This window comes from Streptomyces sp. NPDC026377, from assembly GCF_055567715.1.
In genome coordinates this window covers 448,159-504,690 of record NZ_JBVHPV010000003.1, presented here as the reverse complement: position 1 = coordinate 504,690, position 56,532 = coordinate 448,159, and the positions used below count along the sequence as shown (strand labels likewise).

Below are 56,532 nucleotides of genomic sequence, written 5' to 3'. Positions count from 1 at the left end.
GGTGGCAGTCGGGATAGCGGATGTCGTACGTCGTGAGCGGCTGGCGCGTCTTCGCGGAGTGCGCGTGCAGGCGCACGGCTCCCCGTAGATCACAGGCGACGAACAGCCGCAGTCGCGCCGTTGCGGCAGCCGCCCGCATGGGCTGCTCCAGCAGGGTGGGGCTGCCCTGGGAGGGCGTTGTGACGGGGGCGACGGACCAGTCCAGCGGGGTGCGCCTATCGGCCGGGAACGGGATGTCCGGCGCGCGTACACCGGAGAATTCGGCAGCGGTCGATGCCATGATTCACTCCTGCGGTCAGGGCGCGATGAGAGCGGGCAGAAGAGCGTCGAGTTTCGCGCGGGTCTCCGCCAGCTCCTCGGCGGGATCCGAGTCGGCCACGATTCCACTGCCGGCGAAGACCGTCGCGTTCGCCCCGTCCAATTCGGCGCACCGAATCGTCACGCACAAACAGCCGTTGTCCTGCGCGTCCACCCACCCCAGAGCTCCGCCGTAGAGGCCACGGTCCCAGTCCTCGACCCGGTCGATCACTTCATACGCGGCGTCGCGCGGCCAGCCACAGACAGCCGGTGTCGGATGGAGGGCCTCCGCCAATTCCAGGAAAGACGGGTGATCCGGTTTGAGTTCGACCGCCAGGTGGGTCATGAGGTGCTGCACATTGGCGAGTTTGAGGATCTGCGGTTCTTTCTCCACGCGTACGCTGACCGCGTGGGGTGCGAGCGTTTCGAGCACCATGTCGCGCAGAATGCGGTGTTCCTGCTGGTTCTTGGGCGACTCCACGAGCCAGCGGGCGAGCTCGCGGTCCGAGGCGTCGTCACCGCCGCGGCGGACGGTGCCGGCCAGGGCCTTCGACTCCACATGCCGCCCCTGCTTGGAGAGCAGCAGTTCGGGGCTGGCTCCGACCAGGCCGAACGCGGAGAAGAGATAGGCACCGGGGAAGGTCTGCGCCAGCCGGCCGAGGACCTGCGTCGGCTGGATGACGGTGTCGCTCATGACCACCACCCGCCGGGCGAGCACCGCCTTGCGCAGTTCTCCCCGCCGTACGGCACCGGCCACGTCGGCGACGTTCCCGCACCACTCCTCGGGCTGCTCGACCGGCCGTAGCGAATAGGACCGAGCTGCCCGGTTGATCTGCGGCGGAGGCCCCAGGGAACCGAGGAGCGCACGGTGGTCGCAGCCTCGCGCCAGGCGCAGAGTGCGTTCCGGGACGGCGAGCCGGACGGGTTCGCCGCGCCGGAAGGGGAATGCGATGAAACCGACCCCGCCCCCGTCCCGTAAGAGCTCGGAAACGTCTTGGCCCGGGCGGACCGCGTGGTATGCCACTTCCTCGACTCCGAGCAGGGAAAGCTCTGGCGAGGAGAAGAGAATGCGCTGGTCGCCGGTGAATTGAATCGCTGCGCGGGCAGCGTCGGATAAGCTCGGCACAACAACCCCCGTAGGTGAGCCGAAAAATGCGATGTGGCCGTTCTCGCGGGTCAGCGAGCTTCATCGGCCACAGCGAACACCCGGGTCGAGCGTGACCGCGTGGTCGCGACGAAGTCAAGGGCGAATTCGCGCCACGCGAGCTGCCGGTGATCCACTACGCCGAAGGTTCTTGCGGGTGTGACCAGCCGGAGACTGGTTCTAGAAAGGTATTCCACGGGGAAGCTTCGCGACGCATACCGCATCATCACACCTGAGCCAGCAAGCCGATCTCGCTGACCACCTCTTCGGCGGTCGCTACCGACGACACTCAGCCCTCGAAACGAGCGGATAGATCACGAAACCAAACTGGAGTACCAGTGCCTGCTCTTTCTCCCTCCGAACAGAACGCCTGACGGCCCGTGCCACGAGGCACATGACAGCGTCACCGTCCGCTTCGGTAACCCGACGCGCAGGACGGCATGGCGCGTGATCAACGACGTGTACTCCATGGCAATCTACGCTCCAGCAGGATGACTTGGAGCCGGAGGTACACCACCCGTGGCGGCGAACAACAACCCCACCGTCAGGAGACGCCTCCTGGGAGCCGAGCTGCGCCGGCTCCGCCTGGAGCGCGGGCTGAAGAGCACCGAAGTGGCCGAGCGGCTCATGGTCTCCCAGCCCAAGATCAGCCACATGGAGAACGGCAACCGCGCCATCAGCTGCCGCGACGTACGCGACCTGTGCGCGCTGTACGAAGTCACGGACCAGCAGGTCATCGACGCCCTGATGGAGATGGCCAGGGAATCCGGGCAGCAGGGCTGGTGGCACGCCTACGGCGACATCCCCCAGCGCCTCTACATCGCCCTGGAGAGCGACGCTGCCTGCCTCCACACCTACGCACCCATGGTGGTCCCCGCTCTGCTGCAGACCCCCGCCTACGCCCTTGCGACGATTGAGGAAACGATCCCCCAGCTGAGCGTCGAACAGGCCGGCACACGTCTGAAGGTGCGGCTGCGCCGTCAGCACCGGATCTACAACCCGGCCCGTCCGCTGCGCCTGTGGGTGGTCCTGGACGAATCAGTCCTGCGCCGTGTCGTGGGCAGCCCGGACATCATGCGCGAACAGCTGGAACACCTGAACGCACTGGGTACCGAGCCGCACATCACCGTGCAGGTCCTTCCCTACACGGCGGGCGCCCACCCGGGCCTGTCAGGACAGTTCTCCATCCTGCGGTCCGCCGACAGCTCCACGGCAGCGGTGGTGCATGTGGAGCAATTCACCAGCGACCTCTGCCTGGACAAGCCTTCCGATGTCCAGCAGTACAGCGTGCTGCACAACCACCTCCAAGCCCAGGCACTCAGCCCCGACAGCAGCCGCGACGCCATCACCGACATCATCAAGACACACATCCATACGGCAAACCACCTCTGAGCTCGGCGTGGACCCATGAGCTCCTGGATTCGCCGACCGGCCTCACCGATGGCGGGAGAGCGGGACCGGCGGCGATGCGCCCGCCGCGGCGGGACCGGGCGACGGCCGTGATGCACGCACGGGAGCACACCGGTGGCAGTCCCTGCCGGTGGTCGGCTGCCGGTTGCGGAGGACAGGCTGGGGCAAGGTCATCGCGGGTTGCCACGGTTGAACTGATCGCTGAACCCCGGAGGCGAAGGTAAGCCACGCGACCGTCCACCGGCCCGAGGTGGTCCTGGCCGAATGGAAGGCCACAGTCGCCCGCCCGGCCCTCCGCGCTCCTGGGGAAGTGCAGCGACATGAGACCATCGCCGACCTGCGCAAGCAGCTTCGGGAGGCCAAGTCGGCATGGCCGAAGCGATGGCCGATGTGCGGGACGAGGTCGAGGAGAGTTCACGGCCCCATGTCATGTTCGCAAAGTTGTCGATCACGCGGAAAGGGCCCGCTTCGGTCCGAAGCTGACCAGGGAGAGATTCGCTCGCTGGATGGGCGGTCAGCCAAGACCACCCATCCAACGCCACCCGACACCTACACTCCTAACGAAACCCCTGCCCAGGTCAGACACCGAAACGCTGCTGGGGTCCAGGTCGCCCGTTCAGTAGTACATGAAGGTCGGGATCAGGCCGCCACCGCTGGCATTCGGTATCGTTACCAGCCCACCGGGGCCGACGCCCCTGCTGTTCGCGACGTTGACCACGTCGTAGACCGAACCGTAGTTGCCCATCCAGTGCCACGAGGGGTCAGACTTCTGAGTCTTGCAGGCGCTGACCAGTTTGATGCCTTCCTGGGCAGTGAGAACTTGGTCAGCCCGCGGGGTGTAACAGCGGGCGTTCGGCGCTGTCGGCGCCTGCGGCGCAGGTGCGGCGGAAGCCGGAAGCGCCAGGCCGATCAGCAATGTCGCAGGCGCGGCCGCGATGACGAGGGTGCGCAGTCGGTTCATGGTTGACCTCCCTGACTAGCCACCTGTCTCGGAACCGAGATCTGAACCGACCGTAGGGTCGCCAGGTCCAGTACCGCCATGTGGGTGCGCCCATTCGGGTGATGGCGAGGTGTCGATTCGGGGATCCCGCTATTCGCTGCGGGGCGTCTGACCTGGAGCTTTCGCATCCAGATCATAAGGGTGAGGATCGTGGCGGCGACTGCCGTGAGCTTGTTCGGACTCGTAAGGGCTGGTAGGAGCTGTTAGGGCTTGCCGCAAGAGCCGCCGCTGCCTGTTCCGGGAGATCGTTGGTTCGGCTCGGGGCCGGAGTGCCGCCTGGATCTTGTTCGAGGCCTTGTGCTTGTCGGAGAGTTCGGTCATTCGGCAGGGCTTGACCGGCGCGATTACGGTGTCGGCGCTGCGCTCCTCGGCCTCGCCGACGAAGCCTTCATCCACGCCATTCCTCCATCGCCAGCACTGCTGCTGTGTGCGTCGACCCGGATGCGAAACCAGCATCGCACGGAGGCGGCGGAACACTAGGGTCAGTCCGGCGCCTCAACCGAGACGAAACCTTCGACGCGGGCTCGCCCGCCGCGGCGGCGCCACAACAGCCTTTCACTGACGGCTCACCCGGCCAGCCATCCACACGGCGTGCTGACGGATGCGGGAGGGGTCTTCGGGAAAGCAGCTCTCCCAGTCCTCATCCAGAGGAATCCAGGACACAGGCTGCCCGGTCTCCGCGACGAACGGCGTCGCCACATCAACGACCGCGGCATACGACAGCCCGAGCGTGTCCGGAAAGTCCGGGTGATAGGAACGAACCGCAACCGCTGCCGGTTCGGGCAGCAGTTGCGCCCGAAGGCCCGTCTCTTCGAAGAGTTCCCGGCGCGCACCCTCGCGCGGTGTCTCCCCGGCCTCGACTCTCCCGCCTGGCGGAACCCACCCTCGCCAACGATGCTTCACCAACAACACCTGGGCGAAGCCCTCGTCGAACACCCAGACCTCGGCCGCCAGCGGTTCCATCGGCCCGTGCCTGGCAGCGGCCAGCCACTGACAGGCCCCGTCGAACTCGGCCACCGCCGACCGGGCATCATCGACTGCTGCCGCGAAGGCCCGCTCGTCGACCATGTTCGGAATCATCGGCCCAACATGCGAGGGCCCACTGACATCGAAGCCCACGCCTCGTTGCATGATGCGGCACGAGAACCCGCACGCACGCTCATGGCCCCCCAGCGGGCCCGAGCGGCAGAGCCATCACACCTCCAGAGCCCGACGACAGTCTCGTCTCTCCACGGTCGGCATTCCCCTCCGGGATAGGGCACTGCCACTGGCTTCGTGGTAACTCGAAAGCGGGTGTGCGTGGCTCCGCGCGGCGGGTCCGGGTGCCCGGCGGGGTCCGGGGCTTCGGGCCGACGCGCCCGCCTGTCGGCGCCCACTCTGTCAACTCCGTGTCTGGAACCGCACGTTGACGAGCTGTCACCCCACGATTTCAAGTCATTCACACGGGGATCACTTGATCCTCACGTGACATGTGAAATATCACATGTCACGTGAGCCGTTCGGGATCCGTCCGACGGCCCGTCCTTCCAAGGAGATCGACCATGCAGCGTTCGACATTCCTCACTGCCGCAGTCGCAAGCCTGAGCCTGGCCGCCCTCACCCCGGCGATCGCCGTCGCCGCTCCCGCGAGCACCACAGAGACCGTGGTCTCCTGTGGCAACTCCGGACTCCAGTCCAGCCTTTCGACCCGCCTGTGCGCCGAAGTCACCGGCAACACCGTTGCGTTCGTCGGCAAGGTCGGCCTTGCCGGCCCGCCCTCCCCGGGCAGCCCGGCCCCCAAGCCGAAGGAGCTCACCACCACCTTCACGGCCACGGTCGACGGCGTCCCGCTGCCGAACGTCACCAAGTTCGCCCTCTTCAACAACACCAACCTGGACGTCCCGGGCCTGAGTGCCAACGTGGCCTGCGGCTCCACCGTCCGCGCCACCTTTGGTGTCACCAGCTTCCCCTGGACGGCGCGCCCGGTCTCCCACGAGGTGACCGTCATCTGCTGACCCGCTACCCGTGCGTGCCGGGCTGAGAGGGGACCCCGTCCGGCCCGGCCCCCGGCGCCCCGGTGGTGCGGAACACCTGACACTCGCCCGCCGGTCCGTGACCCGGCCGCCAGGGGCGAAAACAACATCAACGACGGAACCGCGGGTCCCACGCAGCCCAACGCGAGGCGTACCTACATCCGGTGCCGCTTGATGGCCCGCACACTGCTCAGCCCGCTGACATCGAGCGCTCCCCCTGGCCGTTGTCGCGTTCGCCCGACAAATTTGCTACCCGGCGGCCGGAGCGGCGTGATAGACAACCGAAGTGCACAACATTTTGGAGTTCCCCGAGGTCCTTCGGCTGATCGAAGACCGCTCCGCCGCGTTCCGCGCCGCGATAGCGTCCGCCCCCGACCTCGATGTCCGGGTCCCGACGTGTCCGGACTGGACGCTGCGCGAACTGGCGCAGCACCTCGGTGACGGCCGTCGCCGCCAGGCCGCCATCATCGCGGCGGGCCCGGGCGCTGAGCCCCCTGTGAGGACGGACCCGAAGGGCGCCCCGACCGCGCCCCGCGACCGCGAAGCCCTGGACGCCTGGCTCGCCGAGTCGACCGAGCTCATGCTCGACGCGATGCGCGAGGCCGGCCCGGATCGCGGCTGCTGGACCTGGTGGGGCCGCTCACAGGCCCCGGAGACCAGCGGAGCCGTGGCCCGGCACCAGGTCCAGGAGTTCGCCGTCCACACCTACGACGCACAGCTCACCCAGGGGGCCGCACAGCCGCTGCCGACGGACGTCGCGGTCGAGGGCGTCGACGAGTTCCTGACGACCGTCTCGGCGACGTCCGTCCCCTGGCCGTTCAAGCCGGCGACCATCGACCTGCACGCGACCGAGGGCCGCTCCTGGCGTCTGACCCTCGATGCCGACGGCGTCCGCTGCGACGACCTCGCCGCCGACGCGGAGCCGGGCGACATGGCGATGCGAGGCGCAGCGAGCGAACTAGTCCTCTACTTCTACGACCGCGTCCCGCTCGACGGCCTGGAGACCACCGGCGACACCGAGCCGATGGAGCAGCTCGCGGACTGGGACCCGAACGCGTAAAAAGCCCACGTGCGACGCAGCTGTCGGTGGTGCGCGCGCTCCTGGGGGCGCCACTGAGCCCGGGATTCGCGGCGGGGTCGGTAACTCCTTGCCGTCGGCGGCGAGTTGGAGGGTGGGGCGCGAGTCGGACGGACAGGCAGCGCAGGGCCGCGCGGCCGATGCGGATCACCCGGCCGTGCACCTTCCACAGGCAGGCGAGCGGTTCACGGATGGACCAGCGGGTGAAGGGCCGGCCGAGCTTGGTCGGCGGGTGGTGGCCGTCGCCACGACGAAGTCCTCATCGGGGCTGATCAGGCGGGGACGGCCTTCCGCCCACCGTGGGTCCAGGCAGGCCGGGCCGATCTGACTGAACCGGTGGGATCACGTCCCGCACCCTATCCTCGTCGGCCTGCACCAACTGGGCGATATTGGGGCCCCGGTTGCCGTCGATCGAGGCCAGCGGCCACATCGCCCGTCGATAGCGCGTCGTGTTGGTGCTCTCCTGGCACACGATCCGTTGTCACCGCCGACCTTCCTGATCGGTCAACCTCCTGAGCTTGACCGAATCCGCCGCCACCACGCCCCAAACCGGCGGAAGCCCGTCTCTTCCAACCGGTTCTCCCCCGGGTCAGAGCTTCGTGGTCGGGCCAGTGAGCGGGGAACTCCCGGCGCTCTGTCCCAGGCGACTTTCACAGACGCTGTCCGTTCCACCATGTAACCGCGCCCATGGGGTCTGGGCCCGGACGGTCAAGGGCTGTGCGCGGCATCCTCCCGCGTTCTCAGACCGCGCGGTTCCTTCAGGTCATCCTGTCGATTACCGGCCGTTCCGCCGAGAGTCAGTGTCCGGTGACATTGCCTCCTGCGAGGCTCTCAACAGGGCGGCAGGGCGCCGGTCATTGGGGAATGGGCATATGGCTGACGAGCAAGCGATTCCTGAAACCGCGGCGGGCGCCGTTGCCGACGGCATCCAGCAGATGCCCTCGGGTACGGGTCTTGTCCAGGACACCGATCTGACGTCCGACCGGCTCCAAGAGCTGCTCGTGCTCGCGGGGCGTCTGAAGTCCGCACGTCGAAGAGCGGACGAGAAGCCAATGCTCACGGGCAAGACCATCGCCCTGCTCTTCGCGAAGTCCTCGACGCGGACCCGATCCGCGTTCGAGGTCGCTGCTCTCGGCCAAGGCGCACAGGTCTCCTATTTCGGGCCCGGGGCGAGTCATCTCGGTGTACACGAATCGGCCGTCGACACCGCCATGGTCCTGGGACGGATGTACGACGGAATCGCCTACCGGGGGCCGGACCACCACACCGTCGAGGACTTGGCCCGTCACGCCAGCGTTCCCGTCTGGAACGCGCTCACCCCACCGTGGCACCCCACCCAGGCCCTGGCCGACCTCCTCACCATCACGGAGCACTGCGACAAGCCCTGGGCCGACATCTGCCTGGTCTTCGTCGGCGACGGCCGTTCCAATGTCGCCAACTCCCTGCGCGTCACATGCGCGTTGCTGGGCATGACGGTACGGGTCGTAGCTCCCGCGACGATGAGTGGCTCCCCGACCGTTCGCGACCAAGTAGAGCGGATCTGCGTGCGGACAGGCGGTCGCGCAGAGGAGAGCGACGACCTCGACGGGGGCGTACGGGACGCCGACTTCGTGTACGCCGACACCTGGATCCATCTCGAAGAGCCGGTCGAATCCTGGCGTCCCAGGGTGCAGGCCCTGGCCCCGTACCGCATCGACAGTCAGGCCATGGCCGCGACGAAGAACCCTGATGTGCGTTTCCTGCACTGCATGCCCGCGGTGCACGACAGAAGCACCACGATCGGTGCGGCGGTGCTGGCCGAGACCGGCAGGGAAGGAGCGGAGGTCACCACAGAGGTCTTCCGCGGCCCCGCCTCACTCGTCCTGGACCAGGCCGAGAACCGGATGCACGCCATCAAGGCCCTGCTCGTCAGCGAACTGGCCGTCCAGCCGTACGCCCGTCCGCTCACGGACGGGGCAAAGCGGTGACGATACACCCCGCGCAGACAGCGGACCTGGTCCGTGACGGCTACGCGCGCTACACCGCCGCCGATGTATTTCCCGGTGCCGGCCCCACCGAAATCAACGAGCATCTCGCATCGCTCCGGGATCACTACGCGGACCTGCCCCTCGACCCCCAGGCCCCGCAGACCCACCGCTACCGCCGCTACGCACTCGGCGTCCTACTGCCCTGGACCCGGGCGGTCAGCTGGGTCCCGGGATTGTCCGATCCCCGGTACGGGATGGTCGCGCACTTCCCCCAAAGCGACCACAACCCCGAATACCCCAGCACACCACGAGTGTTCCCCCGTGCCTGCCAGGAACTGCTCGCCGATCCCACTCTTACCCGTCTCATCCTGTTCGATCTCGACCGCGCGGGCCTGACAGATACGCTGGAGCCAGTCCATGTCGGGGTGCACTTCGTCCGCCTTGCCGCACGAGCGGATGAAGTCGCCGTCTCCTCACCCGACTGCCTGCACCAGGACGGTGGCAAGGACAGCGTTTACTTCGTCCACCTGGTGGAGCGCCACAACGTCTCCGGCGGCGACAACCTCATCGCACACCCCGACTGTGCCGGAGCCCGCCCCGACCAGGTCCCAGACGAACAGGTTCAGACCCGCTTCACCCTCACCGAACCCCTCGACTCCTACGCCGTAGTCGACCGCCTGGTCAGCCACTACGTCTCCCCGGTCCGCACGACCGGCCCCGGGCACCCCGGCCACCGCTCCGCCCTCCTCATCGGCCTCATCCCCTACACATCGCCCCTCTAACGGTCGGAACCAACCACCAGAACTGCGGGAGACACGTTGGTTCACGGCTGTCGCACCGCACTAGCGGGGCTTTCCGGTGAGCATCCGGTGCACCTCGGGGTCGATGTCGAGGCAGGCATCCGCCAGGACCGTGAGGCCGAAGTCGAGGTCGATGGCGTGCCATAAGGGTGGACAGCGCTGACGGCGATTCCGCTGAGAACAAGGCCGTCGAGCTCGCGAGCCCTGAGCACCAAGGCGAGGTGGCTGCCCCAGAACGCGCTCCTCCGCCTCCGGCGGCTTTGGCCACCTGCCTTCCTTCGCCCTGACGCCCGTGGCGGCCGGTACCGCCCCGTCTCCCCGATCGCACGCTTCCTACTCCCGGTGGGAGAAGACACCGGCGGCAGCCGCCAGTGCCGCCGCCGCGGCGGCCCGTTCCGGCAGTCGCGGGTCGGGTTCGGCGCGCAGGAGCACCAGCTGGTGGTAGAGCGGCGCCGTGGCGGCCACCAGGAGGCTCCGTGCGTCCGCGTGCTCGGCGGGGAGCTCGCCGCGCTCGATCGCGCGCTCGACGAGGACCTCGCACTGGGCGTACCGGTCCGCCCACAGCTGCGTCTGGGCCAGCGCTGCGTGTTCGGAGTGGAACGAGGCAGCCATCAGGGCGAGGGCGAACGACGGCTGGGCGACAAGGGACTCGTGGATCTCCTGGTTGAGGGCCGTCAGGTCGCCGCGCAATGAGCCGGTGTCCGGTGGCTGCCAGTCGATCTCGCCGGCGGCGTTGATGAGGTCGGCGAGCAGGCCGCCCACGTCGCGCCAGCGCCGGTAGACCGTGGTGCGGTGCACTCCCGCGCGGGTGGCAACGCCCTCCATCGTGAGTCCCTCGTGACCGCTTTCGACGAGTTCGGCGCGCACCGCGTCGAGGACCTGGGCGCGGACGCGGGCGGTGCGACCGCCTGGACGGCGGTCAGGGCTCGTAGCCGTCGGTTCTGTCATCGCGATCCCATATCCGGTTGAGCGGCATGCCTGGGCTGTGGTCCCATCTTAATGCTACGCATGTCGCGGTAGTGATCCCGCTGAAAGGACCGTCTCCCCCATGCACCCCGTTCCCGCCGACCCCACCGTGCTGCACCCGATGCCCGAACACCCGCGGGTCGTCCTGCTCAAGCCGCTGGTGAAGTCGCCCCTCATCGAGGTCGGCGACTACTCGTACTACGACGATCCGGACGATGCGACCGCGTTCGAGACACGCAACGTCCTCTACCACTACGGACCCGAACGGCTCGTCATCGGCAAATACTGCGCGCTGGGCACCGGCACCCGGTTCATCATGAACGGGGCCAACCACCGCATGGACGGCCCGTCCACCTTCCCCTTCCCCACCATGGGGGGCTCCTGGACCGAGCACTTCGACCTGATCAGCGATCTGCCCGGCCGGGGCGACACCGTCGTCGGCAACGATGTCTGGTTCGGCCACGGCGCCACCGTCATGCCCGGCGTACGTATCGGCCACGGCGCGGTCATCGCCGCGGGCGCCGTGGTCACCACCGACGTCCCCGACTACGCCATCGTCGGCGGCAACCCCGCCCGCCTCATCCGCACCCGCTACGACGCCGCGGACATCGCCCGGCTCCTCGCCGTGGCGTGGTGGGACTGGCCCGTGCAGCACATCACCAGGCATATGCGGACGATCATGTCGGGGACCGTCGCCGACCTGGAGGAAGCAGGCGCCCAGACCAACGAGCCCTGACAACTGACGTCGCGTCCACGTCCCATCACCCGGCCCGTCCCGCGCCAGGGACAGCATTTAATCGGATGTGCGTCCGGCGCGGGATTGCTAAGTTCGACGTGTGGCGAAGCTGAATCAGATCATCGCAGTCGAAAAGGGCGTCAAGTCCAAGGCCCTCCAGGAGCTCACCCAGGCTCACCAGGACGTGCAGAAGCCCGCCCTGCTGGCCGGCATCTCCCGGACCTACCAGCCCAAGGACGAAGAGGGCGAGCAGCTGCCGCCCGAGTCCACCCGGGTGCAGATCAAGGCCGAGGACGCTCTGCGGGCGACCGCCGGGACGCTGACGCGGCTCTTCGACGTGACCGCGACGAAGGACTGGGCGAACCGGTCCGCGGCCGCGGACGTGGTGGTCGACGGTACGGTGCTGTTGCCCCAAGTGCCGGTTCCGTACCTGTTGTTCTTGGAGAAGCAGCTCACCGACCTGCACACCTTCGTGCGCAAGCTGCCGGTGCTCGACGCCTCGGAGTCGTGGAACCTGGACCCCTCGACGGACTCGTGGAAGACGGACCCGGTGCGGACCATCCGCACGAAGAAGGTTCCGCGCAACCACGTGAAGGCCGAGGCCACGGAGAAGCATCCGGCGCAGGTCGAGGTGTACTACGAGGACGTCCCGGTCGGTTACTGGACCACGGTGAAGTTCTCCGGCGCGCTGCCCGCCCGACGGGTCAACGAGCTCCTCGACCGCGTCGAGAAGCTTCAGCAGTCCGTCAAGTTCGCCCGCGAGGAGGCGAACAACACCGAGGTCACCGACCAGCGGGTCGGCGACGCGGTATTCGGCTACCTCTTCCGGTAGCCTCCACATACGCCCTCCGTCGCGAGCGGAGGGTGCGCGATGAGCGCAAGCTGAAACTGATGTTGAAGCTGATGATGGGGTGTCAGTTGGGGGTTCGAATCCCTCTCCCCGCACCACATGCGGGGGTGGCCCAAGCCTGGCAGAGGCGGCCCCGTGAAACTCAGATTCTCGCTCCAGTCTCAGCATTCGCCGCCGAACACCGGATCGACCGAGCGTGGGCGAACATCGACGGATGGGGGTTCAAGTCCCCCCGGCGCCTCTCTCATGGCGCTGTAGTTCAAAGGCAGAACACGTCGATCTCAACATGACCCGCGGTTCTTAAACGCCGTCGGTGTGCGCAAATGGGTGGCAAGCTGGAGCCCGGGAGCTGGACATGCTCCCGGGCTCCGTCACATCCGCGCCAGGTCTGCCGGCCCCAGCGGAAGCTTCTTCGCCGCGGACTCGGGTGCATTCGCTTCATTGGGCGGCCACGACGTCGGGGTTGGCGGGGGTTCTGGATACTCCCGCGCAGATAGGCAGCAGCACAGCACCCGCCGCACAAGGTCCCCGGCATGACGCCGTCTCCCGCCTCGGGCTCTGAAGTCTCCGCATGCGCTGCGAGCAGGGGATTGTCAGTGCCACAGGCGATGATGACCGCAGGACGAACACGACGACGAATTACGTTCTCAGCTCGACCGACCCAGCTGGCGAATCCCGCTCGTCCGCCGTCGCCGCCTACGACAAGCCAAGCGCCTACAGACGCAAGCGGGGACTTGAGACGCTGGTTGCAGCGCACTGCAGATCATCGAGACCGGGCGGGGACACATTGCCCGCGGCCACAGCCTGACGCTTACGCCAGGGGGGCTGCGCGGCCAGGTGCGCGGGGCCCCGAAGAACCGCCCATGTGCCGCGATCAGTGAAGTCGACCGCGCAGGAGAGGAAGAAGTCTGTGGGTACCTACCGCCAAACCGTCGTGGACCTCGATGCCTCGGTCGAAGAAGCCGCCGAGTGCGGCCGGCGCGGGAGGAACTGGCTGGAGGCGGAAAGCTACATCCGCCCCGTGCCGTGGCAGGGCGATGTGGTGCACCTGGCTGGGCCGCGCTGGCGGGAAGCCGTCGACCTGGTTCCCTGGGACTGGCGTACCAGGATCGCAGGACTGGACCAGGAGCCCGGGGACGAACTGACAGTGATCACGGGCCGTACCGTCTTCTGTGCTGGCCAGGGCGATCCCCCTTCGGCCATCTGCCCTCGCTGTGCCAAAGCACCACAGCGACGTGGCCCGACGAAGTCGTTATTCACGGACGACTACGACGCGTAGTCCTGATGCCGTCCGAGTCAGTGGCTCAGACGCGAACGAGGATGCGTCAGCTTCTACGACACCGGGCATCCAAGCTCAGCGAATGCGACCCGTCGACAGCGAGGGGCCGAGGGGCAGTCAGGGGATCAGCACGCAGTGGTTCTCGATGAACCTACCGCTACGGTCCAGACCACCGCAGACGACCAACTTGGGATACGCCCTGAATTCACGGTTGACAACGAACCGCCACCGGGACACGCCGGCCTTGCTCCCCCGGTAATCGCCCACGAAGGCGCGCAATGTCCCCGGCAGTCCCTCTCGGGTCGTGACGGTGATGTCCTGGACGTAGTCGCGGCCCTGATAGGCGGTGGCCACACAGATGTAAGTGCCGCAAGTGGACTTGACCTCGGCGCTCGCCGGCGCTGCGGTCACCACGCCCAAGGCACTGGCTGCGGCGAGGGAGGCCGAGACCGTCGCCAATCGTCGTCGTGTGGTTTTCACCGACCGGACCATCTCCTGGCGCGCGTACATCACGAGACCTCCTCGGCCTGCTCGCGCCGGTTGCGCGTCTGTTCACACTGTGACGGACCACTTGCCATGCGGCAAGTAGCCTGATGTGCAACGCGCCTGATGGGACATCAGTCCACGGTCGGGATAAGGCGACCGGTCGGGTCGGACGGGCAGGGAAGGGAGGGCGTGCACCATCGGTCAGCCGACGCCGCCGCTGTAAGCCATGAGGTCCGGGCAGCTGGTTCTGTGCCGCCCGAGCAGGACTCGGATCCAGAACGCCGAGGGGGCCCGCCGCCAGACGCGCCGCAGGAACCTCTCCCGCCTGCCGAATCGCGTTGACCGCCGCACTCAGCGCCGGAGCCGGCTGCTTCGTACTCAAGCGGCTTCCCGTTCCCAAGATCGCGGAAGCGGTATGGGGGGGGTCGCGGCGGTCCAGGGTGAGCCTAGAGACGGTGAAGACGCACGTGCGGGGGCAACGTGCTGACCAAGCTCGGTGCACAGAACCGGACCCACGCGGTGGTGACCACGTCCGAAACCGGCCTGGTCGTGCCCGGCCCGGTAGTCACCCGCTGACGCGGCATCAGATGGTCCGACCCGGCCTGCCTGTGCGCCGGACCAGCGTCCGGGCGCGCGCAGGCCCACGGTCACTGCGACGCCCGCCCCACGCCTGGCTTCGACAGAACGAAGAAGCAGACGCCGACCGCCCACTCTGACGTTGCACGCTCTTGGACAGGTACATTGACGACACGTCGTAGCCACTGCGTTGATACATGGCAATGGCTGCCTCATCGCTCCCGACAACGTTCAAATGGAGCGATGCCTTGCCCTCGCGGGCAACGAGCTCTTCAGCCGACCACCCGGGCCCGGTCGCCTTTTCGCTCTCGGAGTTCTTCCCACGCTGAGTGAATGAGCGCTTCAGCCGGCTGGGCGTCGAGGGGTCGATGTCAGCACGTTATGTCGCACCTGCGCCTCGACGACCGGTTCACCGCTGCGCCGGGCGTACGTCATCCGTTCGCGCACGTCGCGCAGTGTCCGGGGCCGGTATCCCGGTCCGCCGCAGCAGCTTTTGTGGAAAGCCACGCCCGCGTTCAACAGCACGGTGAGGATCCGCCATGCCGCCAGGTCCCGTCGTCGGGGTGCGGCGAACGCCGACCCCGCATGGATCATCAGCCCCGCACAGCGCGGACAACTCCGCTGCCTCGTGCTGTCGTGGGACTGCTTGTACGAGGCCCGGCACACCAGGCAGACATACGAGGTTTCCCATGGGCCATGTGCTCAGTTCAAAGACCGTTCCGGGAAGCGACAGCGGCATTTCTCCCGCCAGCGGGCCCAGTCGGCGACACGATGAGCCGTCACACACTCACAGCGCCCCACGGGACTGCGCGGTGGGTACTCAACGGGGACCTCCTGGACGCGCTCGGTCTTGGCCCAGCCCTTGCGTCGGGTGAGCATGCGTCCTACGGCGCGCCAGGCGGCGATGAAGCTGACATAGCTCCACAGGACCAGGGCCTGGGCGTAGACAGCCGCTTTCCCCAGCGAGACATCATCGGTGCGTCGCCAGTACACCAGCGCCAGTGCCAGGTATCCGGCGAAGACCAGCGCGTAGCAGCCAAGGCCGCCCAGCACGTGGAGCCACACCGGCCCTGCTGGGAAGTGGAGCAGTTGGGGCACGTGCTCTCGTGCGAGGCGGTAGAGCACGTACTGCTGGACGAGTGACCACGGCAAGGTGATCAGGTAGGGCAGCAGCAGGTAGCCGGTGAGTTCGATCCGGGTCGCGAGCCGGATGCCGGGGCGGGCCCACAGTTCGGGCAGGCGCGTGAGGGCGCTCATGTGGCCCTGGTGCCAGCGGGTGCGCTGGCGCAGCAGGCGGCGAGGGTCGGTCAGGCCCTGTTGGGAGACGTAGGCGCTCATGGTGGATGTCACCGTCCAGCCCTGGACGGCAAGGCTGATGCCCAGGTCGAGGTCCTCGGTCAGCGAGTCCGACCACGGTTGTTCACCCACACTGTCCAGCGCGGACAAGCGGGTGAACTGGCCGTTGCCGCCCATGCTCACCGACCCCATGGCCGCCCGCCCGAACTGGCTGAGCGCGCTCAGGGCCCAGAACTCGAAGTCCTGGAACCGCAGGGCAACACGGCCTCGGTCACGGATACGCACCGCCAGCTGCACACCGCCCACCGCCGGCGCCTCGAACAGCGCGGCCACGCGGGCCACCGCACCCGGCGTCAACCGGCCGTCGGCGTCGAGGACGCACACCAGCACCCGCGCCGGGTCCAGGCACTCTTCACGGACTCGCCAGCGGACATGGCGCAGACCGGCGTTCAGAGCGGCTCCCTTGCCCCGCCGGGCCTCGGGCAGCGACCGTCGCACGATCGCGACGCGATCTCCGCCCGCGGCTTCGGCAAGACCGGCGGTGCCGTCGTCACTGCCGTCGTCGATGACCACGGCCCGGACCCCTGGCTGCAGGTCCAGCAGACAACGGACCGTGTTCACGATGACTCGCGCCTCGTTCAGACACGGCACCACGACGAACACCGTCCAGCCCAGCGGCAGCGCCACGGGCGCGCCGTCCTTGACCGCGAGCTGCCCACGCAGCGACGTGTCGCTGTGGCGGGCGAACAGGAGACCACTGACGAACAACGGCCCGTTGTAGGCCAGTGTGATCACGATGACGAAGAATCCGACGCCGCGCACGACGGTTTCCCAGGGGACCACAGACATGCCTTTCATCCCATCTGCGGAGTCGCCCACCCGAACCAGCTGATGTCACAACACTTGGGCCCCTCAGGCCCGTCCCGTCTGGCGAACTGCCAGGGGCAGGAACGGGTTTGCTTCAGCACGGAGGGGGTGAGCAGAGGGGGCCGACCGGCCGTGCCGGGCGTTGCGGGAGACGGATGGCGCGGCGTGACCCCCGATTCCGGCCGGAGGGGCAGCAGCAGGAAGGGGGCGGGGCCGGGGCTTTCAGTGGGTGGCTGTGAAGGCGAGTACGGCGTTCTGACCGCCGAAGCCGAAGGAGTTGCTGACGGCGGCTCCCATCCGCTGGGGGCGGGGCACCTTGGCGACCACATCCAGGTCCAGTTCGGGGTCGAGGGTGTCGAGGTTGGCGGTGGGCGGGATCAGTTGGTGTCGCAGGGTGAGCACGGTGCAGGCCGCTTCGATGGCACCCGCGCCGCCGATGGCGTGTCCGATGGTGCCCTTGACGGCGGTGACGGGCGGAGGCCGCCGGAAGACCTGGTGCAGCGCGTTGTGCTCGGCCGCGTCTCCCTGCGGGGTGGCGGTGCCGTGCGCGTTGACGTGGTCGATGTCCTCCGGGGCCAGGTCGGCGTCCGAGAGGGCAGCGCGCAGAGCTCGTGCCGCGCCGTCGCCGTCGGGCTGCGGGGCCGTGAAGTGGTGGGCGTCGCAGGAGGCCCCGTATCCGGCGAGCAGGGCTTGGGGGCGCGCGCGTCGCGCCCGGGCGTCCTCGATGCGTTCCAGGACGAGGACGCCCGCCCCCTCACCGAGGACGAAGCCGTCGCGGCCCCGGTCGAACGGTCGCGAGGCGGTCGCGGGACTTTCGGCGCGGCGTGAGAGGGCGCGCATCTGGGCGAAGCAGGCGGCCGTCATGCGCAGCCGCGCCGACTCGCTGCCGCCGGCCAGGACCACGTCGCAGGACCCCGACAGCAGCCAGTCGCGTGCCATTCCGATCGCGCTGGTCCCGGAGGCGCAGGCGGCGCTGACGACCAGGTTGGGACCCTGCGCCCCGAGATCGAGGGCGATTTCGGCGGCGGCCATGTTGGGCACGCTGCGCGTCAGGGCCAGGGGTGAGACGCGTTCGGGCAGCTGGGCCGCGAGCCGGTCGAACTCCGCCTGCCACCCCTGTATGGACCCCATACCGACACCCATCACCACGCCGATACGGGCGCCGTCCCAGCCGTCGGGGGCCAGGCCCGCATCGGAAACGGCCTCCCGGGCGGCGAGCAGCGCGAAAACCGTGAAGCGGTCGAGGCGTCGGGCGAGCCGGTGCCCGAGCAGTCCAGCCGCGTCGAGACCGGGAACCTGGCAGGAGAAGGCCACGGGCAGCCCGCGCAGGGCAGGGTCGTCGGTGGCCGTGGACAGCCCGGCCGTGAGACCCGCCCACGCCGCCTCCCGGCCGATGCCCGCCGGGGTGACCAGTCCCAGTCCGGTGACGGCCACGGGGGCGCGCCGTGCGGGGCCATGTGCTGTCACGAGGTGCATAAGGGTGATTGTTCGGGCCGCAGGGGGAGCTTCAGGGACACCGCAACTCGTTCGGCCCAGACGGAGGGAGCCGTACCACCCGTTTGAGCGAATGGCGGCGCCACGTCATCGGCGTGAGCCGGAGGGGGGCCGGGTCCTCGTACGGCCGGCGAATGGTGGCGCCCCGTCATCAGAACTGGTCGTGGGGGGCTTGGTCCTCGCACGGCGGCCCGTCCCGCAGCCTGTGCACCGCGCCGGACCAGGTGACGCCCAGTGCGGCCTCCAGGTCTTCCAGCGGCCGGTCCGAGGAGTCGAGCCGAAGCGCCGGGCCGATGTGTACGTGGACGCGAGGCCGGCGTACCGGTGCGGTGGCCCAGCCCGCCAGCTGCTTGGCCCGGCTTCCGGAAGCGACCCGGCGCGCACCCGCGTGCCCGATCGGGATCACGGGCGCGCCGATGGACAGCGCGAGCCGGACGACACCGGTCTTCAGAGGGCCGGGCGGCCGGTCGTGGGAGGTGCGGTGGTGAGGCAGACACCCTTCGGGGTAGATGAGCACGCTGCGCCCCGCGGTGAGAGCCTCGGCGGCGTGTCGCAGGGCGTCCCCGGCTCGGCGGCTCCCCCGGTGCACCGGTACGTATCCCTCCCGGGTGAGGGCCCGGGACAGCAGAGGTACCCGCCACATTCCGGCGGTGGCCAGCACGGCGGGCCGCAGCCCGAGCCGGTGCAGGGTGCCGATCAGGAGCACCGGGTCGAAGAACGAGGTGTGGTTTGCGGCGAGGACACACCCGCCACCAGCGGCCCGGCTCAGGTGCTCGGCGCCGCTCACGGTCGTGTCGCTGAGGACGGGCACCAGGGATCCGGCCCATGCGGACAGCATCCGGGCTCTCCTTCCGGGACGACGTTCGGCGGGGTCGGGGCCGCTGTCCGGCATGCGCGGCACGGCGGCGGCTCGGCGGACGGCAGGCCGAACGCGGTGGCAGACCGAACGCGGCGGCACACCGACGGTGGACGGAGGACAGCGCGCGACAGACGGCCCGGACACGCCCACCCACGCGGACAGCGCGCGTCAGACGCCCCGAACCGGCGCGCCCATCAGGACGCCCCTCGTACCCCGACGCCGCCGGGGCCAGTCCGCGCCGCCAGGGCCGGTCCACGTGGGCGGCCCCGGTCCCGCCCACGATCGTCACCCCGGCTCCGCTCCCCCGCACCCCGGCGCTGCCCCGGATGCCTGCCCGAGGTGCGACGCCCGCTGTCCGATGGCTCAATGCCGTCATGGACTTCCTCACCGCGTACGACGCACTCCCGGAGGACGACGTCCCGCGGCGGGTGGCCCTGCTGCGGCGGAGCCTGGCAGCCGACAAGGCCGCGCTGTTCACCGAACTGCGCGCCCAGCGGCCGGTGTTCAGCACACCCGTCGGGGTGTTCATCACCCGGCACCCGGACGTACTGGAGGTGTTGTCGGCCCCCGAGACGTTCACCGTGGGCGTGTTCGGGCCTGCGTTGGAGGAGGTACTCGGTGCTCCCTTCCTCCTCGCCCGGGACGGCTCCGACCTGCACTGGCGCGAGCGCGGTTACGGGCAGGTGCTCCTGGCGGCCGAGGACGCGCCCCGGGTGCGCGAGCTGACGGCACGGATCGCCGATACCGTCCTGGACGAGGCGGTCGCCCGGGGTGGTGACACCTTCGATGTGATCCAGGACTACGCCCGTCTGGCCGCCGCCCGGGTGGCCCGCTCCTACCTGGGGCTGGACGGCATCGACGAGGAGATCCTGCACTCCTGCACCCGCCGTATGCAGTGGGCGTTCGCCGTCAATCCCGACCGCGACCCGGAGATCCACGCGGCCGGGGTGGCGGCCGGTCGCGAGCTGCGCGAGCGGGTGGCCGAGGTGATCACCCGGCGCCGGTCCGCGTCCGAGGACGGCGGCGCCGGTGCCACGGACATCCTGGGCCGGATGCTGGATACGCGACTGCCCGCCGAGTACGGATTCGACGACGAGCGGATCAACGCCAACCTGGCCGGTTACCTGACGGGTTATCAGCAGAATGCCACCCAGTGCACGGCCACCGCGCTGAAGGAGCTCGCGCTGCGCCCCGAGGCGTTGGCCGAGGCCGAGCGGGCGGCAGGGGCGGGCGACCCGGAGCTCTTCGACGGCTATGTGTGGGAGGCCCTGCGCTTCCACCCGTTCGTGCCCGTCACGCCCCGGCTCTGCGTGCGCGACCACGTGCTGGCCGCCGGGACCCCGCGGCAGACGGTGATCCCGGCCAAGAGCGTGGTGCTGGCGTGCTTCGCGTCCGCCATGTTCGACGAGGAGGTGCTGGACGCGCCGGCCGAGTTCCGCCCCGGCCGCCCGTCGGCGCACAACCTCGTCCTCGGGTACGGCGCGCATGACTGCGTCGGGAAGTACGCCGCCCAGGTGATCGTGCCGGAGTTGGTGCGACGGGTGCTGCTGCGCCCCGGTGTCCGTCCGCTGCCCGGCGGTGAACGCGCCCTCGACTACGCGGGCACCCCGTTCCCGCAGCACTACCCGGTCAGTTCCGGCCGCCGGGCCGTACCCGCGGCCTGACCGCCACCGACCGCCGCCGCCCGCGCACCCGGAGGACCCCATGACCGTCACGTCTCGCGAGACCGAGGACCGGACGGTCCCGCGCAAGGAAGCCCGGGACAGGTCCCGCGACGGCCGGCGCAACCGGTTCGAGACCCATCTGCTGACCCACTACCGCCCCGCCTGGCAGGCGGCCCAGCGCAGCAGGTGGCTGCATCGCAGGCTCAACTCGACCCTCACCGACCTGGCGGTCCTCAAGGCGCCCCCGCGCCCGGAGCCGTTGAGCACGAAGAGCCCGTACACCTCCTGGGACTCCCTCACCGACCGCTCCTGGGTGGGCCGGCACCTGCCGCCGACGGCCGGGCAACCCGGGAACCTGCCGGCCCCGCAGGAGGTTGCCGAGCTGTTCCGCCGCGAAGGCGGCGGAACGTACTGCGCGCGTTCCACAGCGCTGCTCCCCGCGTTCGCGCAGTGGTTCACCGACGGCTTCCTGCGCGGACACGCCGCCACCGGCGACCCGCGCCGCACGGACTCCCCGCACACCCTGGACATGTGCCAGCTCTACGGCGACCGCGAGGAGGTCACCGCGTGTCTGCGCACCTTCGAGGGCGGCAGGCTGAAGAGCCGGGTCATCAACGGCGCCGAGTTCCCGCCCGCGCTGTGCCGGGACGGCAGGATCATCGAGGAGTTCGCGGCGATCAGACCGGTCCGTTTCGGCGAGGTGCCCAAGGACTGCGTCGACACGCTCTTCGCCTGCGGCGGCGACCGGGTGCACGCGCACATCGGCCCGATGGCGCTCAATGTCCTGTTCCTGCGCGAGCACAACCGCGTCGCCGGCATCCTCGGCGCCGCCCATCCGGAGTGGGACGACGAGCGCGTCTTCCAGACCACCCGCAACACCCTGATCGTGATGATGATCCGGGTGATGCTGGAGGAGTACATCAACCACATCACGCCGTACCACTTCGACTTCGTCCTCGACCCGGTACGCACCGACCGGGGGGTGTGGCACCGGGAGAACTGGGCGACGATCGAGTTCAGCCTCGTCTACCGCTGGCACAGCCTCATCCCGTCCACCTACCGGATCGCGGGCCAGGACCTGCCGCTCGCCCGCACGATCGCCAACGGCCGGCTCGTCCTCGACCGCGGCCTCGGGCCGCTGTTCGAGGACCTGTCACGGCAACCGGCCGGTCTCTCCGGGCTGTTCAACACCGACGAGCTGCTGCTGCCCATCGAAGCGCGCTCCGTCGCGGTCGGCCGGGAGCTGCGGCTGGCGTCGTACAACGACTACCGCGTCCACTACGGTTTCCCGCCGGTCACCCATCCACGGCAGATCACCGGCGACCTACGGGTCCAGGAAGCGCTGCTGGACCTGTACGGCGGCGTCGACGGCATCGACCTGTACGTCGGTCTGTTCGCGGAGGAGCCGGAGCCCGGTGCGATCTTCGGCCGGCTCCTCGAACGGATCATCTCGGTCGACGCGTTCTCCGAGGCGCTGAACAACCCGCTGCTCGCGCCCCGTCTCTTCGCGCCCTCGACGTTCTCGGAAGAGGGTATGCGGGTCGTCCGGGAGACCCGGAGCTTCTCCGACCTGGTGCACCGCAACCTGCCGGAGGATTCGGGACGTTACTTCGTGTCGCTGGGCAGCGCCGTCGGCGACACCCGGCCAACCGCGCTCTGAGCGGGGCGTCCCACGGCCGCCCTGCCGGGGTGCCCCGTGGCCGCGCCGGTGGGTCAGCCGCGGACGTGCGCGAGCAGGGCTTCGGCGGCGGTGCGCAGTTGTTCCGCCGCCGTGGCGCAGGCGGCCGCCTGCTGCTCCAGGGTGGCCCGGCTCCACTCGGGCGCCGCAGGACAGCCGCCGAGCGTGGTGGCGGTGGCGAGCAGCCGACGGCCGTAGGCTTCCATGCGGTCGGCGTCCTGCCGCAGCGTACCCACTTGGCCGACGAGTTCGTCGGACGCGGCGGCGGATGCTCGGGGGGACTCGGTGACCATGGCGGCTCCCACTCGGCTCGGTGCGGTTCGGACTTCAGCGCGGCAGGACGGCGCCCGCGCTGCGGTGGAGCATGAGCTGGGGGCAGCTCAGGACGAACAGCGGCCGGGTCCTGTCGATGCCGAGTTCGCGCAGGGGACCGGCGAGCGGTCCGCCCGCCGCGCCGTCCAGCCGCAGCCGGACTCCGCCGCCGGGGTGCAGCCGCAGCCTGCCGTGGTCCCGGACCAGGGTGCGTACGGTGCTGCCGCCGCGGCGGCCGTAGAGCACCCAGTCCGCCTCCGGGCAGCGCACGCCAGGGCCGATCCGGCCCTCGACGGCGAGCCCGAGGCCCGGCGAGCGGACGGTGATCTGCCGGCCCATCAGGTCGGCCTCGGCCGCCGTCCGCACCGCGGCCTGCCCCCAGATCTCCTGGGCGACGATCCGGGCCTCCTCGCTCGTCACGGCGAGGGACAGGACATACCGGCCGGTGCGGCGCAGGTCCACCCGCCGCAGCAGGTCCGCCGCGACGTCGTACGGACGGGGTCGCCACAGGTCGTCGACCAGGACGGACAGGGCGATCTCCGTGTACGGGCCGATCGTGGTGCAGCGGTGCTCGTACAGCGACAGCACCGCGAGGGCCCGTCCGGCCAGTCGGCTGGGGGTCATCCAGGTCACATCGGGCAGCAGCGCGCGGGCCGTGTCGGCGCGGACCGCGAAGCAGAGATGCGCGGCTGAGGAGTCGTAGTAGCGCACGGGGACGTCGACCGGGCCGGCCGTCGTGGGGAACGCGCTGGTGGGCAGGGTGAGGAAGGGGTAGCCCTCGGGCGGGCGTGCGCGGTCTTTGAGCTGGTACACCTGGCTGCGGACGACGGCGCCGCGGTAGGGGCTGAGCGCTTCGTCCACGTGGTCGCGCGTCTCAGGGATGACGGTCGTGAGGTGCTCGATGTATTCGCGGAGCATGTGGCACAGCGGAAACTCGTGGGTGGGGCCGGTGTAGTCGACCTCGTACCAGTTCGGGTGCGGGTCGAACGCGGAACCCGCCCCCCGGCCGTCGAGGACGGGGACGATGTCGTGCTGATTGGTGATGCTGGCGACCCAGGTGCGCGGATCGGCCGGCTTCTTGTTGTCGACCGGCGAGCCGACGGCCACCACGTGCGTGACCCGGTAGGCGCGGCAGAACTCCTCGTTCTGCGCGAGGTTCATCAGGGCGATTCCGCCCTCGCTGTGCCCGATCATCGCGACCTCGGCGCCCCGCGGAATGCCGTAGTCCGCAAGGGCCAGCAGGATCGAGCGGGTGTAGGGCGAGTCGGCCATGAACAGGTTGCGCCAGGCCCCGATGAAGTCCTGCGGGGAGTCGTTGCGGGGGCGGCCCGGAGCCATGCCGGGTGCCTGCAGGACGTAGCGGACGACGCCGTCGGGGCCCCGCACGTTCTGCACCAGGATGCGCCCATCGGTGCGGAGCGCCTCGATGTTGCCCAGGAACCCGAGGAAGGATCCCTCAGCGGCGATGAGCTGCCGCTCCTGGTCGGAGAGGTCCACCGGCTCGGCGGCACCCTCCCCCTTGTCCATGGCCGCCAGATGGGCGGCGCTGATGCCGTGCAGCGGGTCCGCGGACAGCTCCCGTCCGGCAGCCAGCGCCCAGCCGGTCTCGTCGTTCTTGGGATCCTCGTCCAGCAGGGCGCGAATGGCGAGGAGCTCGGCCATCAGCGGCGCGAGCCCGGACAGCGCGCGCTGCGCGCCCTGGTCCCGGAACAGGGCGCGCAGGGCCCGTACGGCCTCCAGGTCGCGGTCCGCAGTGACCGCGGCCATCAGCCGGCGCATGCCGGGGTCGCGTTCGAACTCGGGGTGGTCGACCAGCACGGCGGCGATCCTCAGCCGCAGCGAGGTGACGGCGACCAGCGCGGCCAGGCTCTCCCGGCCCAGCACCTCCCCCGCCGCGCCGAGCACCTGGCCCACGCCCGTGGGCGCGGTGATCGCCGAGCCACCCAGACCCTGCTTGTTCGTCAGCGCGCGCAGCAGCGCCCACTGGGCGGCGAGGCCGGTGCGGGGCCGACGACGCGCGGAGGCGGCCAGGGACGGTGCGAACAGGGCACTGCTGGTGCGCGCGGACACCGCGCGGATGCCTTCTGCGGCCTCGACCACATCCCGCGCGCACCGACGCAGCAGCTCCCGGTCGTCCTCTCCGTCCGGCGTGGGCCGTCCGGGCGCGTGGCCGTCCGCTCGCATCCCTGGCTCCCTCCCTCGTCCACTGGCCGCGGCACGGCTCGCGTGTACGAGGACGTGTGCCGAGCGGGCCCGTGCCCGCGGGACGCGTCCCGGGCCTGGTCCCATCGTCAGCCAGGGTCTCCGGGCCCGCACCTTCATCCATCCCTTCTTCCATCCCTTCATCCATCCCTTCATCCATCCAGGTAGAGGATGACGCCGGGGGCGTCCCGCGCGCCGCGCCTGAACTCCGGGGGCGTGTTGCTTGCGCATAATCGCCGCACATGACTCCCTGCACTCCTCCCCTCGCGGCAGGACCGTCCCTTGTGCTCCCGGGAGGGTCTCCCTCCCCGCTCCTGGGAGGTACGCCATGACCACGTCCCTCGAACACGCGGATGGCCCGCGGGCCCCGCTTCCCGACACCGTCCCGGTCGGCCTCCCGCTGCGCACCGGCTACCTGCTGACGCTCGTGGTGGGGCCGCTGGCGGTGCTGGTCCTGGCGCTGCCCGCCGCCCTGGCCGGCGGCTGGGGGCCGCGCTGGTACGACGCGGTCCTCGGCGCCGGGATGTACGCCCTGTCCATCATGGGCATCACAGCGGGCTACCACCGGCACTTCACCCATCTGTCGTTCAAGGCGAAGCGCCCCCTGCGGATCGCCCTGGGCATCGCGGGCGGGCTCGCCCTGGAGGGCCCGGTGACGATGTGGGTGGCCGAGCACCGACGCCACCACCAGCACGCGGACCGGGAGGGCGACCCGCACTCGCCGTGGAAGTACGGCACCAGCCGCCGGGCCCTGCTCAAGGGGCTCTGGCACGCCCAGGTCGGGTGGTTCGCCTCCTCCCCGGTCCGCTCCCACTACCCGCGCTACGCGCCCGATCTGCTCGCCGACCCCGACGTGTGCCGACTGGACCGCTGCTACCCCCTCACCATGGCCGCCTCGCTCGGGCTGCCTCCGGCGCTCGTCCTGGCGGTGACCCACGACTGGAGGGCGGCCACGGTCACCCTCCTCTGGGCGAGCCTGGTCCGCTACGCCGTCGTCCACCACGTCACCTGGTCCGTGAACTCCGTGGCGCACGCCTTCGGCAGCCGGCACTACCGCACCCGCGACCAGTCCCGGGACGTGGCCTGGGTCGCCCTGCTCACCTTCGGCGAGGGCTGGCACAATCTGCACCACGCCGACCCCAACAGCGCTCGGCACGGCGGTCTGAAGGGCCAGCCCGACCTGACGGCCTGGCTCATCGCCCGCTTCGAACGGTGGGGCTGGGCCTACGACGTGCGCTGGCCGGACGCCCGGCGGATCGCCACGCGGCTCCACCCGGAGACGACCGCGCGACGCACGCCGCACACGCGGGCGCTCGGGGAGTAGCCCAGACGCGTTGTGGGATGCGAAGGGCGAAGGGGTGGGGGCTGTGTCCTCGACGACGAGGGCACTGGCCTCTTCGGCCCGCTGCTGACGAGCTGCCGGACGGTGGCCACCGGTAGCCGAAGAGTCAGGGGGCGGTTCGTTCAGTCACCCACCTGCGGCGGCCGAGACGTTCACTGGACTCGGTACCTTTGCGGGCGATGCGGACGCCGATGTGTCTGTCCCACAGCCATTTCCGCAGGTGGATGGCACCTTAGGCTTTGTCGCGTGTAATGCCGCAGCTTGAAGCAGCGGCCGCGGCGGGGGCGTGCTGCGTTTGGAGACCCGCCACCATCGGCTTCAGACCTTCGCCGTCGTACGTGTTGGCGGCGGAGACACCGACGACCAGCGGCAGTCCGTTCGCGTCCGACAGACGACATACGACACAGCAAACAGGCAGCAACAGACATGGGGCCCAGAGGAGTCGCCGACAGGCGGGACGGGCCACGCGGTCGGATGCTCTGCGACCGGCACGGGGTACCTGCCTGCCCGACTGCAGTACGGGCCCACATCTGACCTATTTCTATGCACGGCCAACACAGTTGGTGTCGCTCAGCAGGTTCACGAGGACCTTGCCAGGGGCCACCACTTCACCGCCCGTCCGCCCGACCCGGCCGGGGCCCCGCAAAAAGCTGAGGCATGGCGGGCACTCGCGCGAGTGCCCGCCATGCCTTAGCCGACAGCGGTGCGGAGTGACCCCTGGGTCACTGACTGTTCGGGGTCTTCCCGTAGTAGGGACGGATGGTCCTGGCCAGCTTCCGCTGGATCACGCGCAGTGTCGTGATGGTCGACTCATCGTCGAGCCCCGTGGTTGTCGGCCATTCGACTCCCGACCCCATCAGGTCGCTCGCGAAAACGATCTCCACTGCGAGCAGCACACGCGCCCACTCCACCGGAGAGATCGGCTCATTCGAGGCGAGCGCGCCACGAAGCGCGAGGCACTGGTCGACCAGGTCTCGCGCATCCGTGAACCCCATGCCGACGGCAAGTTGATCACTGCATCGAGCCGGCCCGCACCACTCCAGGAGGGCGCGTCGCAGCAGGGCGATCTCACCCTCGGCGAGCAGTTCGCCCGCCGTCACCGCATCGGCAGACGTCATTCCAGTCCTTCCCAGTAGTCTTCGAGCTTGGTCGGATCCACGCGGTAGACCGACCCCGCGTCCTCAGCGTTCGGATTGTGGACCACGAAGGTCGTCCCGTCCTTTCCCAGATAGGCCTTTCGTCCGCGGCCCAGATCCTTGGTACGCGACGGGTTCTTCATGACGTCCTGGGTGAGCTTGACGAGATCGTCCACCGACATGCCGGGGAAGTCTCCCGCGTGCTTGCTCTGTGCGTGTCCCTGGGCGATGAGATCGGCTTCTTCGATCCGTACTTCGTCCGTGCACCACGCGTAATTCGAGTTGTGCACCAGGAACGGCGTGGCGCCCGCCAGCACATAGTACGTGTGGAGACCATCGACGGTGAGGTTGTACACCGTGTGGAACTCAGTCCACGAGCGCGCGCCGACGACCTTGCGCAGCGCACCGTCGGGGGTACGCAGCTGGTCGCCCGCCTTGAGGGCCGCCGCGCCCAACCAACGGCCCTGATCGGCCACCCAGAACGGGTGGCCGCCTGTGGCGGTCACCACGCCCGTGTCGTTCCCGGCCTCTCCGTCCGTGTCGATGGTGATCTGGACGAGGTTCTTCTGCCCCGTCCCGACGATCACGTCGGTGACGGTTCGCGCTTCCGTCTTTCCGGATTCGGGATCGGTGGCCAGCACCTGCTGCCCGACCTGGACGTCGCTGATCGGCTTGCGTGCTCCGCCGGCCATCAGCACGGGGGTTTCCGGAGTGAAGCTGTTGGACTTGGCCTTCACCCGGCATACGGGGCTCTTATCGAGCTTCTGCAGGGCCTGCTGACCCTTGCTGATCAGCTTCTTCGCCGTTTCGGACTCTTCAAGGAACTTGTCGATGCCCCCGACGATCCGCTTGATGGCCTTGCTGATCTCCGGCATCTTCTTGATGACCGTGAGGGCCTTACCCCAAGGAAGAGAACCGATCACGGCCCAGAAACAACTCTCGATGTTCCCTTCCGTGAAGCACTTCTTGATGTCCTCGAAGAAGAGATCGACGATGATCTCACCACCGTTCTCCATCAGGAAATCGGTGATCGTCTTGTCCGCGAGCTTCCGAGCCTTCTCGTACTCCTCGGGCGACATGCCCGATTGCTGGAGTGCCCACTTCTCCTGCGCGGACAGCTCAGGACCGCCCCCCTTGCCGTCCTGCTTGGCCGCCTCCTCTCGGCGCTTACGCTCCTGTTCGCGTTCGTACTCCTCGGCCTTCGTGGCCGCCTCGCCGGCCTCCTTGGCGTACTGGTTGGCATTCTTGGCCGCGGCCTCAGCCGACTTGGCGTGGGTTTCGGCCGACTCGGCCAGCTTGCCGGCCGCGGTGGCGTCCTCTTCCGCCTGCTTGGCCGCGCCCTGGGCGACCGTGGCCTCCTGCTCGGCCCGGCTGGCGGCGCTGTTGGCGGCGATCGCGTGCTGGTCGGCCTCGGCGGCGGCGCCCCGGGCCCGGGACGCCTCGGCTTCGGCCTGGTCGGCGGCCTGGCGGGCCGCCGCCGCGTCCTTGAAGGCCTGGTTGGCAGCCTGACGGGCCAGCTTCGCGTCGGCCTGGGCCTGGGCGTCGGCCTGGTTGGCCCGAGCCGCGGCGGCCCTGGCCTTGGCGCCATCTTCTGCCGCCTGCGCGGCGGACTTCATCGCCGCCGCGGTCGAGCGTGCCGCGTTGGCGGAGGATCGTGCCGCGTCTGCGGCCGCCTTGAAAGCGGGGGCTACTTGGGCACTGGCACGCTGTGCGGCTGCTTCGGCGGCTTCTGCGGCCTTGACGGCTTCGGTTGCCTTGGCATCGGCCGAGGTGACCTGCTCCTGACCGAGGTCCTGGGCGGCTGCGGCCACCGCTGCGGCGAAGTCGGCGTCGATGTCCTTGCCGGAGAACGGCGCGGTCAGCTCGATCGCGGTGTTGGCCGGGTCGGCGATACCGGCCGCGGTGGTGCGGGCGGCGTTGGAGGCCTGGACGGCGATGCCGGACTGGAGCCGGGCCATCGCGGCCTCGCGGACCGCGCCTTCCGCCTCGTCCTTGGTGCGGTTGGCCGCTTGGAGCGCGTTGTTGGCCTCGGCGGCGGCCAGCCCCGCCAGCCGGGCGGCCTCGTGCGCGGCGACGCCGGCGCGGGCCTCCTGAGCGGTGGCCTCGGCGGCCTGGGTGTTGGCGCGCAGCGCGGCCGCGTGGGTGGCCGCTGCCTCGGCCTCAGCCTTGTTGGCAGCGGCGTTGGCAGCAGCAGCGGCAGCCTCAGCCTTGTTCGCGGCGGCGTTGGCGCGCGCCGCGTGCGCGGTGGCCTCGGCTGCTGCGGCTCGCGCCCGAGCAGCGGCTCCCGCGGCCTCGGTGGCCGCCGACCGGGCTCGTACCGCCGCACCACTTGCCGTATCGGCGGCGCCGCGGGCCTGGCCGGCCGCCGTCTTGGCGGTGTTGGCGTCCTCCCGTGCCGAGTCCGCAGCCGCTCGGGCCGTACCCGCGTCCACGGTGCCTCGGCCCGAGGCCGCGATCGCCTCAGCGGCCCGTGCCCGGGATTCCTTCGCCTGGTGTTCCTGCTCGGCCTTGAACGCCTTGGCGCGGGCGTTGCGCGCGTTGGTCTCCTCGCCGCGGGCCGCTTCGTCGGCCTTCGCCGCGATGCCCTCCTGCTCGGCGGCGTGCGCACGCGCTCCCGCCGCCGTGGCCGCGGCCGCCTGCGCATCCGCGCGAGCCGCCGACGCGGTGCGCGCCTCGGCCTCCGCGCGGGCCCGGGCAGCGGCCGCGATGTCGCGTTCCTTCTCGGCGCGGACCCGCGCCGCCGCCGCCAGGTTGCGCTCGCGCTCGGCGATGGCGCGCTGCTCGGCCGCGATCTTCGCCTGGCGCTGCGCCTCGACGCGGGCCTCGCGGGTCTTCTTGGCGTGCTCCCAGGCCTCCTTCTCGGCCTTCTCGGCCGCGATACGGGCGGTCTTGGCACGGGCTGCCGCATCGGCTGCGATCTTGGCCTGCTTGGCAGCGGCGTCGGCCAGCGAAGCGGCGGCCTGGGCGTGCTGCTCGGCGTTGGCGCGCCACTGCTTGGCCTGCTGCTCGTGCAGCTCGGCCTGGTTCTTGGCGTTGAGGCCCTTGGCGTCGGCCTCGGTCGCGTCGATGGCGTGCTGCGCGGTCTGGCTCGCCTTGACGGCCGCGTCCGCGGCCGAGGCGATGCCCGCGGCGACGTCGGACCACTGCGTGCCGTACGTCAGACCGGTCTCGACGAGAACGTCCGCCTGGACCTTCGCCTGCCCGGCCGCGATCTGGGCCGCCTTGGCCGCGCCGGAGGCGATGGTGACCTGGCGGGCGGCCTCGGCCTTGACGCTGTCGTAGGAGGAGAGGGTCTTGCCCGCGCGGTCGGCGGAGAGCATGCGGTCCGCCTGGCGCGCCTGGCCGGCCGCGGAAGTCATCGCGTTGGACGCTTCCTTGAGGGCCTTGACCGCGTTGCCGTGGGCGGCGATGAGCTTGGTGCGGGCCTCGGCGGCGCGGGCGGCCTTCTCGGCCAGCTCACGGAGCTTGTCCGCGGCCTCCTGAGCCTCCTTGAGCGCCTTCTCGTGGGCAGCCCGGTCATCCGCGTCCTTCTGGGACGCGATCTGGTAGCCCTTTTCCAGGAACTCGGCGATGACCTTGTCGTCGTTCGTGGCCAGGGCGGCCGCGGCGGCCTTCTTGACCTCGGGACCGCCGGAGGCGACCAGCATCTCGACGCGCTTGCGCAGCTCCGCCGCGCGCTCCTTGGCGCTCTGGTCGTTCTTCTTGTCCTGCGCGCGGGCGATGTCCGCGCCGAACGCAAGGAAGTCGGCACGGGCCTTGGCGTCGGACTTCAGGACCCGCTCGACCTCGGCGTTGAACACCGGGCCGCCGGTGCCGCGCATCGCCTCGATCTGCTGGCGGTTCTTGACGTCGGTGCCGTCGCGCTTGTCCTTGGCGCGCTGGCGCGCCTCGGCCTCGCCGTGCTCCAGGAACTCCTTGATCGCGTTCGGGTCGCTGCTCTCCAGCGCCTTCTTCGCCGCCTCGCGGACTTCGTCTTCCTCGTCGAACTCGGCGTAGTCCTCGACGAGTTGGCGGTCGCGCTCGGCGCTGACCTTGTCCAGCTCGGAGCGCGGGGCGGGCGGCGGTGTGGCGGCGGCCTTCGGCAGGGACGCGGCCGCACGGTCCAGCGCCGCCAGGGTGTTGGTGTACGACGCCTGCTCGGCGCGGGCGGTCGTGGCGGCGGTGGCTTCGGCGGTCGAGCCGCCCAGGATCGCCAGCACCAGCGTCGCGGACAAGGCCCCCGACGCCGCGGTCGCACGACCGCGTATTCTTCCGGCCCTCGGCCGGAATCTACCCATCACGGGATGAATCCCCCTCAACTAAGAAAACAGAAAACACCCCCTGCCCCCAGGCGTCACCGCACTGAGGGTCAGGGAGAACAGAAAACGCGCAGCGGACCGAGGACACGCGCGGGAAGCAGGCGAAGCGCGCGCCGAGACGGGAAACCGCTGAGCGCGTGGCGCCCCCGGGTGCCGGCCGGTTGGTCACACCGGCCGGCACCCGGGTCGGACCCACGGATCAGCCCTTGACGCGGCTCTCCGCGTCCCGGGCACGCTCGAACATGTCCTTCCAGAAGCCGGCCGACGCGGTCGCCTGCGCCTGCTCCTCGGCCCAGGACGTCCGGTTGGCCTCGGCGGGATCACCAATGCCCTTCCAGAGGCCGTTCGCGGACTCCTTGGCGGCCTCGGCGATGCTCCGCCAGTTCTCCGCCTGCGCGGCCGCGGCGTCCTGCTCCGCCAGCCACGCCTTCTGCGCGGAACCGGCGTGCTCGGACACCGCCTTCCAGGCGGCTTCCGCCTCGGCGCGGGCCTTCGCGGCGTCGGCGGCGCCCTTGACCGCCTCTTCGGCGGCCGCCGCCTTCGCGATCAGCTGGGAGAGCGCGGCGCGCCGGGCCGTCTCGGCGTCCGACACGTGCAGCCGGTACGCCTCCAGGTCCAGGAAACCCCCGGTGGCCCAGCCGTACCCGTAGAACTCGGCGATGTCGGCGTCGGTGGCACCCGGCCGCAGCGCCCACTGCGCCGCCACCCGCACCTGCTCGCCCGGGGCGTGCTGGGCGAGCACGACGACGAACTCCCGGTCCGCGGCCGCGACCTGCTGGCCATGCTCGACGTCGGCCGCACGGCTTTCGCGATCACGCTTCTGGGCCTGCGCGTAACCGGACTTCACGAAGGCGGCACGGTCGGCGTCGGAGCCCTTGAGCGCCTTTTCGGCAGCCGCGCGCACCGCCGGGGAGAACTGCGCGGTGTGCGTGGCCACGACCCGCTCGCAGAAACTCCGGTTCTGCGAGCGCGACTCCTTCAGGCGCTGCTTGGCGTACGCGTAACCGCCGCCGGGCGCCATCCATTCGGCGATCGCCTCATCGCCCCGGGCGCTGCGCAGCGCGTTCCACGCGGAGACGCGCAGCTCGGCGGGCAGCTTCGAGACGGCGATCGAGTGCACGTAGTCACGCGCGCTCTGCGCGGCGGTGGCCTTGAGCGCCCCCGCCGGGTCGGCCGACTGCTCAGCCGCGGCCGCGGTCAGGGGCGCCGCGGCCCACGCCGGTGCCACCCCCGCCGTCAGGACTCCCCCGCCGGTCAGCAAGGCGACCGCCGTGGCCTGGGCGACCCACCACTGACGTCTCACTGGCGGCCTCACTTGGTCTTGACCGGCTTGATCTGCCACAGCTGGGCGTCGGACTGGTTGCAGTACCACGACTGGGCCTTGACGCCGTTCTCCGCCTTGGCGCTGATGATGTCCAGGCAGCGGTCCGCGGTGTGCGTGGGACGCACCTGGAAGAGCTTCCTCGCCGGGTCGACGAGCACGATCTGCCAGCGCATCTGCGCGCCGCCGCCGCACGTCCACTGCTGGACGGCGGAACCGGCCTTGGTACCGCTGTTCTCGACTTCGAGGCACTTGTTGCCGGTGACGGTCCGCAGCTCGTACGAGGCGCCTCCCTTCGGGACCATGCGCCAGTGCTGGGCGACGGTGTCCGGGCTGCAGGTCCACTGCTGGGCGGGCAGGCCGTCCTTGATCGCGCCATTGTCGATTTCCAGGCACTTGCCGCTGGAGGCGACCTGGAGCTGGACGACCGTCTCGGGCAGCTTGGCCCGCGCTGCCGCCTCTTCGGCGCTCGCACGCGCGGTGTTGGCCGCTTCCCTGGCGGCCTTGGCCGCGTCTTCGGACGCGTCGGCGTGGACGTTTGTCGCGGTGCCGGCCAGGGCGGCGACGCTGGCGGTCAGGGCCAGCGCGGCACGGATGATCCGGGACATGGGGTGTTCGGTTTCCTCTCGAAGGTGGGGGGTGCTCAGGCCCGGACGAAAGCCGGTGCCGGGTCCGGTGCGAGGACCGGTTTTCAGGCCTTGACGGGCTTGATCTGCCACTGCTGGGCCGTGCTGCCGTTGCAGTACCACAGCTGGGCGTTGGCGCCGTCGGTCGTGGCGCCGCTCTTGATGTCGAGACAGCGGGCCGCGGTGGCGTGCGCGGGGCGCAGCTCGTAGCGGTCGTTGACGACGTCCACGAGGAAGGGGCGCCAGCGCATGTTGGCGCCGCCGCTGCACCACCACTGCTGGATGTTGGAACCGCCGGCGGTGCCGCTGTTCTCCACTTCGAGGCACTTGCCGCTGTGCGCGGGCCGCAGCTCGAGCGTGCCGTCGCCGACCGGGGCCATCTCGAAGAGCTGGTTGTCGGCGCCGTCGGCGCAGGTGCTCTGCACCGCGTTGGCGCCGTTGCGCAGGCTGGCCTTGTCGATGGTCAGGCACTTTCCGCTGTGCGCCGCCTGCAACTGCACGGTGGCCACCTCGGCGGCGGCATGGTTCGTGGTGGTGTCGTCCGCGTGGACCGCGGTGACGGTGCCCGCCAGGGCGGCAAGGCCCGCGGAGGCGGCCAGCGCGGCTCGGATGATCCGGGACATCGGGTGTTCCGTTCTGTTCAGGTCTACGAAGGGAGGGAGCCGGTCGGGCCGGATCAGGGCGCGAGCGGGTTGGCCAGCTTCCAGCTGGCGTCCTGGGCGAAGTCCTTGCCGCCGTCGAAGCGGTTCTTGCCGTCCTTGTCGGCCGCGTAGACATCACCCGCGAAGTGCCGCAGCCAGCGGCCCGGCTGGCTCACCGACTCGAACGACTTGCCCGAGCCGGACAGGCCCGTACGGGCGCACCAGGTGGCCGCCTTGGCCGAGCCGTCGCTTCCGTCGTGCGCGGCCGCGACGACCCGCTGGCCCTTCAGCGTCAGGTAGGAGCCGCGGTCGCGGGCCGACTCGAAGGAGTAGCAGTCGGCCTTCTTGGCGAGGGAGGGCACCACGACCCAGGTGGCGTCCTCACGGTCGGCCTGCTTGCCCTTGGCGGAGGCGGGCGAGAGGAAGGCCTCGCCTGCGTCCACCTTCGACTGCCGGACGAAGAAGCCGCCCGGCTTGCCGGTGGCGGGCTGGAGCGACTGGCGCATCACGCGGTACTGGTTCTCCTCCTTGAGGAAGTCGACGACCTCCTCGTCCGTGCCGGTCAGCGCCTTGTTGGCCTTGGCCACGAACCAGGGGTTGACCCCGGTCTTCGCCAGAGCGGCCGTGATCTGCTTCAGGCGCAGCTTGTTGGCCTCGGCGATCTGCTTGCGCCGGTTCTCCGCGTCGGTCTTGTACGCCTTCTCCGCGCCGGTGTGAATGAACTCGCGCCAGTCGGCCGCATTCAGGCTCAGCACCGCCTTCTGGGCGGCGGCGTAGAGCTCGGGGCCATTGGCGGCGACGGCCTGGCGCAGCAGCTCGCGGATGAAGTTGTCGTCACCGCTGAGGCCGAGCATCGCCTCGGAGGGCGTGAGGTTGAACAGCGACGCCGTGTTCTTACGGGCGGCCAGCTCCTGCTGGCGCTGCGCCTCCTCGCGGTTCTTCTCCTCCAGTTCCTTGAGCTCGGCCGCCACGTCGCGCTGGTGGGCCTCGCGGGCACCGTTGGTGATGAACTCGCGCCAGGTGGCCGCGTCACCGGCGAGCGCCGCTGCCGCCGCGGCCTTGACCTGCGGACCGGAGGCGGCGTGCTTCATGATGGCGCGGACGAAGTTGTCGTCGCTCAGCGCCAGCAGGTCGGGACTGTTGGGGATGCCCACCGCGATCAGCGCCTGCGACTTGGCGAGCCGGTCGGCGCGGGCAGCGGCCTCGCGCTCCTGCTCACGCTTCTTGTCGGTCGCGTACGCCTCGTGGATACCGCTGGTGATGAACCGTACGTGGGTCTCCGCGTCGGGGCTGAGCATGGCCTCCTCGGCCGCCATCCGCACCGCTTCGTACTTCTCGCCGCCCTCGCGGGCCTTGCGCCACAGCTCCTGGATGAAGTCCAGGTCACTGCGCTGGAGCACGTCCCAGGTGGCGTCGAGACCGACGACAGCCGCTGCCTCCACGCGCTGCTTCTCGTCGGTGCCGATGGCGGCGGCCGCGGCCACGGCCTGCGCGGGCCTGGCGGCGGCGATGCCCGGCGCGGCCACACCGGCCACGGCGGCCAGAGCGGTGGTGGTGACGACGCCGCGGGTGATGACCCTGCGCATGCGCGCAGAAGTGATGTCTTGCTTGTCCATGCTGGTTTGACTAACCCTCTTCATCCCGTAATGCCCCCGTAAATAAAGGGGAGATGAAGGCGAAGTCTTGAAGAGTCACCCGATAAGAGTCAAACCGGACTAGTAGGATATGATCTTGTCCAGCACACCCAAATGTCGATTTGCTTTTGCAATTCTATGGTGCGGGGATGGCTTGTTCTTTACCCTCAGGGTGGAGGGGTCGGGTGCCGGCCGGCCTCCGACTGTCGGCGCAGATACCGTGCACGCCGCCCGGGCGACGGCGCCCGCGTGCCCTGTCTCGGGCATGGCGCGCCTTTCCCTGGACGGCTGGTATGCCGTCCTCGCAGTACTCCCCGTCGGGTTCGCATACCTACGCCACCAGGCCGGAAGACCACCCGCGACGAGTTGGGAGACACGGCCCAGCGGGCATCCTCGGCGCGCAATGGTGCGGCAAGCCCTGTCGCGCGGCACGGCTGCTGACGACCCCCGGTCAGCTCCGCTCGCCACGGCTGTGCGACTCTGACGTGCCGGGGTCCGGTGGACATGATCCGCGCATCCGCACGGACCGTGGTCGTGACGGAACACCAGGCCCCGGCACCTGTTGCCATGACAGCGGCACCGCCTGGCCCCACGGCCGGGGGGCAGTAGTTGAAGCACTCCCCTCTCACTGCGCCAGTGGAGCGGGTCGTAGACGTTGATGCTGCGCCGGGTCGGCTGGCACGGCTGGAAGTTCAGGGCGAAGGCCAGCTGTGGTGTGACGAGGGCGACACCGGCCCACGGCTCACCCGCGGGCTGGACCGGCGGCCGCAGCACGAGCACGTCCTGGCCCCCGGCACGCGTTGCCAGGGGGCCAAGGTGCGTGGAGTGAGCGTCAGCGCTCCGGCGTATCACTGCCATAGGAACGGCGCACCGCGTCGGCCGCCTTGTCGGTCTGCGCGTCGTACTTGTCGCCCGTACGCTCATCGACCAGCCGCTCGGCGCCCGCGACACCCTTGTCGGCCTGGTCAGGGTGGCCCTTGGCCATCTCCTTGGCCTTGTCCGCCATGTCACCCAGCTTGCCCATGAGTACCTCCCACGAATAGCGCGTGCGTCGTACACAGCTGCGCGTACCCGCCATATTCGCTCTTACGCTGGTCCCCCTGGACCTCCGGGACGCGGGGTGCCGCGGATTCCCTGGAGGGCCTCTTCTTCCCTGCGGCAGCTGCCGATCCCGTCACCTCCGGGAGCGCCGGCACCTGCACCGGGGCGCCAGCCGCTGGGCGCCCGCCCACAGCGGCATGTGGGCCAGCATGCCCGCGTACGTACATGGGCATCTCGGGTCCCACCGGGATTTGCGGGCGTGCTACCGCGATCCAGACCGGGATGAACGGGCGTTGGAGCGCGGCGGCCGAACACCGGCTCCAGCGTCAGAGCCGGAGACCCGCGCCAGGTCCTCCGGATCGATCTCCATCCCTTGAGCCTCCAGCCCGCGCACCACGCGGCCTTCACGCCTCCACAGGATTCTGATCGTTCTGATCCTGCGCCTGCGCCCAGGTGGCCGCCCATTCGTCGAGCGGTCGGAGGGCGTGACCGAGTTCTGTTCCCAGCTCGGTGAGCTCGTAGCCATCGGCTGAGGGAGCGATGATTCCGCTTGACGTGAGTTCGCGAAGCCGCTGGTAGAGAACACTGGATGACAGACCTGCGCACCGCGACAGCAGCGCACGCGCACCGAGCGGACCCGCACGCAGCTCCCAGAGAATTCGCAGCGCCCACCGACGCCCGAAGAGATCCATCGCGGCCATGATCGGACGGCCGGTAGTCGATCCACGAACCGGTGTCCCTGGGCGCGGTGTTGGCATGATCCTCCTCCTTGTGTTGCGTTATTCGAAACGCTAGCATCCATCCGTGTTTCTCATTTCGAAACAACCTCTACGGGAGCGCCGATGTCGCGCATAGCCCTGCTGGAGCCGCCGTACACCGACCAGGCAGGCGCGCTGCTCGCGCGCATGATGCCCGGGGACGCGCCGCCGATCGGACTGTTCCGGATGTTCGCCAGAAACCTTCCGATGGCCGGCGCCATGCACGCATGGGGGCGCTATGAGCTGGGCCGACAGCTGACCCTGACCATGAGGGAACGCGAGATCGCCATCACCCGGACATGTGTGCTGTGCGGCTGCGAGTACGAGTGGGGCGTGCACATGATGATGTTCGCCGAACGGGTCGGACTCACCCGCGAGCAGGCGGCATCCCTGATGCACGGCAGTCCCTCTGACGAGTGCTGGACGTCCGAGCGGGAACGGCTGCTCATCCTCGCCGTCGACACGCTGCACGAGCGTTCCGACATCGATGACGCGCTGTGGACGCGGCTCGTGCCGGTCTTCGACGAGCTCCAGCTGCTCGATCTGCTTCTGTTGTGCGGGTGGTACCACGCCGTCAGCTTCGCCGCGCGCGCCACGCGCGTGCCGCACGAGCCCGGTGCGCCTCGCTTCGCCGACTTCCTCCCCATCACCACCGGGACCAACCGATGAGCACCACCCCGGAGCACTCCGAGGCGCGGCTGCTGGTCCCTTCCAAGCCCGCCGACCCTGATCTGAACGGAGGCCGTCATGCATAAGCTGGTGGTCCTGTATCCCAAGCCCGCGGACCCTGACCACTTCCGCGACTACTACGTGACCACCCACCTTCCGCTGGTCACGAAGATGCCCGGCCTGCTTGCGTGCCGCTACAGCTTCGACGTGGCTGCCAAGGGAGAAGCGCTGTATTTCGCGGTCTTCGAAGGCGACTTCGCTGACGCCGCCGCCCTGGCCGCTGCGCGGGCGTCGCCGCAAGGCCAGCGGGCGGCCGCCGATGTCGTCAACTACGCCACCGGCGGTGTGGTCGTCATCGACTATCCGGTGCGGGACGGCGCCGGCTGAGGCAGGCAGGTACGCTCCGGGACGCGCCCGGTAGGCCATTGCGGCCAGGTCCGGCTGCCGGCGGACGCCGTTCGCGGTTCCCGGTTCGTTGACGCTGACGGGCGACCTGGCATCTTCTCGTCCAGTGTCCACCCCGGTGCCTGGTCGACGACTTCGCGTGGATGGACCGGTTGCACCAGGAGCTGCGTGTTGCGGGCCACGGCCCGGACCACGGCTACATGCTTGACACCCTGAGGCTGATCGTATGCCGGGACAGCACGAGGCTGGGACGTACGTACGTCGGCGACCGGGGCGAACGTCACTGCTGGCCGCCTCGGACCCGGAGACTGGCAGAAACGGTTGTTGGAAGCCCTCGCTTGGCAGGGAACAACCCGCAGGGACAGGCCTGTCTCAGTCCACCGGGGCGCAGCCGCACCGGCTTCGTCAGGGTGGGGCGAGCGACCTCAGGCATTGCTGTGCAAGCGCACGGCGACCAGCTGGGACGCGGGGGTGATACCCACACCACCGAGAGGTCTTTCGTCGCTTTTCATACCGTTTCCTCGCGCCCAGTCGGACCCCAGGTGCCTGAGCTGCTTCTGGCTCCGCTGATCGACCAAAACCCAGTCGCGGCCGTATCTGAGCGGTGGGACGAAGCCGTGGAGGGCGTCTGCCCACAGTGCGTCGAGGAAATCACTTACCGTCTGCGTGCTGAAGAGCGTGCAGCGGAACACATCCCCCGCGGCCCCTGTGATGGGGCTGATGTCGACGGTCAGCGTGCGCTCGGCGAGTGCCTGTTCGGCCGTGGCCATCGCCTCCTCCAGCACGTCGGAAACCTCTGAAGGGCTGGCCAGAGCAGTCGGCAGCACAGCCCGTAGCGTGTCGTTGACTACCGCCTGGATGGTCTCGGGATCCTGTACAGACCGTCGGCGCATGCCATCCACGTAGGTGCTGATCGGGACGTGTTCGGGGAAGTCTCCGGGCGCGTAGAGCACCTCCGGCCGCTGCCACAGGATGACGAAGAACAGGGTGGAGACCAGGACGGGAAACGATACGGCGAACACTGCGAGCAGTCCTTGTACCCAGCCGCTTGACTGAGCAGCAGCGATACCTACCGTAGTTTCCGAAAGCCCCAGGAACAACGCGATGATCCACAGGGGGTTGAGGACTCGCGGCGCAATCCCCGGCGGCAGTTCACTGGCCATCACACCAGAGTGGCAGGCCGGTACGACCGAGGGGGCCGCTATGGTGAACATGAAGCGATCGGGGCGCCCGCAGCGCGGCTTGGACGCTGTGCACGGGCGCTTGACTGCCCCCAGCACACCCCTGAGCCGAGAACCCGGCGGGGTGTGGGAGCCGGAACGCTCCGGCCCCCACACTGCCGCGCCTACTCGTGCCTGTTGGCCCTCCCGCCCCCCTGGCCACCGCGGTCCGGCTCCCCCGCTCCCCCGTCGTGGCCGTGCAACGCGACCGCGGGGGCCGCGTTCACCGCGCCGGGGCGCACCGGGACGGGCTCGGCGGCCGACGCGTGGTCACGGTGCTGCGGAGTCGGCCGTACGGGCTCGGCGTTCACGCGGTTGTGCCGCGCCGCCCAGTTCTCCAAGGTGATCTGGCACGCGTGGTCGAGATGGCGCACACCGGTCAGGTCCAGTTCGACGGGCCGCCCCTCCGGCAGTGCCTCCAAGGCCTCCAGGATGCGCGGCAGCCGCAGGAACGTGGCGCTGCCCACGAGTCGCACCACCAGCCGCCCGCCGGTCAGTTCGCGCACCTCGACCTGGACGTGCGACGTTTCCCAGGCGGACTTGGCCACGGCCAGGACCAGGCCCAGCAGCACGCCGTCGAACATGTTGGTCAGCACGATCGCGGCGGCGGTGACCCCCAGGACGATGGCCTCGCCTCGGTGGGCGCGCCAGAGCGGAGCGATGTCCTTGACCGGGATGAGCTTGCAGCCCGCGTGGACCAGGACCCCGGCCAGGGCAGCGAGCGGGATGACGCCGATCGCCGCGGGCAGCAGCACCGCGAAGAGCAGCAGCCACGCACCATGCAGGATGCGTGAAAGCGAGGTGCGCGCTCCCGCCTGCACGTTCGCGGAACTGCGTACGATCACCGCCGTCATGGGCAGGGCGCCGAGGATGCCGCACACCGTGTTGCCGACGCCCTGGGCCACCAGTTCCTTGTCGTAGTGCGTGCGCGGGCCGTCGTGCATACGGTCCACGGCCGCCGCGCTGAAGAGGGACTCCGCGGACGCGATGAGGGTGAAGGCGAGGACCGTACCGAGGACGGCCACGCCGCCCAGGTCGGCCAGATCCCCGAGACCGGGTGGCTGGACGGTGTCCACCAGGCCGCGCACCGTCACGTTCGCGACGTCCAGGTCCAGGGCCGCGACCACGGCGATGGCGAGCGCGACGGCCGCGAGCGGCGCCGGCACCAGCCGCACCCTGGCGGGCAGCCGGGACCACAGCACCAGCACCGCGATCGTGCCCAGGCCCACCGCGGTGGCGATCAGCGCGTCGCCGTCCCGCACCACGTCGGCGACGAGCCCGGGAAGCCCGAGGATCTTGTCGGGGCCGGAGCGGGGCTGGCTCTGCCCGGCCATGGTGTAGAGCTGGCCGAAAATGAGCACCAGGCCGATGCCCGCCAGCATTCCCTGGACGACGGAGACGGATATCGCGCGGAACCAGCGCCCGCAGCGCAGCAGGCCGAGCGTGATCTGCAGGGCCCCGGTCAGCAGCACGATGGCGCCGAGCATACTGAGCCCGAACTCCCGGACGGCTTCGAAGACGAGAACGGTCAGGCCGGCCGCGGGGCCGCTGACCTGGAGGGCGCTGCCGGGCAGGAAGCCGACGACGAGGCCGCCGACGATACCGGTGACGAGTCCGAGTTCGGCTGGGACGCCCGACGCCACGGCGACCCCCACACATAGGGGCAGGGCCACCAGGAAGACGACGAGCGAGGCGAGTACGTCCTGGCGCAGCACGCCGGGGCGACGCAACTCGCCGAAGGAGGAAGGCAGAAGGGAACGACTGGGGGGCATGGGGGAAATCCTCGGTCGGTCTGACAGGCCGGGGGGACAGATTCAGGGGTGCCGAGCGCCGTCAGTGGAGCGGCTCCGGCGACCCCGGATGTGGCACGGTTACGGGCACGGGCGCGGGAGTGTGCGCGGCGCGGCTCGCCTCGGCACGCTCAGAGGGATGCGTGACGGCACTGACGCGCGCACATGAGCACGCGGAAAAGCAGTACACGCGATGACGTCTGCGCCTGCGGACACGGGCGCGTAGCGGTCACCGGTTTGCTCGGACGGCGTGCTGCACGCCGGAAGCGCGCGGTCCGCAGGGGGAGCTCAGAGAGACCCGAAGGCGGGGCGCCCTTCGTTGCCGGTTCTCACGGCCGCGGCGCGCGCTCTGGTACCGGAGGCGTCGTAGGGCGCGGGCCGGTGAACGTGGACGGCGGGGATGGCGCCGGTGAGGACCTCGTAGTACCAGGCGTGCAGGGCAAGCGAGCCCTCGGTGAGGCGCTCGCTGACGCACGGATATCCCCGCAACGCCGCCAGGTGCGCCGCCGCATGGGGTCGTACGGACTCGGTGGCGTCTCGGGTGCCGGGGAGCGAGAGCAGCGAGGCCCCGTACGGCACCGCGCGATCCTGTCGGCCCCGCACGGCCGACAGGGCGGGGGGGACGACGTTCTCCGCCGTGCGCAGTTCGAAGAGCTCGAATGAATGGGCCTGGTCGATCAGTGACTTCATGGTGGCCTGCCTCCTGCGCCGCTGCGGCGTGGGGCCGGAGCGCGGTGTGGTCGGGTCAGAGGGTTGAGGTTCTCGGCATGTCAGTGGTCCGAGCCCAGGGCGGGTGCCCGGCTCGACCGACGTCAGCCGCACCTCCACTTTGCCTTTGCATTACCTCTCGACGATAGGGCAAATTCTTGCCAAAGAATGGTCAATAATCGCCGCTGACCTGCGGATTGGTATGCACCATCGGTTCGGGCTCCTATGGCGGACCCGCACGCCCGAATGAACTGAGCGACTGCACAAGCTTGTTGCGGGCATATTACGGCAGCGTTTCCATCAGCCTCAGTCGACGGCTTTGTGGATTTCACCCCTGGGCGCCTCCGCAGCGCATTGTTCGACTTCCGCCTGGCCGACACACCATTCCCGCAAGTGTCAGTGAAGTCGTGCACTGCGCGTCGGCCGGGCGGCACCGCAGCGGCGTCATGGTGGCCCACTCCCCACACCTGCGCCGGCCTTGGCGGCGATCGGAGTGAACCACCATCACACTCGGAACATGCACCGCGCCTCCGCCGGGCGCAGTCACCGAAACCATGCACGAACAGAGCGATCCCCATGACCGGTTGCCTCGTCCGCCCGGCGGAAGGTCACGCCGCCCCACCCCGCACGCGAGGGCGGGACGGCCTCCCGCTATCGCGGTGCCATGGCTTTGATCCAGTCCTCGACGGTGACCACATCCGCCCACTGCGGGAACAGTTTTTCGATGAGCATCCGGTGCACCTCGGGGTCGGTGTCGAGGCAGGCGTCCGCCAGGACGGTGAGGCCGAAGTCCAGGTCGATGGCGTGCCACAGGGTGGACAGCACTACAGCGCTGGTGGCGATGCCGGTGAGAACAAGGCTGTCGATATCGCGAGCCCTGAGCACCAAGTCGAGGTCGCTGCCCGAGAACGCGCTCCCCCGCCTCTTGGTGACCACTACATCGCCCTGCTGCGGAGCAACGGCCTCATGAATCTCGGTGCCGGGGGCGCCTTCGGTGAACAATCCGGCCCGCACGACGTTTGCCATCACCCGGCTGCGGGGGCTGACTTCCGGATCACCGGGCCGTAACCCCATCACCACGTAGATCACGGTGATGCCGGCAGCCCGGGCACTGTCGATCGCTCCACGCAAGCGAGACAGATATCCGGAACCGTCATCGGCGATGGCCACGACGTCCCGTTGGACGTCCATCACCAGAAGTGCGCTGTTCGCCATGCTTGCCGTCCCTTCTCCGTTACGGACAAGAGCAAGTCTGGTGGATCAGCTGAGCCGTGGTACAGGTGTTAATGATCCCCGTCAGCGTCGTGCAGCAGTGCGTCCACGCGGTTTGCAGCGGTCAGCCGCTTGGGCGGACACGGGACACGGTCGTCGATGACAGGCAGGTAACGGTCGGCCACCGGCTGGCGCATCCCGGCTATCTCCAGGGCAGGAACGGCACCAGCCGGGACGTGGACGGGTGTCACCTATGGGCTGCGCGATGACCGAACCAGTGCCTGCCATGGCGTCCCGTGTCGGGTCGAGCCAGCTCGTCCGCCTGCGCGCGGGCGGTGTCGCGTTGGTCGACGAGGTCGTCACGTTCCCGATCGATCACCGACTGGTCCCGGCGTGACTGGCGCAGGCTTCGGCGGGACGCGCTGCCGCGGCGGGCCCCGGAGAGAAGCAGGGCCAGGCCGAGGAGCGCGGCGGCGCCCACGATGATCCCGCAGAGGAAGAGAGTGCTGGTGGAGCCGGTGACGTGATAGCCGAAGACGGAGAAACTGCCCCCGAGATTGTGCCCGCTGCCGCTATTGGTGACTACACCGACCACAGCGACAACGATTGCGGCGATCAAGATGATGAGCCCGAGGAGGAGGAACATGGCGCGCTCCAGGCATCTAGTCCTCCCTCCACAGTACGCCCCCGACCTGCGAGGCCATCGCCGATGTCGGCCCGACTCTCCCCGGAAGGGCAAACCCGGCTCGCGGCCACGGTGCCGGTGCCGGCACCGGCGATCTTCGTTCAGCGTTCGCCGCTCTGCGCTGCCGTACGCGGTGCGGACCGGGCAGCCGCCCGTGCGGCTCGGCGCTCCGTGCGCGAGGCTCCCCGCGGGCTCAGCCGCTGTACCGCGGAATTCAGCGACGTACGGTGACGCACGGCAACGTACGAGCCGCAGCAGACGGAAAGCCGGGCCTCTGGTCGACGGTGTACCTGGTCGACGGTGTACCCCGGCATGGGTGCTCCCTCGACCAGGTGGCGCCTCTTCAGAGCAGCGCGTGCGGATACTGTTCGGCGCGTTGCTGGAAGGCCAGGACCGCGGGATTCTGGACGGTGCCGCCGCGGATCTCGATCGCTCGCTGGATCGTGCGGTCACCGTCCCAGCCGACGGGACCTTCCAGGACCGGCCGCAGGAACGGGATCAGCGCCTCACTGTTCTCCCAGGTGGCCGCATCCCACAGATAGGAGGGGCTGTGGTCCACCGCGTAATAGTGGACGTGGTCCCCGACGGTGAACATCGGCTCGGTGAAGGTGGTGGGCCGAGCCCAGGCGAAACCCATGCCCTCGTCGCACGAGACGTCGATGACGAGGGTGCCGGGTGCGAGCTTCGGCAGATCCTCCTCTATGAGGAACATCAGGGGCGCCGAGGTGTCCTGGAGCACACAGTTGACGATGATGTCGTGCCCGGCGAGGAAATCCGCCAGCGGCTCCGGGCCGTCCTCCGTGAGCGCGACGCTGCGTCGCGGGTCGCGGGTGTCGTCGGCCGCGTCGTGGTCGAAGTGCACGATCCGCGCCGAGTGGATCGGCGAGCTGACGGCAGCGACGCCGCGAGCGGTTAGTACGTCCACGTCGTGAACGCCCAGCGCGCTGAGTGCGGTCACCGCGCCACGTGCGGTGGCGCCGAAGCCGATCACTACCGCGCGCCGCCGACGCCCGTAGTCACCGGTTGCCCCGGTCAACTGCATGGCATGCAGCACCGATGAGTAGCCGGCCAGCTCGTTGTTCTTGTGGAAGACGTGCAGGCTGAAGCCGCCCTCGCGAGTCCAGTGGTTCATCGCCTCGAAGGCGATCACCGTGAGCTTGCGGTCGATGGCGGCCTGCGTGACCTTCGCGTCCTGCACACAGTGCGGCCACCCCCACAGCACCTGCCCGTCCCGCAGCTCGGCCAGATCCTCGTGCAACGGTTTGGCCAGCAGGATGACGTCGCACTCCGCGATCAACTCCTCGCGCGAGCGGAAGCCCGCGACCCACGGGGCAAGCTGCCGGTCCGAAACACCGAAGTGTTCGCCATAACCGCTCTGCAGATAGATGCTGGACTGGAGGTCGGCATCGATGCGTTCGAAGTGCGCTGGGTGGATCGGCAGACGGTGTTCGTTCTCTTTGCGAGTCTGCGACATGATTCCGAGCTTGAGCTGCGGCAAAGTACCCCTTTGATTACTCCCTGTCTACCACACATCCAGGAGGGCAGGAGTTCTCCGCTCAAATGAGGCACTCGTAGTCGGAGAGGCTTTCGGTCCGCACGCGACCCGGGCCGGGTATCCGGCCCCACCCGACAGCCAGGCCACTTCACCGGGCACGCCGAATGCCCGTGCGCAACGGTGAAGCACCTGTCGCCTCCGGTTTCCGGCGGTGTTGACCTTCAGTGGCGTCGGAGCCGACGAAGGGCTCGGGGAACTGGGGGGATTGATGCGATCAGCGCCGCGAGGATCCGCCGGGCGAACGTCGGCGCCGCATCCGCAGAGGAGCCAGTACATGACCGAAGCCGCGAAGGACATACCGAGCCACTTGGTGCCCGGGCCCCTGCCCGACGAGGTGGGCGTGGCGGTCGCCGAACTCGGCCTTGGCCGGGCCATCGCCTACGCCCGGGGCGGCGGCCGCCACAAACGCAGACGGCTGACCCTGTACGCCTTCGACGAAGGCGCGGTCTTCACCGACCACCGCGACCGTGTCGTCGCCGCGCCCTACTGGGACGACGCGCACTCGCTGCTGTTCGACGTGCATGTTCTCATCGACCCTCAGTTGGGCATCGGCAGCGTCCTCCACCAGTTCGTTCGCTACGTGACGTTCGAGTTCGGCGACGGCGCCACCCTCGGCATGGAACTGTGGGACGCACCCGACCGTACGCTGGCCTCCGACTATGCCGCGTACGGCATGCGTGAGGATCTACGGCACGAGTTCGCGCCCTTGGTCGGCGTCGTGCGGGACAAAGTCGCCGCCGCCCAACTGCCCGCTTCTGCCGGCAGATCACGGCGGGCGCCCAGGCCCGGTTCGGACCCTTCACTGTTTCGCGTGACGGGTTGCACGGCAACGGGGAGCTCGTGCCGTGGTCCAGCAAGCCGCTCATCTTCTACGGCTACCGATGGAACGATGCGCCGCCGGGCAACCGCGGTCTGATGACTGTTCGCTGCGGCTCCGTCGACGACGGGCCCCGGCCGGCCGTGCAGCCGGCGCCGCGCACGCATGATCACGGTTGAGTGGGGAACCTGTGTGTCGGCAAAAGCCACCGGATACGCCTGTGGTTCGCCCTTCATCGGCAGGAGAAGACAGATGCTGGCATTCGCGGCGGCCGTGCTCTTCGTCATCGCCTTCGTCATCCACGCGACCGAGACGTCGACCGAGGCGGTCTTCAGTCCGACGAGCCTCATGCTGGTCGGACTTGCCCTCCTCGCGCTGCACTCGAGCGGCGTGGGGTCCGGATGGGCTCCCCGGGGACGCGGTCGCCGGCGCTGAGCCCTCCCGGGCTTCGGCTGACCTGCCGATCGCGCGGCCGGTCCCGCGCTGCCGCCCGACGTGTCCTGCCACCGGCCGCTGCCTTCGCCCTCCCCTGCACAGAGGTCCATCGGTCGCCGCGCTGCGCACCGGTCTCCAAGTGCCTTGTGGCATAACGGGCAGGCTCGCGATTGCCGCCCCGCCGCCGCCGAGGTTCACCCCGGCAGAATGGGCAGCCATCGCCCCCTTCCGGTGCCGGATGGGCGCTATTCTGAAGTAAGGACGCCCTGGACCCCGGCGGACTTGTTGTTGCTCGACACAAAATGCCTGCGCGGAGCGAGGGGCCATGTCGTCCGGTCGCCCGGTGCGTCCCCCTGGGAGGGGACCAAGCGGTCCCTGTCCTTGTGTGGACGGAGTGGTGGACCGCCTGTTCGACGGCCTCCGTCGAACGTATGCCTCTGCCGGGAGCGTCCCGTGGGGAGCCTGGAGTCAGGCTCCCCGTCGTGGTCCTGCCCGGCGGACCTCTAGAACTGAGGCGTCATGCCCGTACCGCAGTTGACCGTCTACAGCCGCGACCAGAACACCGGAGCTCGGATCACCCCGGCCGGTCAGATCGCGCTGGAGACGATACCGCTGTCGCGTGCGCCGCTTGAGTGCCTTCGGGACGACGTGCGCACACTCGACAGGGATGTCACCTCTGGCACCACCTGCGACTGCGGCGTCCTCGGCACCGTGATCGAGGCGTGCTGGGGACGGCAAGACCTCGGAGAGTTCGGGCGGCCGACCGGCCGCAGCATGTTCCCCTCCTCCGAACCCGCCCTCGGAGAACGGGCCTTCGCCAGACCGGAGGGGCTCCAGGGGCCGGTGCGTCTTGCCTGGACGCGGTGGTCCGGGTGACAGTGAATGGCCGGTCGTCACGGATTCGCATGCTGGTCGCCGAACAGGCGGCCCTGCGCGGTGGCCGGGTCGGCGTGGTGGACGTGTGCACCGCGGCCGTGGCCGCGCTGCCGGTCGATGGTGCCGGGCTTTCCGTGATGTCCCGGACCGCGGCAGGCCACCCGCTGTGCAGCACCGACGACATCAGCGAGCAACTGGAGGAGCTACAGCTCACCCTCGGTGAAGGGCCGTGCGTGGACGCCTTCACGCACAGCGCGGCGGTCCTGACTCCCGACCTGCGAACCAGTGAACTGCATGAACGCTGGCCGGTGTTCGCCGACGCGGCCCTGGCCGTCGGAGCGCTCGCGGTCTTCGCGCTCCCGCTGCAGATGGGAGCGATCAATCCCGGAGTCCTGGACCTGTACTCCCAGGGCCCGGTCCGGTTGGACGCGGATCAACTGGCCGACGCCATGGCTTTCGCCGATTTCGCGACGCTGGTCCTGCTGGATGCCCGGACCGACGCCACGGGCACATCGCCGACGGACGCCGCGGCGCCGGGACATGGCCCGGACCTGGGCGGGTACCGGGCGGAGATCTCCCAGGCCACCGGCATGCTCACCGTCCAGCTCGGTGTCGGCATCGACGAAGCCTTCGTCCGGCTGCGCGCGTACGCCTACGCCCAGGGGCGCAGGCTCACCGTCGTGGCCGCGGACGTGGTGGCCCGGCGGCTGCGCTTCTCCCCCGACGCGGAACCGATCCAGATCGACGAAGACCCGTGACGCCCTCGCTCGGTCCAGTGAACGCGCGATGTGCCGTACGTCCCGCCCGCTTCCGGCGGAGCCAGTCTCGACAAAGGGTGTAGAGGATGAATGAGCAACTCCTGGCCAAGACATTCGTCGAGTTGGCGGACAATCTGGTCGCCGACTTCGATGTGATCGACTTTTTGCGCCTGTTGACGGACCGCTGCGTCGGGATGCTCGGCGCGAGCGCCGCGGGCGTGCTGCTCGCCGACCGGGACGGTGATCTGCGGGTGATGGCCGCTTCCGACGAACAGGTGCGGCTGTTGGAGCTCTTCCAGTTGCAGAGCGACGAGGGCCCCTGCCTGGACTGCTTCCGCACGGGCGCCCCGGTGGCCGTCGCCGACCTGCGTACGGAGACCGCCCGCTGGCCGCGTTTCGTCGCCCGGGCCCAGCTCCACGGGTTCGGCTCGGTCCAGGCGCTTCCCATGAGGTTGCGGGACGAGATCGTCGGGGCGCTGAATCTGTTCCGCGCCGTCCCCGGCCCCTTCGACCCGGTCGACGCCCCCATCGCGCAGGCCCTGGCCGATGTCGCCACCATCAGCCTCCTTCAGCAACGCTCCACCCAGCGCACCACGGTGCTCAATGAGCAACTACAGACCGCACTCAACAGTCGCGTACTGATCGAGCAGGCCAAGGGGAAGCTCGCCGAACGGCAGGGCATCGACATGGAACAGGCGTTCACCGCTCTGCGCGGCTACGCCCGCTCCCACAATCGCCGCCTGTCCGACGTGGCCCGCGCCCTCATCGACGACACCGACCCGTTGGCCGGCCTGGTCACCTGACCGCGCCGGCCGTTCACAGACGGCGCCAGCGCGCCGAGGCGAAGGAGAAGGCGCCGAAGAGGATCAGGCCGACCGCCACGACGACCAGGAGCCAGGGTCCCGCTGGGGTGTGAGTGAAGCTTCGGAGCGTGGCGTCCACCCCTTTGGCCTCGTTCGCGTCGAAGCGGATGGCGGCTATCAGGATGAAGACGCCGGCCGCGGCGAACACCAGCCCGCGTGCCACGCCCCCTCCCACTCCCAGGCCGGTGACCACCTGCCGGGTGCGGTGACTCGTCGCGCCGAGATCCAGCTGTCGCAGGAACTTGCCCATGGCCGCCCGTACCGCGAGCACCGCACCGATCCCGATCAGGACGCAGCCGCCCGCTCCCACCAGCACTTGGCCGTACGAGAGTTCCAGCACCGACGCCGTCCAGTCCTTGGACTTCGCGTTACCGCTGGAGCCCTGCCCACCACCGGCGGCGAACACAGCGGTTCCCCAGCAGACCGAACCGTAGAAGACCGCCCGGCCGCCGTCGAGGAGACGCGAGGCGGCCTTCCGGCGGGGCCCCCTGCTGAGCACGGCACGGGAGCCTCGCCACAGGGCCATGCAGCCGAAGCCCACGACCAGCGCCCACAGCATCACCTTTCCGAAGGGCTGCTCCGCGACCCGGTCCAGCGCACCCTGACGGTCCGCCGACTCGCCACCGCTCCCCAAGGCCATCTGGATGGCCAGGGCGCCGATGAGGACGTATACGACACTACGCGCGACGAAGCCCGCCCGACCGGCGGCGGTCAGCGTCTCCTTCTCGGCGGAGCCGACCGCGGAACCCGCGTTCCGGCCCCCCTCCCGTGCTTGAGACGACGTCACAAGACCCTCCCCACAGCGTGGTGCGCGCGATGCGCGACCTTCCCCCCGAGTGCCCCCGCCCGAAGACCTGAAGCGCCGGGCGGACACCGGCCTGTTCAGCACCGGCAGGGGTACTCGGCCGCCATGCGAACCCATGAACCGCGACCCGGTACACCCACGAGGTCCCTCGCGGCCGCGAAGGGCCGGGCCCGCAGCCGCAGCGCTCGCCGGTCCGCCTTGCGCGGCACCGGCTCGCTCGTCCTCACTTCTGCCGCCATCCAGGTCGCCACCAAGGCCCTCGATCGCCGCCGACCGCTGCGGCCTCCACCGAGCGGGACGTCGCCGTCCCACCGCACGGCCGGTGCTGCCGCCTTCGCGACGGCCGTCACCCTGGAGGCTCCCGCGCTGGGGGTCGTCCTCGTCCCCGCCGCGGCCGGTGTCGCCGTCGCCCGCGCCCTCTCGGACGCGCACTCGCCCACCCGCGTCCTGGGCGACATCGCGCTCGGGGCGGGGGTGGCGGCTGCGACCTGCCACTGGTGGCCGCGGCGCCACGACGAGCCCGCCGACAGCGCCCGGCCCAGGCTCCCGGTTCCCGCTCTTCCGTCCGGCGAGGGGCTGGTGGTGGTCGTCAACACCGACGCGGGCAGCGAAACCGCCGCAGAAGTCGAGCTGCGCGCCCTCCTGCCGAAGGCGGACCTACGGCTGTGCGAGGCGGGCGAGGATCTGCACACCGTGCTCCAGGAAGCCGCCGCATACGTATGGGCGCGTGGCGGCGCGCTCGGAGTCGTGGGCGGTGACGGCACCGTCAACGCGGCGGCCGCGCTGGCCGTCGAGAGCCATGTGCCGCTCGCGGTGTTCCCCGGCGGCACCCTCAACCACTTCGCCGCCGACCTCGGACTGCCGACCGTGAAGGACACCGCGGAGGCCGTGGAAGCGGGCCGGGGCGGAACCGTCGACCTCGGCCGCATCACCGGCGACGGCGACTGTACGTACTTCCTCAACACCTTCAGTATCGGCGTCTATCCCGAACTCGTCCGGGCCCGCGAAGCCCGCGAGACGTCGCTGGGCAAATGGCCCGCCCTCGCCCTCGGTCTGCTCCGGGTCCTCGCCGACGGCACCCCCATCGATGTCGCCGTCGACGGGCAGCCCCGACGGCTGTGGCTGCTCTTCGTCGGCAACAGCCGTTACGATCCCCCCGGTTTCGCCCCCTCCTCCCGTCCGAGCCTCGACGACGGTCTCCTCGACGTGCGCATCGTCGACGGCAAGCAGCCGTTCGCCCGCACCCGTCTCGTCGTCGCCTTCCTCACCGGCACCCTGGCCCGCTCCCGCGTCTACCAGGAGACCACCGCCGTCCGCCTGCGGATCGACTGCGCGGGAAAGGCGGGCGACTACACCCGCGACGGAGAGGTCAGCGCCGCCTCCGACACCCTCGTCCTCGACAAGAGGGCCCGGGCCCTTACCGTCTACCTCCCTGCCGGGCGGTGATCCGAGCTGTCAGCGGCACCGGCGAGCGGGAAACACCGCTCCTGGTGCCGGCCCCAGCACGCACACGCCCTCATCGGCGGTCTTTGAGGCGCCTCAGCGCGCGGCGCAGCTCCCGTTGCATCTGCCCGGGAAGCGGCTCGTCCTCCGTAGTGGCGACCAGGGCCGCGGCCACCTCCCGGAGCTTGACGTTGCAGTGCTGCGACACCTCCACCAGCAGGCCCCAGGCCCGCGCGCTGGAGCACGGTCCCAGGGCCATCACCATGCCAAGCGCCTGGTCGATCACCGCTCGGCTCGACAGTGCCCTGCTCAACTCGACGTTTTCCGAACGTAGTTCGAGGATTTCGGACACAAGATCCACATTTCTTGCCGAATCCTCAGCCGCCAGGAGTCTCGGCTCTTCGCAGGATGTGGTCGCTCGATGCATGGCGTCTACCTCACAACGCGGGGTGTTCTGTGCGACGCTCAACGCCGGTCCGCCGCATGGAGGTGCCGCAGTGCGCGACGCAGGGCGCGCTGCATCTGCCCGGGAAGCGGCTCCCCCTCCGTAGTGGCGACCAGGGCGGTAGCCACCTCGCGCAGCCTGAGATCGCATCGCCGTGCGACATCCACCAGCATTCCCCGTGCTGCCGCGCGCCGGCACGGGGTCAGCACCATCACCATGCCGCATGCCTGGTCGACGACGGCGCGGCCGGCCATCATCCGGCGCAGTTGGTCGAGCTCGGCTCGCAACGCGGCAACGTCCGGTCCCGGGGACGCGCCGCCCCACGCGGCTTGGGCCCTCAAGTTCCACCGCTCCTCTTGGATCGTGGTCGTCCGCTGCATGGCAAGCCTCTCTCGCCGAGATCTTCCGCCCGGGCCCGGCTTGTGCCGCTCCGGGGTGCCTGGACAGGCAACCGCGCGGGTCACCTGCGATGCTCGTGATCCCGGCGGTCCTGGCGCATCCATCGCCCCCGGCGCTGATGACGGTAGCGGCGGTCCCACCGGTCCTGCCGGTCCCGGTAGTCCCGGTACTCCCCGTACCCCGCGTCGTTCCCGCGCAGCCAGCCCCCGGTGCCGCCTCGGCCGTAGTGGACGAGGGCGAAGACCAGCACGGCCGCGGCCCACCACCACAGGGCGTTGACGAAACCGAGGCCGAAGAGGGTGACGAGGAGAATGAACACCAGCACGAACACGCGGGCCTCCCGGAGCGGAATGGGACATCGCTGCCAGGGACCGGGGCCTCATCCCTAGCGTAGCCCTATGCACCGGCCGCGTATACCTCGCCACGGACCGCCGATCCACCCGGTCCCGTGCGGCCCCGACCACACCCGAACCCCTCCGCCCCTGAAGGACGTTGACAACAGACGCCGACAGGCGTTGAGTGGCAGCACGGTGCAGGGCCATGCCACTCCGGACCCACGGGGCGAAACATGATCCTTCCCGCTTCGCCCGGACCCCGCGGACAGCAGTGAATCTCTCCGCGATCTGGAGGTCCGGCGTTGCTTACGTGGACATCGGCTTCTCGTGATCCCGTAATCCCGGGGTTCAGGCACTCCGGCGACAGGGCCAGGGATGCCTTCGGGCGCTGCCACCGGACGTCCCGATGGGTACCCGTGTCGCATCGACACCAACAGGCTGCCCCTCGCGCTGACTTCGTTCGGTCAGCGGGCGGCAGGCCGTCACCCGGGACCGGACGAGCGGCGGACACGGACCGGCACGCCGAAGCACCCCGACCAGCGCGGCCAGGCGTGCCATGGACGCTGAACCGGCGCCACGCAAAGGAAAGTGAGACAGGATGATGTACGACCAGGAACGCGCACAACAGCCTCAGAGCGAGCGCCCGGACCCCGCGACGCGACGCGGCCCGCAGCGGCCCCGCACGGGACCGGCCCGCACCCCGCACGAGCCGGCCGCCAACGGCAACGATCCCGACCGCACCCCGGACGCCGCGCTCCTCCCCCGAGGCGAGCGGGACAAGCTCACCCTGGCGCTCCAGCAAGCCCTCAGCTCCTTCGTGGAGAGCCCGCGCCAGGCGGTGGAGGAGGCCGACAGCGTCTTCGACGAGGCCGTCACCCGCGTGACCGAGACTCTCGTGGAGCGGCACCGCGTCCTGCGCGCGAGCTGGCAGGACAAGGGCACCGAAGTGCAGACCGAGGAACTACGGCTGGCGCTGCGGCAGTACAGGGAGACCACGGAGCTGCTGCTGCACATATAGGCCCCCCGGGGGCCGCCTCCTCCTCCCGGGGGCGAGGTGAGGGAGTACGCCCGCCCCATGCCATCGGCCGTCCACCCCGGGTGCCCACCACGTCGGCCAGTGTCCCGCTGCTCCTGGACCGCCTCCGCGTGCCCGTCGACCGGCTCACGCGCGACGGTGAGCCCGCCGCGCGGGAACCGGTGCGGCCACCGTCCCCGGGGCGGAGCGCGATGCCGGCCCGCTTCGCCTAGTCGGGAGAGCTTCGCGGTACGCCGGTCCGGTCGGCCGGGTCGATACCGGTGACGGCCAGAATCCGCTCGGCCGAGACGGCGTTGCCATCCTGGACGGCCATGACCATCGCGGCGTGCGCCGGACCGGAACCGGTCCCCGGCGGAATCACCAAGAACAGGAAGTGGTCCTGGTCGCCACGGGTGATGATCATGGTGTGGTCGCTCACGGCGGACCAGTCGATACGGACCATGTGCCCATCGACGAACAGATGGCCCGGGGCCTCGTCCCAGTCGCTCGCGTCGAGGCCCACACGAGCGATGGGGCCCAGGCGGGCCGTCAGCGCGGTGAGGAGGCCCGTCAGCTGGCTGACGAGGTCGCGTGTCCGGGGCCACCACGCGCCGTCGAACGTCCCCGTGCGCTTGGTCGTCGTCTCCATCCGCAGGACCGCAGTACCGGGGAGCACCGGCTCATCGATGGTGTCCGCCAGGAGCTTGACGGTGTTCATGGCAACTCCCTTCCCTCATGTCCGGGTGCGCCGGCCCTTCCTCGCCGGGTCTGCGACCGAGGTGACCATCAGGGCTGCGCGTGACAGGGAAGAGCACGTGCTTCCGGGGACCGGCGTGAGGGGAAACGGCCGCAACGGTCACAGCCAGGCACAGCCATGACGCGAACGCTGCTCAGGACCGATCGGAGTCGGCTCGGCGTGATCGGATCGTCCAAGGCGACAAGACGAGGAGCCAGGTGCGCAAAATACCCTCAGTAACACCAGCGTACTCCGCCGACGCCCACGACGGCCCTCTGCGGGCGGCGTGCCGGGTCCGGGGCCGGTCACGTGGCGTCTGCCTTGGACGAGTCCGGTGACCAAGCTTCCAGGAGTCTCCTGACGTTTCCTGGTTTCCCTGCTCAGGGGGCGGGGTCCGGGCGTCGTCCGAAGGCCGCCCCCGGTGGACTGGCTGCGCCTCCCGAATCCGCGCTGTCGTTGCTGTCCTCGTTGTCCTTGCTGTCCTCGTTGTCCTTCGAAGTGGTGGCCACGATCTCCATGATTCGCCCGGCCTCCGCATCTGTGGCCGTGGGCGGCACCACCAGCAGGTCCCACCGCCCACGGCCGGGCGCCAGCAGGCAGATGGTGGACGGGGACCGCTGGGTGGTTGTCCGGCGCAGGCGTACCACGTGGTTGGCGACGAGCAGCCGACCCGGGAACGGGGACCACACGGCCGCGTCCACGAGCGCGCTGGTGACCTGTCCCCATGCGTACGGCAGTGCACCCAGCAGTCTTGGCAGCTCGGCCACCAGATCGGACGAGAGGGGCCACCAGGCACCGTCGATACGCCGGGGCACGTGGTCCTTTTCCGGCTGGGACACCAGGCGCAGGCGGACGTCGGATGACGAGGCGAGCGGAGGCGGCGGGGGCGGAGGCACGGGCGGGGGCGGGGCAAGGGTCATGGGAACTCCTGAACTGGACCGGGTCGCTCGGATTCACCTGCGGCGGGCGGCGATACGGTCCGGACGAGGCCAGCGCACGTCCCCGACCCAGCCGAGACGTTCGAAGAGACGGATCACAGCGGCGGACGGGTCCAGCTGTCCACGGTCGACACCGTGCCGGGCGCAGGTGGGATCGGCGTGGTGCAGGTTGTGCCAGCTCTCGCCGAACGAGAGCAGCGCCAGGGGCCAGAGGTTGGTGGCGCGGTCGTGGCGGCGGGTACGGAACGGGCGCTCCCCGATCACATGACAGAGGGAGTTCACGCTCCAGGTGACGTGATGGAGCAGGGCGGTGCGGACAAGTCCCGCCCACAGAAGGGCAGTCAGGGCGGACATCCAGCTGCCCCCGATCAGCCACCCCGCACCGAAGGGCAGTGCGAGGGTGAGTGCACACAGGGCCGGGAAGGCGCGGGACACGGCCCGGATGTCCCGGTCGGCCAGCAGATCGGGAGCGTAACGCGCGGCGGACGTGGGGTCGTTGCGGAACAGCCAGCCGACATGGGCATCCACCAGTCCGCGCAGCTGTCCCGACACAGACGTGCCGTAGCGGTACGGGGAGTGCGGATCGCCCGGCCGGTCGGTGAAGGCGTGGTGGCGGCGGTGGATGGCGACCCAGCCGATCACGTCGCCCTGGA

The 56,532-nt window shown here is 69.7% G+C and carries 53 protein-coding genes and 2 pseudogenes (2 of these 55 cut by a window edge); 20 read left to right on the top strand and 35 right to left on the bottom strand.

Annotation, left to right across the window (positions count from 1 at the left end):
* Nucleotides 1–280: the start of a glycoside hydrolase family 88 protein gene (locus ACZ4MU_RS10005; protein ID WP_467873385.1), read on the bottom strand. It extends 1,220 nt beyond the left edge of the window; 280 of the gene's 1,500 nt are visible here — the first part of the coding sequence; it begins with the start codon at nt 278–280; the stop codon falls past the left edge of the window.
* A 15-nt stretch (nt 281–295) separates the two neighbouring features.
* On the bottom strand, nt 296–1,423 hold the full coding sequence (locus ACZ4MU_RS10000) for an isochorismate synthase (RefSeq protein ID WP_467873382.1): 1,128 nt from the start codon (nt 1,421–1,423) through the stop codon (nt 296–298).
* A gap of 537 nt (nt 1,424–1,960) precedes the next feature.
* Here ACZ4MU_RS10000 and ACZ4MU_RS09995 point away from each other — a divergent pair.
* The gene (locus tag ACZ4MU_RS09995; RefSeq protein ID WP_467873380.1) at nt 1,961–2,833 is read left to right on the top strand and encodes a helix-turn-helix domain-containing protein; all 873 of its coding nucleotides are present in this window, start codon (nt 1,961–1,963) and stop codon (nt 2,831–2,833) included.
* A gap of 634 nt (nt 2,834–3,467) precedes the next feature.
* Here ACZ4MU_RS09995 and ACZ4MU_RS09990 read toward each other — a convergent pair.
* The 3 genes from ACZ4MU_RS09990 to ACZ4MU_RS09980 all read right to left on the bottom strand — a co-directional run bounded on the left by ACZ4MU_RS09990 (nt 3,468) and on the right by ACZ4MU_RS09980 (nt 4,931).
* On the bottom strand, nt 3,468–3,812 hold the full coding sequence (locus tag ACZ4MU_RS09990) for a hypothetical protein (protein ID WP_467873377.1): 345 nt from the start codon (nt 3,810–3,812) through the stop codon (nt 3,468–3,470).
* Nucleotides 3,813–3,941: 129 nt separating this feature from the next.
* Nucleotides 3,942–4,247, bottom strand: a complete 306-nt coding sequence (locus tag ACZ4MU_RS09985) for a hypothetical protein (RefSeq protein WP_467873374.1) — start codon at nt 4,245–4,247, stop codon at nt 3,942–3,944.
* A 159-nt stretch (nt 4,248–4,406) separates the two neighbouring features.
* Entirely contained in the window at nt 4,407–4,931 is a 525-nt protein-coding gene (locus tag ACZ4MU_RS09980) for an NUDIX domain-containing protein (RefSeq protein ID WP_467873371.1), read from the bottom strand.
* A 461-nt stretch (nt 4,932–5,392) separates the two neighbouring features.
* Between ACZ4MU_RS09980 and ACZ4MU_RS09975 the strand changes: the two genes are divergently transcribed.
* The 4 genes from ACZ4MU_RS09975 to ACZ4MU_RS09960 all read left to right on the top strand — a co-directional run bounded on the left by ACZ4MU_RS09975 (nt 5,393) and on the right by ACZ4MU_RS09960 (nt 9,690).
* Nucleotides 5,393–5,845 carry a hypothetical protein gene (locus ACZ4MU_RS09975; RefSeq protein WP_467873369.1) on the top strand — a complete coding sequence of 151 codons (453 nt, stop codon included), beginning with the start codon at nt 5,393–5,395 and terminating at the stop codon, nt 5,843–5,845.
* Between the two features lie 304 nt (nt 5,846–6,149).
* Nucleotides 6,150–6,923, top strand: a complete 774-nt coding sequence (locus ACZ4MU_RS09970; protein ID WP_467873366.1) for a maleylpyruvate isomerase N-terminal domain-containing protein — start codon at nt 6,150–6,152, stop codon at nt 6,921–6,923.
* 890 nt (nt 6,924–7,813) lie between these two features.
* On the top strand, nt 7,814–8,908 hold the full coding sequence (argF, locus tag ACZ4MU_RS09965; RefSeq protein WP_467873363.1) for an ornithine carbamoyltransferase: 1,095 nt from the start codon (nt 7,814–7,816) through the stop codon (nt 8,906–8,908).
* Nucleotides 8,905–9,690 (top strand): 2OG-Fe dioxygenase family protein, encoded by a 786-nt coding sequence (locus ACZ4MU_RS09960; protein WP_467873360.1) that lies wholly within the window; start codon nt 8,905–8,907, stop codon nt 9,688–9,690. The genes argF and ACZ4MU_RS09960 overlap by 4 nt, the downstream gene beginning before the upstream one ends.
* 60 nt (nt 9,691–9,750) lie before the next feature.
* Here the strand turns inward: ACZ4MU_RS09960 and ACZ4MU_RS09955 are convergent.
* Together ACZ4MU_RS09955 and ACZ4MU_RS09950 are read right to left on the bottom strand one after the other, a co-directional pair.
* Nucleotides 9,751–9,962 (bottom strand): annotated as a pseudogene (locus ACZ4MU_RS09955) (isochorismatase family protein); the annotation flags it as partial.
* A gap of 79 nt (nt 9,963–10,041) precedes the next feature.
* Nucleotides 10,042–10,656, bottom strand: a complete 615-nt coding sequence (locus ACZ4MU_RS09950; RefSeq protein WP_467873358.1) for a TetR/AcrR family transcriptional regulator — start codon at nt 10,654–10,656, stop codon at nt 10,042–10,044.
* A gap of 100 nt (nt 10,657–10,756) precedes the next feature.
* Here ACZ4MU_RS09950 and ACZ4MU_RS09945 point away from each other — a divergent pair, with 100 nt between their 5' ends.
* The 3 genes from ACZ4MU_RS09945 (at nt 10,757) to ACZ4MU_RS09935 (ending at nt 13,539) form a co-directional block, all read left to right on the top strand.
* Complete coding sequence (locus tag ACZ4MU_RS09945) at nt 10,757–11,410, top strand: CatB-related O-acetyltransferase (protein WP_467873355.1); 654 nt, start codon at nt 10,757–10,759, stop codon at nt 11,408–11,410.
* A 100-nt stretch (nt 11,411–11,510) separates the two neighbouring features.
* Nucleotides 11,511–12,242 (top strand): DUF7873 family protein, encoded by a 732-nt coding sequence (locus ACZ4MU_RS09940; RefSeq protein WP_467873352.1) that lies wholly within the window; start codon nt 11,511–11,513, stop codon nt 12,240–12,242.
* A gap of 928 nt (nt 12,243–13,170) precedes the next feature.
* The gene (locus tag ACZ4MU_RS09935) at nt 13,171–13,539 is read left to right on the top strand and encodes a hypothetical protein (RefSeq protein ID WP_467873350.1); all 369 of its coding nucleotides are present in this window, start codon (nt 13,171–13,173) and stop codon (nt 13,537–13,539) included.
* A gap of 117 nt (nt 13,540–13,656) precedes the next feature.
* On the opposite strand, the gene ACZ4MU_RS09930 is transcribed toward ACZ4MU_RS09935, so the two are convergent.
* The 4 genes from ACZ4MU_RS09930 to ACZ4MU_RS09915 all read right to left on the bottom strand — a co-directional run bounded on the left by ACZ4MU_RS09930 (nt 13,657) and on the right by ACZ4MU_RS09915 (nt 19,096).
* Nucleotides 13,657–14,049 (bottom strand): hypothetical protein, encoded by a 393-nt coding sequence (locus ACZ4MU_RS09930; RefSeq protein ID WP_467873347.1) that lies wholly within the window; start codon nt 14,047–14,049, stop codon nt 13,657–13,659.
* 1,254 nt (nt 14,050–15,303) lie between these two features.
* Nucleotides 15,304–16,776: a glycosyltransferase gene (locus ACZ4MU_RS09925; RefSeq protein WP_467873344.1), complete on the bottom strand. Its 1,473-nt coding sequence runs from the start codon at nt 16,774–16,776 to the stop codon at nt 15,304–15,306.
* A gap of 210 nt (nt 16,777–16,986) precedes the next feature.
* The gene (locus ACZ4MU_RS09920) at nt 16,987–18,240 is read right to left on the bottom strand and encodes a beta-ketoacyl-[acyl-carrier-protein] synthase family protein (RefSeq protein ID WP_467873341.1); all 1,254 of its coding nucleotides are present in this window, start codon (nt 18,238–18,240) and stop codon (nt 16,987–16,989) included.
* A 169-nt stretch (nt 18,241–18,409) separates the two neighbouring features.
* Entirely contained in the window at nt 18,410–19,096 is a 687-nt protein-coding gene (locus tag ACZ4MU_RS09915; protein ID WP_467873338.1) for a lysophospholipid acyltransferase family protein, read from the bottom strand.
* Between the two features lie 395 nt (nt 19,097–19,491).
* On the opposite strand from ACZ4MU_RS09915, the gene ACZ4MU_RS09910 reads away from it, so the two are divergent.
* Nucleotides 19,492–20,781: a cytochrome P450 gene (locus ACZ4MU_RS09910; RefSeq protein WP_467873335.1), complete on the top strand. Its 1,290-nt coding sequence runs from the start codon at nt 19,492–19,494 to the stop codon at nt 20,779–20,781.
* A 40-nt stretch (nt 20,782–20,821) separates the two neighbouring features.
* Complete coding sequence (locus ACZ4MU_RS09905) at nt 20,822–22,441, top strand: peroxidase family protein (protein ID WP_467873332.1); 1,620 nt, start codon at nt 20,822–20,824, stop codon at nt 22,439–22,441.
* Between the two features lie 53 nt (nt 22,442–22,494).
* Here the strand turns inward: ACZ4MU_RS09905 and ACZ4MU_RS09900 are convergent, their stop codons facing one another.
* Nucleotides 22,495–22,752, bottom strand: coding sequence for a hypothetical protein (locus ACZ4MU_RS09900; protein WP_467873329.1), 258 nt, complete (start codon nt 22,750–22,752; stop codon nt 22,495–22,497).
* Nucleotides 22,753–22,786: 34 nt separating this feature from the next.
* Nucleotides 22,787–24,955, bottom strand: coding sequence for a hypothetical protein (locus ACZ4MU_RS09895; protein ID WP_467873326.1), 2,169 nt, complete (start codon nt 24,953–24,955; stop codon nt 22,787–22,789).
* 346 nt (nt 24,956–25,301) lie between these two features.
* Here ACZ4MU_RS09895 and ACZ4MU_RS09890 point away from each other — a divergent pair, with 346 nt between their 5' ends.
* Nucleotides 25,302–26,297, top strand: coding sequence for an acyl-CoA desaturase (locus ACZ4MU_RS09890; protein WP_467873323.1), 996 nt, complete (start codon nt 25,302–25,304; stop codon nt 26,295–26,297).
* A 133-nt stretch (nt 26,298–26,430) separates the two neighbouring features.
* Here ACZ4MU_RS09890 and ACZ4MU_RS09885 read toward each other — a convergent pair.
* The 9 genes and pseudogenes from ACZ4MU_RS09885 to ACZ4MU_RS09845 all read right to left on the bottom strand — a co-directional run.
* Nucleotides 26,431–26,706 (bottom strand): annotated as a pseudogene (locus ACZ4MU_RS09885) (IS5/IS1182 family transposase); the annotation flags it as partial.
* A gap of 331 nt (nt 26,707–27,037) precedes the next feature.
* On the bottom strand, nt 27,038–27,433 hold the full coding sequence (locus ACZ4MU_RS09880) for a hypothetical protein (protein ID WP_467873321.1): 396 nt from the start codon (nt 27,431–27,433) through the stop codon (nt 27,038–27,040).
* Entirely contained in the window at nt 27,430–31,665 is a 4,236-nt protein-coding gene (locus ACZ4MU_RS09875) for a Hint domain-containing protein (RefSeq protein ID WP_467873318.1), read from the bottom strand. Before ACZ4MU_RS09875 ends, ACZ4MU_RS09880 begins: the two co-directional genes overlap by 4 nt.
* A gap of 283 nt (nt 31,666–31,948) precedes the next feature.
* The gene (locus ACZ4MU_RS09870; protein ID WP_467873314.1) at nt 31,949–33,052 is read right to left on the bottom strand and encodes a hypothetical protein; all 1,104 of its coding nucleotides are present in this window, start codon (nt 33,050–33,052) and stop codon (nt 31,949–31,951) included.
* 8 nt (nt 33,053–33,060) lie between these two features.
* Nucleotides 33,061–33,678 (bottom strand): RICIN domain-containing protein, encoded by a 618-nt coding sequence (locus ACZ4MU_RS09865; RefSeq protein ID WP_467873311.1) that lies wholly within the window; start codon nt 33,676–33,678, stop codon nt 33,061–33,063.
* Between the two features lie 83 nt (nt 33,679–33,761).
* Nucleotides 33,762–34,319, bottom strand: a complete 558-nt coding sequence (locus tag ACZ4MU_RS09860) for an RICIN domain-containing protein (RefSeq protein ID WP_467873308.1) — start codon at nt 34,317–34,319, stop codon at nt 33,762–33,764.
* A gap of 53 nt (nt 34,320–34,372) precedes the next feature.
* Nucleotides 34,373–35,953, bottom strand: a complete 1,581-nt coding sequence (locus tag ACZ4MU_RS09855) for an AbfB domain-containing protein (protein ID WP_467873306.1) — start codon at nt 35,951–35,953, stop codon at nt 34,373–34,375.
* An 850-nt stretch (nt 35,954–36,803) separates the two neighbouring features.
* Nucleotides 36,804–36,995, bottom strand: coding sequence for an antitoxin (locus ACZ4MU_RS09850; RefSeq protein ID WP_467873303.1), 192 nt, complete (start codon nt 36,993–36,995; stop codon nt 36,804–36,806).
* Nucleotides 36,996–37,416: 421 nt separating this feature from the next.
* Nucleotides 37,417–37,713 (bottom strand): winged helix-turn-helix transcriptional regulator, encoded by a 297-nt coding sequence (locus ACZ4MU_RS09845; protein WP_467873301.1) that lies wholly within the window; start codon nt 37,711–37,713, stop codon nt 37,417–37,419.
* Nucleotides 37,714–37,854: 141 nt separating this feature from the next.
* Here ACZ4MU_RS09845 and ACZ4MU_RS09840 point away from each other — a divergent pair, with 141 nt between their 5' ends.
* Nucleotides 37,855–38,439: a carboxymuconolactone decarboxylase family protein gene (locus tag ACZ4MU_RS09840; RefSeq protein ID WP_467873299.1), complete on the top strand. Its 585-nt coding sequence runs from the start codon at nt 37,855–37,857 to the stop codon at nt 38,437–38,439.
* A 78-nt stretch (nt 38,440–38,517) separates the two neighbouring features.
* On the top strand, nt 38,518–38,826 hold the full coding sequence (locus ACZ4MU_RS09835; protein ID WP_467873297.1) for an EthD family reductase: 309 nt from the start codon (nt 38,518–38,520) through the stop codon (nt 38,824–38,826).
* A gap of 443 nt (nt 38,827–39,269) precedes the next feature.
* On the opposite strand, the gene ACZ4MU_RS09830 is transcribed toward ACZ4MU_RS09835, so the two are convergent.
* The 6 genes from ACZ4MU_RS09830 to ACZ4MU_RS09805 form a co-directional block, all read right to left on the bottom strand.
* Nucleotides 39,270–40,007 (bottom strand): hypothetical protein, encoded by a 738-nt coding sequence (locus tag ACZ4MU_RS09830; protein ID WP_467873295.1) that lies wholly within the window; start codon nt 40,005–40,007, stop codon nt 39,270–39,272.
* Between the two features lie 182 nt (nt 40,008–40,189).
* Entirely contained in the window at nt 40,190–41,836 is a 1,647-nt protein-coding gene (locus ACZ4MU_RS09825) for a SulP family inorganic anion transporter (protein WP_467873293.1), read from the bottom strand.
* Between the two features lie 306 nt (nt 41,837–42,142).
* Nucleotides 42,143–42,544, bottom strand: coding sequence for a hypothetical protein (locus ACZ4MU_RS09820; protein ID WP_467873290.1), 402 nt, complete (start codon nt 42,542–42,544; stop codon nt 42,143–42,145).
* A gap of 669 nt (nt 42,545–43,213) precedes the next feature.
* Nucleotides 43,214–43,777 (bottom strand): cysteine hydrolase family protein, encoded by a 564-nt coding sequence (locus ACZ4MU_RS09815; RefSeq protein WP_467873287.1) that lies wholly within the window; start codon nt 43,775–43,777, stop codon nt 43,214–43,216.
* A 244-nt stretch (nt 43,778–44,021) separates the two neighbouring features.
* Entirely contained in the window at nt 44,022–44,420 is a 399-nt protein-coding gene (locus ACZ4MU_RS09810; RefSeq protein ID WP_467873285.1) for a hypothetical protein, read from the bottom strand.
* Nucleotides 44,421–44,802: 382 nt separating this feature from the next.
* Nucleotides 44,803–45,957 carry a N(5)-(carboxyethyl)ornithine synthase gene (locus tag ACZ4MU_RS09805; RefSeq protein WP_467873283.1) on the bottom strand — a complete coding sequence of 385 codons (1,155 nt, stop codon included), beginning with the start codon at nt 45,955–45,957 and terminating at the stop codon, nt 44,803–44,805.
* A gap of 331 nt (nt 45,958–46,288) precedes the next feature.
* Here ACZ4MU_RS09805 and ACZ4MU_RS09800 point away from each other — a divergent pair, with 331 nt between their 5' ends.
* From ACZ4MU_RS09800 to ACZ4MU_RS09780, 5 genes are all read left to right on the top strand, one after another.
* Entirely contained in the window at nt 46,289–46,930 is a 642-nt protein-coding gene (locus tag ACZ4MU_RS09800; protein WP_467873280.1) for a hypothetical protein, read from the top strand.
* 153 nt (nt 46,931–47,083) lie between these two features.
* Complete coding sequence (locus ACZ4MU_RS09795) at nt 47,084–47,266, top strand: hypothetical protein (RefSeq protein WP_467873278.1); 183 nt, start codon at nt 47,084–47,086, stop codon at nt 47,264–47,266.
* Nucleotides 47,267–47,785: 519 nt separating this feature from the next.
* Nucleotides 47,786–48,142, top strand: coding sequence for a hypothetical protein (locus tag ACZ4MU_RS09790; RefSeq protein ID WP_467873275.1), 357 nt, complete (start codon nt 47,786–47,788; stop codon nt 48,140–48,142).
* Nucleotides 48,143–48,171: 29 nt separating this feature from the next.
* Complete coding sequence (locus ACZ4MU_RS09785; RefSeq protein WP_467873273.1) at nt 48,172–48,900, top strand: ANTAR domain-containing protein; 729 nt, start codon at nt 48,172–48,174, stop codon at nt 48,898–48,900.
* An 86-nt stretch (nt 48,901–48,986) separates the two neighbouring features.
* Complete coding sequence (locus ACZ4MU_RS09780; RefSeq protein ID WP_467873270.1) at nt 48,987–49,703, top strand: GAF and ANTAR domain-containing protein; 717 nt, start codon at nt 48,987–48,989, stop codon at nt 49,701–49,703.
* 13 nt (nt 49,704–49,716) lie between these two features.
* Here ACZ4MU_RS09780 and ACZ4MU_RS09775 read toward each other — a convergent pair whose 3' ends face one another.
* Nucleotides 49,717–50,550, bottom strand: a complete 834-nt coding sequence (locus ACZ4MU_RS09775) for a DUF1206 domain-containing protein (protein WP_467873267.1) — start codon at nt 50,548–50,550, stop codon at nt 49,717–49,719.
* Nucleotides 50,551–50,673: 123 nt separating this feature from the next.
* Between ACZ4MU_RS09775 and ACZ4MU_RS09770 the strand changes: the two genes are divergently transcribed.
* Complete coding sequence (locus ACZ4MU_RS09770; protein WP_467873265.1) at nt 50,674–52,014, top strand: diacylglycerol/lipid kinase family protein; 1,341 nt, start codon at nt 50,674–50,676, stop codon at nt 52,012–52,014.
* A gap of 70 nt (nt 52,015–52,084) precedes the next feature.
* Here ACZ4MU_RS09770 and ACZ4MU_RS09765 read toward each other — a convergent pair whose 3' ends face one another.
* From ACZ4MU_RS09765 to ACZ4MU_RS09755, 3 genes are all read right to left on the bottom strand, one after another.
* Nucleotides 52,085–52,372, bottom strand: coding sequence for an ANTAR domain-containing protein (locus ACZ4MU_RS09765; RefSeq protein WP_467873262.1), 288 nt, complete (start codon nt 52,370–52,372; stop codon nt 52,085–52,087).
* Between the two features lie 104 nt (nt 52,373–52,476).
* Nucleotides 52,477–52,836 (bottom strand): ANTAR domain-containing protein, encoded by a 360-nt coding sequence (locus tag ACZ4MU_RS09760; protein WP_467873259.1) that lies wholly within the window; start codon nt 52,834–52,836, stop codon nt 52,477–52,479.
* A gap of 80 nt (nt 52,837–52,916) precedes the next feature.
* Entirely contained in the window at nt 52,917–53,186 is a 270-nt protein-coding gene (locus ACZ4MU_RS09755) for a hypothetical protein (protein WP_467873256.1), read from the bottom strand.
* Between the two features lie 602 nt (nt 53,187–53,788).
* Between ACZ4MU_RS09755 and ACZ4MU_RS09750 the strand changes: the two genes are divergently transcribed.
* Entirely contained in the window at nt 53,789–54,208 is a 420-nt protein-coding gene (locus tag ACZ4MU_RS09750) for a hypothetical protein (protein ID WP_467873253.1), read from the top strand.
* 226 nt (nt 54,209–54,434) lie between these two features.
* Here ACZ4MU_RS09750 and ACZ4MU_RS09745 read toward each other — a convergent pair whose 3' ends face one another.
* From ACZ4MU_RS09745 to ACZ4MU_RS09735, 3 genes are all read right to left on the bottom strand, one after another.
* A complete protein-coding gene (locus ACZ4MU_RS09745; protein ID WP_467873251.1) occupies nt 54,435–54,923 on the bottom strand; it encodes a DUF5994 family protein in 489 nt (162 codons plus the stop codon).
* Between the two features lie 398 nt (nt 54,924–55,321).
* Nucleotides 55,322–55,780, bottom strand: a complete 459-nt coding sequence (locus ACZ4MU_RS09740) for a DUF5994 family protein (protein ID WP_467873248.1) — start codon at nt 55,778–55,780, stop codon at nt 55,322–55,324.
* A 114-nt stretch (nt 55,781–55,894) separates the two neighbouring features.
* Nucleotides 55,895–56,532 carry the 3' portion of an acyl-CoA desaturase gene (locus ACZ4MU_RS09735; protein ID WP_467873246.1) on the bottom strand. 376 nt of this gene lie beyond the right edge of the window, so only the last 638 of its 1,014 coding nucleotides appear in the window; its start codon lies beyond the right edge, outside the window; the stop codon is at nt 55,895–55,897.

Bases quoted from the DNA above. Each gene is read 5' to 3' on its own strand.
- ACZ4MU_RS09990 (WP_467873377.1), bottom strand. From the start codon at position 3,812: ATGAACCGACTGCGCACCCTCGTCATCGCGGCCGCGCCTGCGACATTG.
- ACZ4MU_RS09980 (WP_467873371.1), bottom strand. From the start codon at position 4,931: ATGATTCCGAACATGGTCGACGAGCGGGCCTTCGCGGCAGCAGTCGAT.
- ACZ4MU_RS09975 (WP_467873369.1), top strand. From the start codon at position 5,393: ATGCAGCGTTCGACATTCCTCACTGCCGCAGTCGCAAGCCTGAGCCTG.
- argF (WP_467873363.1), top strand. From the start codon at position 7,814: ATGGCTGACGAGCAAGCGATTCCTGAAACCGCGGCGGGCGCCGTTGCC.
- ACZ4MU_RS09950 (WP_467873358.1), bottom strand. From the start codon at position 10,656: ATGACAGAACCGACGGCTACGAGCCCTGACCGCCGTCCAGGCGGTCGC.
- ACZ4MU_RS09945 (WP_467873355.1), top strand. From the start codon at position 10,757: ATGCACCCCGTTCCCGCCGACCCCACCGTGCTGCACCCGATGCCCGAA.
- ACZ4MU_RS09930 (WP_467873347.1), bottom strand. From the start codon at position 14,049: ATGTACGCGCGCCAGGAGATGGTCCGGTCGGTGAAAACCACACGACGA.
- ACZ4MU_RS09920 (WP_467873341.1), bottom strand. From the start codon at position 18,240: ATGCACCTCGTGACAGCACATGGCCCCGCACGGCGCGCCCCCGTGGCC.
- ACZ4MU_RS09915 (WP_467873338.1), bottom strand. From the start codon at position 19,096: ATGCTGTCCGCATGGGCCGGATCCCTGGTGCCCGTCCTCAGCGACACG.
- ACZ4MU_RS09910 (WP_467873335.1), top strand. From the start codon at position 19,492: ATGGACTTCCTCACCGCGTACGACGCACTCCCGGAGGACGACGTCCCG.
- ACZ4MU_RS09905 (WP_467873332.1), top strand. From the start codon at position 20,822: ATGACCGTCACGTCTCGCGAGACCGAGGACCGGACGGTCCCGCGCAAG.
- ACZ4MU_RS09900 (WP_467873329.1), bottom strand. From the start codon at position 22,752: ATGGTCACCGAGTCCCCCCGAGCATCCGCCGCCGCGTCCGACGAACTC.
- ACZ4MU_RS09895 (WP_467873326.1), bottom strand. From the start codon at position 24,955: ATGCGAGCGGACGGCCACGCGCCCGGACGGCCCACGCCGGACGGAGAG.
- ACZ4MU_RS09890 (WP_467873323.1), top strand. From the start codon at position 25,302: ATGACCACGTCCCTCGAACACGCGGATGGCCCGCGGGCCCCGCTTCCC.
- ACZ4MU_RS09880 (WP_467873321.1), bottom strand. From the start codon at position 27,433: ATGACGTCTGCCGATGCGGTGACGGCGGGCGAACTGCTCGCCGAGGGT.
- ACZ4MU_RS09865 (WP_467873311.1), bottom strand. From the start codon at position 33,678: ATGTCCCGGATCATCCGTGCCGCGCTGGCCCTGACCGCCAGCGTCGCC.
- ACZ4MU_RS09860 (WP_467873308.1), bottom strand. From the start codon at position 34,319: ATGTCCCGGATCATCCGAGCCGCGCTGGCCGCCTCCGCGGGCCTTGCC.
- ACZ4MU_RS09855 (WP_467873306.1), bottom strand. From the start codon at position 35,953: ATGGACAAGCAAGACATCACTTCTGCGCGCATGCGCAGGGTCATCACC.
- ACZ4MU_RS09850 (WP_467873303.1), bottom strand. From the start codon at position 36,995: ATGGGCAAGCTGGGTGACATGGCGGACAAGGCCAAGGAGATGGCCAAG.
- ACZ4MU_RS09845 (WP_467873301.1), bottom strand. From the start codon at position 37,713: ATGGCCGCGATGGATCTCTTCGGGCGTCGGTGGGCGCTGCGAATTCTC.
- ACZ4MU_RS09840 (WP_467873299.1), top strand. From the start codon at position 37,855: ATGTCGCGCATAGCCCTGCTGGAGCCGCCGTACACCGACCAGGCAGGC.
- ACZ4MU_RS09835 (WP_467873297.1), top strand. From the start codon at position 38,518: ATGCATAAGCTGGTGGTCCTGTATCCCAAGCCCGCGGACCCTGACCAC.
- ACZ4MU_RS09830 (WP_467873295.1), bottom strand. From the start codon at position 40,007: ATGGCCAGTGAACTGCCGCCGGGGATTGCGCCGCGAGTCCTCAACCCC.
- ACZ4MU_RS09825 (WP_467873293.1), bottom strand. From the start codon at position 41,836: ATGCCCCCCAGTCGTTCCCTTCTGCCTTCCTCCTTCGGCGAGTTGCGT.
- ACZ4MU_RS09820 (WP_467873290.1), bottom strand. From the start codon at position 42,544: ATGAAGTCACTGATCGACCAGGCCCATTCATTCGAGCTCTTCGAACTG.
- ACZ4MU_RS09815 (WP_467873287.1), bottom strand. From the start codon at position 43,777: ATGGCGAACAGCGCACTTCTGGTGATGGACGTCCAACGGGACGTCGTG.
- ACZ4MU_RS09810 (WP_467873285.1), bottom strand. From the start codon at position 44,420: ATGTTCCTCCTCCTCGGGCTCATCATCTTGATCGCCGCAATCGTTGTC.
- ACZ4MU_RS09800 (WP_467873280.1), top strand. From the start codon at position 46,289: ATGACCGAAGCCGCGAAGGACATACCGAGCCACTTGGTGCCCGGGCCC.
- ACZ4MU_RS09795 (WP_467873278.1), top strand. From the start codon at position 47,084: ATGCTGGCATTCGCGGCGGCCGTGCTCTTCGTCATCGCCTTCGTCATC.
- ACZ4MU_RS09790 (WP_467873275.1), top strand. From the start codon at position 47,786: ATGCCCGTACCGCAGTTGACCGTCTACAGCCGCGACCAGAACACCGGA.
- ACZ4MU_RS09785 (WP_467873273.1), top strand. From the start codon at position 48,172: ATGCTGGTCGCCGAACAGGCGGCCCTGCGCGGTGGCCGGGTCGGCGTG.
- ACZ4MU_RS09780 (WP_467873270.1), top strand. From the start codon at position 48,987: ATGAATGAGCAACTCCTGGCCAAGACATTCGTCGAGTTGGCGGACAAT.
- ACZ4MU_RS09770 (WP_467873265.1), top strand. From the start codon at position 50,674: ATGCGAACCCATGAACCGCGACCCGGTACACCCACGAGGTCCCTCGCG.
- ACZ4MU_RS09760 (WP_467873259.1), bottom strand. From the start codon at position 52,836: ATGCAGCGGACGACCACGATCCAAGAGGAGCGGTGGAACTTGAGGGCC.
- ACZ4MU_RS09750 (WP_467873253.1), top strand. From the start codon at position 53,789: ATGATGTACGACCAGGAACGCGCACAACAGCCTCAGAGCGAGCGCCCG.
- ACZ4MU_RS09745 (WP_467873251.1), bottom strand. From the start codon at position 54,923: ATGAACACCGTCAAGCTCCTGGCGGACACCATCGATGAGCCGGTGCTC.